Consider the following 57,671-nt stretch of genomic DNA (forward strand, 5'->3'; position numbering starts at 1 on the left):
CACCCACCCCACTCGGCGGCTCCCCCGACCTCGCCGCCGACCCTGCCTCTGCCCCAGACCCCGCCCCCGCAGCCGCACACCGGCCCGCGCCCGGCGGGCCGGTGCCCGCGCCCACCGCCGCCCCGCCCCTCCCCGCCCAGGCCGACATCAGTCGCGAGACCGCCGCACTGCACGCGGCCGGCGAACGGGACCGCGCGGCGGGTGCCCCGGCGCCGGAGCACCCGGCCCGGGACTTCGCCCCGTACCGCAGCAGCGCCCTGCGCCACCCGCACCGGCCGCTGGTCGAGATCGACCACCGTGCCGACCCGGAGGCCGTGGAGCTTTGCGGCCCCGCGTTCGGCGTCACGGACATCACCGACCTGGACGCCGATCTCACCCGGCAGCAGGCCGGTGAGCCGGTCGGCGAGCGCCTCACCGTCACCGGCCGCATCCTGGACCGCACCGGTCGCCCCGTACGGGGTCAGCTCGTCGAGATCTGGCAGGCCAACGCCTCCGGCCGGTACGCCCACCAGCGCGATCAGCACCCGGCCCCGCTGGACCCCCACTTCACCGGCGTCGGCCGCTGTCTGACCGATGACGAGGGCCGCTACGCGTTCACCACCGTCAAGCCCGGCGCCTACCCGTGGCGCAATCACCACAACGCCTGGCGCCCGGCCCATATCCACTTCTCGCTCTTCGGCTCGGCGTTCACCCAGCGGCTGATCACCCAGATGTACTTCCCCGGCGACCCGCTCTTCCCCTACGACCCGATCCTCGGCTCGGTCACCGACCCTGCCGCCCGCGCCCGTCTGGTGGCGGCCTACGACCACGAACTGTCCCGCCCGGAATGGTCCTTGGGCTACCGCTGGGACATCGTCCTGGACGGCCCGTCCGCCACCTGGATCGAGGAAGGCCGCTGATGCCCCGCCCCGCCACCCGTCACGACCTGCCCCACGACCCGACTCACGGCCCGTCCGACGGAGCGTCCGGCGCACCGTCCGTGCCGCTCGCCCCGACCCCCGCCCAGACCGTCGGGCCGTTCTACGGATACGCCCTCCCGTTCCCCGGCGGCGAGCAGATCGCACCGGCCGGCCACCCCGGCACGGTCACCGTGCACGGCTGCGTACGGGACGGTGCCGGCGCCCCGGTACCCGACGCGCTGCTGGAGTTCTGGCAGGCGGGCCCGGACGGCAGCCTCACGGGCGCGCCCGGTTCGCTGCGCCGCGACCCGGTCACCGGCGCGGTCATCGGCCGCAACGGCGTGGACTTCACCGGGTTCGGTCGCGTACCGACCGACGCCGACGGGCACTACGTCGTCCGCACGCTGCCGGCCACCGCTCCCGCCGGGTGCCCGCACGCCGCGCCGTATCTCGCCGTGTGTCTCTTCGCCCGCGGACTGCTCCACCACCTGTTCACCCGGGTCTACTTCCCCGAGCACGCGGCGGCCCACGCCGCCGACCCGCTGCTCGCGCGGCTGCCGGCGGGGCGGGCGAAGACCCTGCTCGCCCGCCCCGACGGCCCCGGCCGGTACCGTTTCGACGTCCATCTCCAGCAGGCGGAGGACGGCACGTACGAGGAGACGGTCTTTCTTGCCTTCCGATGACATGCCGGGGGCCGAGGCGTCCCAGGCCGCCGAACTCCCTTACGACGCAGCGGACATGGGGCTGCTGGCGCCGTCCTGGGCCGGGTCCGAGGTGGCAGCCGTCACCGGCGACGCCGGGTATCTGCGCGCCCTGCTCGACGCCGAGGCCGCGCTGACCCGTGCCCAGGCCGCCCTCGGCCTCGCGCCGGAGCGGGCGGCCGCCGCCGTCACCGCCGCGGCCGCCGCGCCCCACCGCTACGACCCCCGCACCCTCGCGCTGCGCGCCCGTGCCGCGGGCAACCCGGTGGTCCCGCTCGTCGCCGATCTGACGGCCGCCGTCGCCGGCCGCGACGCCGAGGCCGCCGCGTATGTCCACCGGGGCGCCACCAGCCAGGACATCCTGGACACCGCCACGATGCTGGTCTGCGCCCGCGCCCTGGACACCGTCCTGGCGGACCTCGCCCGCACCGCCGGCGCGCTGCGCCGCACGGCCGCGGAACACCGCGACACCCCGATGGCGGGCCGCACCCTCACCCAGCATGCGGTGCCGACCACCTTCGGCCTCAAGGCCGCGGGCTGGCGCAGTCTCGTGCTCGACGCCCGGGAGCGGCTCGCGTCCGTGCGGGCCGCGCTGCCCGTGCAACTGGGCGGGGCGGCCGGGACCCTGGCCGCGTTCCACGCCTACGCGGAAGCGGAGGGCGGGCCCGTGCCCGCTCCCGGCCTCGGCGGGAGACTGCTCGCCTGCTACGCCGAAGAGACCGGACTCGCCGAACCGGCCCTGCCCTGGCACACCTTGCGCACCCCCGTCGCCGATCTCGCCGGTGCGCTCGCCTTCACCGCGGGCGCCCTCGGCAAGCTCGCCGCCGATGTCCTCACCCTCTCCCGCACGGAGCTATGCGAGCTCTCCGAGGGCAGCGGCGGGGGATCGTCCGCGATGCCGCACAAGGCCAACCCGGTGCGTGCCACGCTGATCGCGGCCGCCGCCCGGCAGGTCCCGGGCCTGGCCGCGGTGCTGTACGGATCCCTCGCCGCCGAGGACGAACGCCCGGCCGGTGCCTGGCACGCCGAATGGCAGCCGCTGCGGGAGGCCCTGCGGCTGGTCGGCGGCGCGGCCCGGGACGCCGCCGAACTCACCGCGGAACTGCGGGTCCACCCGCACCGCATGCGGCAGAATCTCGACGCGACCGGTGGTCTGGTCGTCACCGAACGCCTCGTCGCGGCCCTCACCGCCCTGACCGGCCGCGACGAGGCCCGCCGGATCGTGGACACGGCCGCCCGGCGCACCACGCAGGAGGGCATCGAGCTGGCAGCGGCGCTGCACGACGCGCTGGAGGCCGCCCGCCGGGACGAAGGCGGGGCGTCCGCCGCGGCGCCGGCGGACCCCGCTCCGTCCGGCACCCCGGCCCCCTCATCCGGCACCCCGGCCGCCTCCCCCGACACCCCGGCCCCCTCACCCGGCATCCCACCCCTCCCCGCCGCCCGTCTTCGCCAACTCCTCGACCCCACCGACTACTTGGGGTCCGCCGGTGCCTTCGTGGACCGCGCGCTGGCACGCACCGAGAACGACCCGCAGGAGCCCGTATGACCCACCCGCCCGCCGCCCCGCTCATGCACCACACCGTGGACGGACCCGAAGACGCCCCGCCGCTCCTCCTGGGCCCCTCGCTCGGCGCCTCGCTGGCCGTCTGGGGCCCTCAACTCCCCGCTCTGGCACGGCAGTACCGCGTCGTGCGCTGGGACCTCCCAGGCCACGGCGGCACCCCCACCGACGTACTGGGCCCCGCACCGACCCCGACGACCACCGTCCCCGAACTGGGCCGGCTGGTCCTCGATCTCGCCGACTCCCTCGGCATCGGCCGTTTCGCCTATGCCGGGATCTCGCTCGGCGGTGCCGTCGGGGCCTGGCTCGCCGCCCATCACCCCGAGCGGATCGCCTCGCTCGCCCTGGTCTGCTCCGCCGCACGGTTCGGGGAGCCGGCGGGCTGGCGGGAGCGGGCCGCGCTCGTGCGGGAAGCGGGGCTCGGACCGGTCGCCGAGACGACCGCGAGCCGCTGGTTCACCCCGGCCTTCGCCCACTCCCCGGAAGCCACCGCCATGATCGACGCGCTGCGCGACAGCGTCGCGCCCGCGGGCTACGCGGCCTGCTGCGACGCCCTCGCCGCCTACGATCTGCGCGACGACCTGGCCCGGATCACCGCCCCCACGCTCGTGGTCGCGGGCCGCGCCGACCCGGCCACCCCGCCCGCCCGCGCCCGTGAACTCACCGACGGCATCCCGGACGCGAGCCTGGTCGAACTCTCCGCCGCCGCCCATCTCCCCGGCGTCGAACGCCCGGCCCCGGTACTGGCCGCCCTCCTCGGGCATCTCGCGGCGCACCCCGACGACGGCCCGGCGGACCGGGCCCCCGGCGCCCCCGCCACGGACGACCGTTCCCGGTACGCGGCGGGTACGGCCGTACGCCGGGCCGTCCTCGGCGACGCGCACGTGGACAGGTCGCTCGCCCGCACCAGCGCCCTCACCGCGGTCTTCCAGGACTTCCTCACCCGCTACGCCTGGGGCGAGATCTGGACCCGCCCCGGCCTGTCCCGCCGGACGCGCAGCTGCATCACCCTCACCGCGCTGGTGGCCGGCGGCCATCACGACGAACTGGCGATGCATCTGGAGGCCGCCCTCCGCAACGGCCTCACCCCGCAGGAGATCCAGGAAGTCCTCCTCCAGTCGGCCGTCTACTGCGGCGTCCCGGCCGCCAACGCCGCCTTCGCCCTCGCCGACCGCATCGTCGCCGCCCACCTCGCCGACCCGGCACCGCACCGTGCGGAAGGAACCGAGAAGTGACCCACACCCGCCACACCACGGTCGGCATCATCGGCGGCGGCCCGGCGGGGCTGCTGCTCGCCCGGCTGCTGCACCGGTCCGGGGTCGACTGTGTCGTTCTGGAGAGCCGGGACCGCAGCTATGCCGAGCAGCGGCAGCGCGCGGGAATGCTGGAACAGGGCACCGTCGACGTCCTGCGCGCCTGCGGGGCGGGGGAGCGGATGGACCGTGAGGGGCTGGTTCACGACGGGATCGAGCTGCGCTACGACCGGCGTGCGCACCGTCTCGACTTCCCGGCGCTGACCGGCGGACGGCGGGTGACGGTCTACGCCCAGACGGAAGTGGTCAAGGACCTGATCGCCCTCCAGCTCGACGACGGGGCACCGCTGCTGTTTTGCGCACAGGCGCTGGCGGTGACGGGGGCGGACACCGACCGGCCCCGTATCCGCTATCTCCACCAGGGCCGCGAGCAGACCCTGACCTGTGACTACGTCGTCGGCTGCGACGGCTTCCACGGCGTGACCCGGCAGGCGATACCGGAGCGCGCATGCCGCACCTACGAGCGCAGCTACCCGTACTCCTGGCTCGGTGTGCTCGCCGCCGCCCCGCCCTCCTCCGACGAGCTGATCTACGCTCACTCCGAGCGGGGCTTCGCGCTGTTCAGCATGCGGACCCCGACCGTCAGCCGGCTCTACCTCCAGGTCCCCAACGGCACCGACCCGGCGCACTGGCCCGACGAGCGCATCTGGGACGAACTGGAGGCGCGGGCCGCGATCGACGCCCCCTGGAAACCGGAGCGCGGGCCGCTCACCGCCAAGGCGGTGCTGCCGATGCGGAGTTCGGTCACCGAACCGATGCGGTTCGGGCGGGTGTTGCTGGCGGGCGATGCGGCGCATATCGTGCCGCCCACCGGAGCCAAGGGCCTCAACCTCGCCGTCGCCGATGTCACCGTCCTGGCCCGCGCCCTCGTCCAGCGGCACCACACCGGTTCGACGGAGCTGCTCGACGCCTACTCCGACACCTGTCTGCGCCGGGTCTGGCGCGCCGAACACTTCTCGTCCTTCATGACGACGACCCTGCACACCGGCCCGGACCAGAGCCCGTTCGACACCCGGTTGCAGCTCTCCCAGCTCGACCGGATCGCCACCTCCCCGCACGCCGCCGCGGAGCTGGCGGAGAACTACACGGGGCTGCCACTGGAGTGAGGCCCGTTCACCGGCCGTGCCGGTACCGGACCAGCAGCATCGCCGCGTCGTCGTGCAGCGGCCCCTCGACATGCTCGACCAGGTCCTCGCGCACCGAGCGCAGTGCGGTCTCCGGGTCCGGGTCCTTGAGCAGCGCGGCGCGCTCGTCGAGCGGGTAGAAGCGGCCCAGGGCGTCGCGGGCCTCGGTGACCCCGTCGGTGTAGAAGAGCAGCTGGTCGCCGGGCGTGAACGGCACCTCGTAGGGAACCGGCGCGCCCGCGTCATGGAGGCTCAGGCCGAGCGGGAGGGCGCGCTCGGGCGGTTCGGCGAAGGCCACCGAGCCGCTGGGGCGGACGACCAGCGGCGCCGGATGGCCGAAGTTCAGCAGGGTGGCGTCCGGACCGTCACCGATCTCGGCGAGCACCGCCGTGACGAACCGTTCGCCGGACAGATGGCGGTTCAGCGCCCGCTCCACCCGCTCGCCGACGGCCGGCAGATCCGGTTCGTCGTGCGCCGCCTCCCGGAAGGCACCCAGCACCACCGCCGCGCTCTCCACGGCCTCCAGTCCCTTGCCCTGCACATCGCCGACGATGATCCGCACCCCGGCCGGCGAGGTCACCACCTCGTACAGATCGCCGCCTATCCGGGCCTTTGCCACCGCCGAGGTGTACGAGACCGCGATCCGCAGCGGGCCCGCGCTGCGCGGCACCGGGCGCAGCAGGACCCGCTGGGCGACCTCGGCGATGGAGCGGACGCTGGCCAGCTCCGCCTCGCGCCGCTGCCGCATCACCGCGGCGACCACCCCGGCCGCGGTCACCCCGGCCACCGACAGCAGCGCGGTCAGCCCGCGCCGGCTCTCGAACAGGCCGTTGTAGACGCCCAGACCGAGGCAGAGCACGAACGCCGTCATGCCGACCACGGCGGTCCGCCGCCAGCCGCCGACCAGCCCGGCGAAGGCCGGCCCCAGCGACACCAGGGGCAGAAAGCCGACCCCCGGGCCCGCGGTGAGGTCGACCGTGGTGACCACGGCCATGACCGCATACGGGAGCGCGGGCAGCACACGGGAGCCGGTGCGCTGCTCCCCGTTCTCCACGGACAAGGTGTTCTCCGACGGTGTCAGGCGAAGTGATCGGGCAAGGTCAGGCAAGGCCGGGTAAGGCCGGGCAAGGCCGAACAAGGGGGCCGTTGGCCGTCGGGGTGTCCGAAAGCAGCCCCCCGGCCCCCGACCTGAGCATATGCAACTTATGCCGTACCGAAATACCTCGAATGCGCCCTGTTACCGAATCGCAGTGGCCCGAACGGCCGGAAAATGTCCGTGCCCGACGGGCCGCGGATCTTACGGACCCATGACACGGCGGCTCGGGCGCGGGCCGGAACGCCCGGCCCCGCTTAGCGTGGCGGACATGCGTGTACTGGTCACCGGCGGCGCCGGGTTCATCGGATCGCAGGTCGTCGAGGCGCTCCTGGGGCGCGGGCACGAGCCCGTCGTGCTCGATGCGCTGCTGCCCTCGGCACACCCCGAGCCCCCGCCCCCGCGCCCGGGGGAGCGGCGCATCATCGCCGACGTACGGGACCGGGCGGCCGTCGACGCGGCCCTGCGGGGCGTGCACGCGGTCTGCCACCAGGCGGCGATGGTGGGCCTCGGCAAGGACTTCGCCGACGCGCCCGACTACGTGGGCTGCAACGACCTGGGCACGGCGGTGCTGCTGGCCGCGATGGCCGCGGCCGGGGTGCGCGAGCTGGTGCTCGCCGGGTCGATGGTGGTCTACGGGGAGGGGCGCTACACCTGTCCCCGCCACGGGGTGGTGCGGCCCGGCCCGCGGGCGGTGGCCGACCTGGAGGCCGGACGGTTCGAGCCGCGCTGCCCGGACTGCGGTGCGGAGTTGCGGCCCGGCCTGGTCGGCGAGGACGCCCCCACCGATCCGCGCAACGTCTATGCCGCCACCAAGCTCACCCAGGAACATCTGGCCGCCTCCTGGGCGCGCGCCACCGGCGGCCGGGCCGTCGCGCTGCGCTACCACAACGTCTACGGGCCCGGGATGCCGCGCGACACCCCGTACGCGGGGGTGGCCTCGTTCTTCCGCTCGGCGCTGGCCCGCGGTCAGTCGCCGACGGTCTACGAGGACGGCGGCCAGCGGCGGGACTTCGTCCATGTACGCGATGTCGCCACGGCCAACACGGTGGCCCTGGAAGCCCTGCCGGACCGGGCGGCGGGCACCCTGGCCGCGTACAACACGGGCAGCGGAGCGCCGCACACGGTCGGCGAGATGGCGCGGACCCTGGCCGCGGCGTGCGGCGGGCCGGCACCCGTGGTGACGGGGGAGTACCGGCTCGGCGACGTACGGCACATCACCGCGTCATCGCGACGGATCGCCAGGGACCTCGGCTGGCGGGCGGCGACCGGCTTCGCGGAGGGGATGCGGGAGTTCGCCCGGGAGGGGATGAGGGCGGCGCCGGCGGGGTGACCCACGGCGCGGCCGGCCCGCCGGCACCCGCGTGCCACAGGAACCTGAAGACACCTCCCCTCGTCCGCTTCTGATGCATAGGTGACGGCGTGACCCACTCCTCTCCTCCCACCCCCCGGACCGCCCCCGTGGATGTCGTACTGCCCTGCCTCGACGAAGCCGCCGCGCTGCCCTGGGTGCTGGCCCGCATCCCGGCCGGCTGGCGGGCGATCGTCGTGGACAACGGCTCCACCGACGGCTCGGCCGAGATCGCCCGTGGCCTGGGCGCCACCGTGGTGCACGAACCGCGCCGCGGCTTCGGCGCCGCCTGCCATACCGGGCTGCTGGCCGCCGACGCCGACATCGTCTGCTTCTGCGACTGCGACGCCTCCCTGGACCCCGCACTGCTCATCCCGTTCGTCCGCGCCGTCCGGGACGGCGACAGCGATCTGGTGCTGGGCCGCCGCCGCCCCCAGGGACGCGGTGCCTGGCCGCCGCACGCCCGGCTGGGCAACCTCGCGCTGGCCCGGATGCTGCGGCGGCGCACCGGGCTGCGGCTGCACGACCTCGGCCCGCTGCGCGCCGCCCGGCGTACCGGACTGCTCGGTCTCGGCCTCACCGACCGCCGCAGCGGCTACCCCCTGCAAATGGTCGTCCGGGCCGCCGACGCGGGCTGGCGCGTCGAGGAGCGCGAGGTGCCCTACCGCCCGCGCACCGGCCGTTCCAAGGTCACCGGCACCTGGCGCGGCACCTGGCACGCGGTACGCGATATGCGCACCGTCCTCAACCAGCCGCCGCTCGCCCCCCGTCCGCAGGAGACGGCCCGATGACCGAGCCCGCAGACCGTCCCGACCGACCCGAGCGTCCCGCGCATCCTGACCGTCTTGACCGTCCCGGGCCGACGACGGTCCTGGTCATCGCCAAGGAACCGGTGCCCGGCCGGGTCAAGACCCGTCTCACCCCGCCCTACACCCCCGACGAGGCCGCCCAGTTGGCCGAGGCCGCGCTGTACGACACCCTCCAGGCCGTACGCGCCATGCCCGCCCGGCGGCGGGTGGTCGTCCTCGACGGCCGCCCGGGGAGCTGGCTGCCGGCCGGCTTCGACGTCCGGCAGCAGTGCGACGGCGGCCTCGACGAGCGGCTCGCCGCGGCCTTCGCCGACAGTGCGGGCCCGACCCTGCTCATCGGTATGGACACCCCTCAGGTCACCCCGCAACTCCTCTCTCCCGCACTGGACTTCGGTGCCTGGGATGGCTGCGACGCCTGGTTCGGTGCGGCCGAGGACGGCGGATTCTGGGCGCTCGGCGTCGCCGCCCCCGACCCCCGGCTGCTGCGCGGCGTCCCGATGTCCACCGAACACACCGGCGCCGCCCAGCGCGCGCGGCTGACCGCCGCCGGGCTCCGGGTGCGGGACCTGCCGCCGCTGCGGGACGTCGACACCGCGGACGACGCGGAGCGGGTCGCGGCCGCGGCACCCGCCGGACGGTTCGCCGCCACCCTCGCCCGGCTGACCCCGGTCACCGGACGATGAGCACCGCCCTGCCGCCCACGGCAGCATCCGACCGCCACGACACCGTCACCTGGGGCGCCGACCCCTACGCCGACGCGCTGCGCAGTGGCCGTGGCCCGCTCTTCCTGCGCCGCAGCGACGGCTGGCTGCTGCCGCTGGAGGTCGAGCGCTGGTGCGCCGGCGCGGACGCCGCCGACCTGTCGGCGCTGCGCCGCTGCGAGGGTGCCGTCCTCGACATCGGCTGCGGCCCCGGCCGGCTGGTCGCCGCGCTCGCCGCGCAGGGCCGGCGGGCCCTCGGCATCGACGTCAGCGCCGCCGCGGTGGCCCGCACCACCGCAACCGGCGGCTCCGCCCTGCACCGCTCCGTCTTCGGCTCCCTCCCGCACGAGGGGAGTTGGGGCACCGCACTGCTCCTCGACGGCAACATCGGCATCGGCGGCGACCCGTGCGCCCTGCTCGCCCGTACCGCGGAACTGGTCACCCCTCACGGCCTGTTGATCGTGGAGACCACCCCCGCGGATGTCGACGAACGCGTCCAGGTCCGGGTCGAGCGCGGATACCACCACCGCCCCGGCGCCCAGCGCGCACCGGGCGACCCGTTCCCCTGGGCCCGGGTCGGCGCCCCCGCGCTACTGCGCCACGCGGCCACCACCGGCTGGACGCCCGTCGACCAGTGGACCGTCACGGACCAGGCCGACCGGATACCGGGCACCGAACGCTGCTTCGTCTCACTGCGCCGCCGGGCGGGCCCTACGTGCTGAGGCCGTGATCCCGGGCGAGGTCGCTCACCGTCCGGGCCATCGAGAGGTCTCCTTCGGTGGGAGGTTCAGGCGGCGATGGCTGGATCGGGTTCGCGACCGATCCCGGTGGTCGCCCAGGGCTGCCTTGCGGCACGCAGAACCGTTCCCGGGTACCTGCATGAGCAGTCATCGTGGAGCGGAGTGTGGAGGCACGGACCAGCGAGTTCTGACGGAACAATGACGCCCCCGCCGCCGAACCCCCGTCGCCGTCCGTCGGCGCCTAGCGTGCCGCTGTGACCTTCCGAACGACTCCCCGGCCGGCCTCCCGCGCGGGTTCCCGAGGGCGTGCCGGGTGCCGCCTCGATCTGGCGGCTGCCGCGGCCGGTGCCCTCCTCGTCATCGTTGCCGCGGTCGTCGGTACCGTCATCGAGCGCACAAACGGCAGCCTGCATGTCAACTGGCCGCCGCTGTACGCCTCGTGGTTCCCGCACCTGGGGCCCGGTACCCCGGCCGCGCTCGTGGTCGCCGTCGTGGTCATCGCTCACGGGCCGTCCCTCGAGGCCCGGTTGTCCTGGCGCCGTCTCGTTCTGACGGGGTGGGCCGCCACCATGGCCTGGACGGGGGCGCTGGCGCTGATAGACGGCTGGCGGACCGGTATCGCCGGCCGGCTCACCACCGCGTACGAGTACCTGACCGTCATCCGCCGCTTTGACGACCTCGGGCCGGCGCTGCGCGGCTTCACCCAGCACATCCTCGACAACGCGCCGGACCACTGGCCCGCCCATGTCGCCGGGCATCCGCCGGCCGCGGTGCTGACCTTCGTCGGCCTGGACCGCATCGGTCTGGGCGGTGGCGGCTGGGCCGGCATCTGGTGCATCACCGTCGGCACGTCCGCCGTGGCCGCGGTCCTCATCGCGCTGCGCGCCCTCACCGACGAGCCGACCGCCCGCCGGGCCGCCCCGTTCCTCGTACTGGCCCCGGCAGCCGTCTGGGTCGGTACCTCGGCGGACGGCTACTTCGCGGCCGTCGCCGCCTGGTCCCTGGCGCTTCTCGTGCTCGCCGCCACCCGCCGCACCGGCCATCCGGCCGCCGCCGCCCTGGCCAGCGGTCTCCTCTTCGGTCTGACCTGCTATCTCTCCTACGGCCTCACCCTGATCGCGCTGATCGCCGCGGCGATACTGCTGCTCACCCGCACCGTGCGCCCGCTGCCCCTCGTGGCGGCCGGGGCGGCGGTGGTCGCGGCCGTCTTCACCCTCGCCGGATTCACCTGGTGGGAGGGCTACCACCTGCTGGTCGAGCGCTACTACCAGGGCGCCGCGGCGGTCCGCCCGTACGCCTACTGGGTGTGGGGCAATCTCGCCTGCACCGTCCTGATCACCGGCCTGGCGACGGTGGCGGGTCTGCGCCGCGTTCTCGTGGCGGCCCCCACCGCCCTGCGAGGGCTCCGCCCGTCCGCCGGGCCCCTGCGCACTCCTTCCGACCGGCTGGCCGTCCTGCTCCTTGCCGTGCTGCTCGCCCTGCTGGTCGCCGACCTCTCCGGAATGAGCAAGGCGGAGACCGAACGCATCTGGCTGCCGTTCGCCGTCTGGCTGCCGGCGGCCTGCGCCTTGCTGCCCGCGGCCCGGCGGCGCCTCTGGCTCACGGCCCAGGCGGTGTTGGCGTTGCTGGTCAACCACCTTTTGTACACCGGGTGGTGATGGTGCATCAGGAGGCGGGAAGGGGTCAGGCGAGGTAGGGGCGGGTCGAGTTCACCCGGCCGGGGCGCAGGATCCGTATCGGGCCGAGATTGCAGGACGGGCAGTCGGAGAGGGTCAGCGGAGAGGGGACACGGGTGCCGCGGGCGAAGTAGTCGGCGCGTCGATGGCCGGCCAGATCCGTGGTGTGCCGGATCTCGTACTCCTCTTCCCAGCCGTGTCCGCAGTGCAGACAGACGAATGCATAGGCCTCGTGGACCGTCTCGGTGTCCCGTTCCATGGTCATCACGCCCTCTCGGGCCCGCCGCGCTCGCGCCGGGCCGGATGCATGCCGCACCTCCCATTATTGCGCTCGGCAACGCGGTTCGCGGGGGCAGATCCCCGGACCGCCGAGGACCTTTCGCAGGGCTCGCCACCAGGCACGATGCCCTCACCGGGTATAAAGGCGCCATGGGGCAGCACGACGCGCACGGCGCACCGCGGCCGGCCGGGGCGGCCGCGCCCGGCGAGGATCTCGATCATGACGTCGAGGAAGTCATCGCCGCCGTGCTGACCGCATCCCGGCTGCTCGTCGGGATCTCCGCCCGATCGCTGGGGCGCCTGGCGCCCTCCCTCACCCTTCCCCAGCTGCGGGCCCTGGTGGTGCTGGACGGCCAGGGCCCGGTCAAGCTCGCCGCGCTGGCCGCCGCGCTGAACGTCAACCCGTCCACCGCGATGCGGATGGTCGACCGGCTGGAGGCGGCCGGCAGCGTCACCCGGCAGGCCCGCCCCGGCAACCGCCGCGAGGTCGTACTGAGCCTGACGGACGAGGGCCGCCGCCTCGTCGAGCGGGTGCTGGCAGACCGGCACACGGAGATCGCGGAGATCGTGGCCCGGCTGCCGGACGGCCGGCGCGCCGGGCTCATCGACTCGCTGCGCGCCCTCACCGACGCGGCGGGCGAGCCTCCCGTGGCCCCGCGACCGGCACCGCCGCCCGAATCGGCCGCTCCCTGAGGAGACCGCGACCTCAGCCCCGGGTTTCCTCCAACGCCCGGTACACCGCCGTGATCAGCCCGCGGTTGCGCGGGTCGTCGCCGGTCGTGCCACCGCCGTACTTGTTCATGGTGTACGCGTAGGACAGCCGGTTCTCCGGATCCGCGAAGGCATAGGAGCCGCCCGCGCCACCGTGGCCGAACGCCCCTGGGTTGGGCCCCGCCTGGCCCTGGTGATTGAGCATGTAGCCGAGTCCCCAGCGGTGTTCGTGGCCCGCCGGGGCGAGCGCGTCGATCGTCAGATCACGCTCGCCCGGCAGGCTCTGCGACCGGCGCATCGCCTCCAGGGTGCCGGGCCCGACGAGCTTGCCGCCCGCCAGCGCGCCGTAGACGGTCGCCAGCCCGTGGGCACTGGCGTGGGCGTTGCCCGCCGGGATCTCCGCCGACCGGTAGGCGGCGCTGTTGACGTCGCCGGTGGGGATGGAGGTCAGCGCCAGCATCACCACGGCGAGCGGGTGGTCGGAGAGCGACCGGAACGGCGGCGCGGGTGCGCCGGGGAACTGCTCGGCGATCCGCGCCTCGTTCAGCTGCCCGACCATGTCGGCACAGCGGGCGTGCTCCTCGGCGGGGGTGCCGATGTACACCGCGGCGTCCAGCGGCCCGGTGATCTCGTTGCGCAGGAACGTGCCGAGGGACTGCCCGGTGATCCGCCGTACGACCTCGCCCACCAGATATCCGAAGGTCACCGCGTGATAACCCTGCGCGGTGCCCGGCTCCCACCAGGGCGGGGTCGCCGCCAGGGTGGCGCACACCCGGTCCCAGTCGTAGGCGTGCCCCGCGGGGAGCGGCTCACGGGGCGCGATCAGACCGGCGCGGTGGCTGAGCAGCCAGCGCACGGGTATGTCCTGCTTGCCGGCCTGCGCGAACTCGGGCCAGTACCGGGCGACCGGCGCATCGAGGTCCAACTCGCCCCGGTCCACGAGCAGATGGGCGCACAGTGCCGTCATCCCCTTGGACGTCGAGTAGACATTCACGAGGGTGTCGCGCTGCCAGGCGCGGGTCCCGGCGGCGTCCGCGTGGCCGCCCCACAGGTCGACCACCGCCTCGCCGTCCACCGTCACCGTGACCGCCGCGCCGATATCGCCGTGCTCGCTGAAGTTCCGCTCGAACGCTTCCCGCACGCCGGCGAAACCCGGTGCGCAGTGGCCGTCGACGGTGGCTGGTCCCACGGTGGCTCTCCTCGCGTCGTCCGTGTGCGGTCATGGCGTACTTCCGTACTTCCATACGTACGTACGGCGTCCCGTACCGGATGATCCGTCCCGGTCGATGCCCGTGGCAACCATGTGAGTCCGGACGGCTCAGCGGCGCGTGTCCGGATTCCGCCCCTGCCGCCCGGGGCACCTCCACCGCCGCCCACCCCGGTCCCCGCCCCGGCTCCCACACCGTTTCCGCCCCGATTCCCGCCCCATTTCCTCTGCCGACCGATGAATCGGCACCCCGGACGCGGTCTGTCCCACTGGCCCCATTGACCACACCACCGGAGGACACCATGTCTGCCACCACACCCGCCGCCCCCGCCACCGTCCAGCCGGTGATCGTCACCCCTGACCTCGGCCGCCTGAAGGCTTTCTACGGCGGACTGGTCGGCGCCGAGGAATTCACCCGGGTGCCCGAGGAGGGCCCGGTCTTCTTCGTCGGACTGCGGATCGACGGCTCGGAGCTGGGCCTCGTGGCCGACGAGAGCGTCCCGACCGGCACCCCGGCCCGGGTCCTGCTGAGCATCGCGGTCGAGGACGTCGACGCTCTCCTGGACCGGGTCGCACCGCTCGGCGGCAAGGTGCTCGGCCCGGCCAACGACATGCCCTGGGGCCAGCGGGTCGCCCATGTCCAGGACCCGGACGGCAACGCGGTGAACCTCACCCAGCCGGTCTGAGGGCGCAGCCGCCCGAGGGCCGGTTCCGGGCGCCCGGTCACCCCGCCCGGACGGGCCTCCGGTCGCACACACCGGTCCGCGGGGCGAGCCTGGAAGCGTTCGGCTCCCGGAGGACGGCGGCTAAGGAAGGTCCCACAGTGAACAGCGCACAACAGATGCCCGCGACGGAACACGTATCGGCCGAGGTGGTGGTGGAGCTGGAGAGCTGCGCGACACAGGACGCCCATGCAGTCTTCAGCGCGCTGCGCACCTCCTTCAGCTCCGACCGGGCCGCGGACGACGTACCCGAAGAGGTGGCCGGGCCGGGCTCGACCGTGTGGACCTCCACCTTCGACGTGAGCGAGCGCAAGGCGGCGGCCGAGCCCCGCCGGCTCACCGCGCCGGTCCTGGTCAGCCTCCAGGGCGGCTACTGGGCGGTCGACGAGCTGTGCAAGGGCCTGGAGTCCGCGTTCGCGGTGCACATCCTCGGCACGGCCGCCGGCGACCAGGAGAAGGAGGTCGAGCTGCGGCTGGAGACCCGTTAGCGGGTCGGCCCCAAGGGGACGGGGAAGGCACGGGCACGGCACACGACGAAGCCCGCCCAGTGGCAGCCGCGCCCACGGCCCGCAACGGAAAGGCATGAGTGAGTGGAGTCCACCCATCATCCGGCGGGCGCCGACGGCGCGTCGCCGGCGGCCGGTCAGCGTTCCGAGCTGGTCCTGCACATCAACGCGCAAGCGCACCGGCTGACCCTGGACCACCGCACCACGCTCCTGGACGCGCTCCGCGAACACCTCGGTCTCACCGGCGCCAAGAAGGGCTGCGACCACGGACAGTGCGGCGCGTGCACCGTGCTCGTCGACGGACGGCGCGCCAACAGCTGTCTGCTGCCGGCCGTGGCCCAGGGCGGGCGGCGGATCATCACGGTCGAGGGCCTGGCCGACGGGGAGCGGCTGCACCCGCTCCAGGAGGCCTTCCTGGAGCGGGACGCCTTCCAGTGCGGCTACTGCACCCCGGGCCAGCTGTGTTCGGCCGTCGGGATGCTGGCCGAGGTGGCGGACGGCTTCCCGTCGCATGTCACCCCGCCCACCGCCGGCTCCGGGACGCCCGTCACGCTCACCGACGACGAGATCCGGGAGCGGATGAGCGGAAACCTGTGCCGCTGCGGTGCCTATCCGCGGATCGTGGACGCCGTTCGGGAGGCCGGTGCCGAAGCCGGTACGGCCACCTGGACGGATGGCCGTCCGCCGGGGCAGGGGGCGGCGTCGTGAAGCCGTTCGGGTATCTCCAGGCGGCGAGCGTCGAGGAGGCCCTTCGGGCCGTGGCCGGGCAGCCCGGCGCCCGCTTTCTCGGCGGCGGCACCAACCTCGTCGACCTGATGAAGCTGGGAGTGGAGCGCCCGGAGCTGCTCGTCGACGTCACACGGCTGCCGCTCGACCGCATCGAGGAGCTGCCGGACGGGGGACTGCGGATCGGGGCGACGGTCCGCAACAGCGATCTCGCCGCGGCCGTCCCCGTACGCGACCGCTACCCGGTCGTGTCGCAGGCGCTGCTGGCCGGCGCCTCGGGGCAGCTGCGGAACACCGCGACCACCGGCGGCAATCTGCTCCAGCGCACCCGTTGCCTGTACTTCCAGGACATTGCCAAGCCCTGCAACAAGCGCGCCCCGGGCACCGGCTGCCCGGCCCTCGACGGCGCCCACCGCGACCTCGCCGTACTGGGCCACTCCGAGCACTGCGTCGCCACCCAGCCGTCGGACCTGGCGGTGGCGCTGGCCGCCGTCGACGCCACCGTTCATCTGCGCGGCCCCGACGGCGAACGCAGCGTCCCGGTGACCGACTTCCACCGGCTGCCCGGCGACCGCCCCGACCAGGACACCGTGATCCGGCCCGGCGAACTGCTCACCGCCCTCACCCTGCCCCCCGCGGCACCCGGCGCGCGCTCGCGCTACCGCAAGGCCCGCGACCGTGCCTCGTACGCGTTCGCCCTGGTCTCCGTCGCCGCCGTGCTGGAGGTGCACGACGGCGTCGTACAGCGGGCGGCGCTGGCGTTCGGCGGGCTCGCGCACCGGCCCTGGCGCGCCCGCGCGGCCGAAGAGGTGCTGCACGGCGCGCCCGCCACCGAGGACACCTTCGCCCGCGCCGCCGACGCCGAACTCGCCGCGGCCCGGCCGCTGCGCGACAACGGCTTCAAGGTCCCGCTCGCCCGCAATCTGGCCGTCGGTGTGCTGGCCGGCCTGGCGGACCCGGCCACCGACGGCTGACGACCCCACCACAGGAGGAAGCCCCCGCAGCCCCTGCCCCCGACCGAAGGACGCGCGCCATGAGCCCCGCCCCGTTCCCGCTCGGCCCGCCCCCGTACCCCCTGGGCGCCCCGCTCGTCCGCAGGGAAGGCCGTGAGAAGGTCACCGGCACCGCCCGTTACGCGGCCGAACACACCCCGCCGGGCTGCGCCTACGCCTGGCCGGTGCCCGCGACCGTCGCCCGGGGGCGGGTCACCGCCGTGGACACCGCGGCGGCACTGGCGCTGCCGGGAGTGTGCGCGGTGCTGACCCATGAGAACGCGCCGCGCCTCGGGGAGGCCGACGACCCGACGCTGTCCCTGCTCCAGGACGACCGGGTGCCGCACCGCGGCTGGTATGTCGCGCTGGTCGTGGCCGACAGCCTCGAAGCCGCCCGCGCCGCCGCCGACGCCGTCCGCGTCAGCTATGCGCCCGAGCCGCACGACGTCCTGCTGACCACCGGTCATCCGCGGATGTACGAGCCAGAGACGGCCAACGGCGGCTATCCGGGGACCCGGGAACGCGGCGACTTCGAGAAGGCGTTCGCCGCCGCGCCGTTCACCGTCGACGCCACGTACACCGTGCCCCCGCTGCACAATCACCCGATGGAGCCGCATGCCTCCACCGCCCGGTGGACCGACGGCCATCTGACCGTCCACGACTCCAGCCAGGGGGCCACCAAGGTCTGTGCGGACCTCGCCGCACTGTTCCGGCTCGACACCAGCGAGGTCACCGTCGTCTCCGAGCACGTCGGCGGCGGCTTCGGCTCCAAGGGGACGCCCCGCCCCCAGGTCGTCCTGGCCGCGATGGCCGCCCACCACACCGGGCGCCCGGTCAAACTCTCCCTGCCGCGCCGCGAGATGCCCGCGGCCGTCGGCCATCGCGCCCCCACCGTCCAGCGGGTGCGCCTCGGCGCAGGCGCCGACGGCGTCCTCACCGCCCTGTCGCACGAGGCCGCCACCCACACCTCCACCGTCAAGGAGTTCGTCGAGCAGGCCGCGGTCCCGGCGCGCGTCATGTACACCTCGCCGAACAGCCGCACCGTGCACCGGGTCGTCCCGCTCGACGTACCGACCCCCTCATGGATGCGCGCACCGGGCGAGGCCCCCGGGATGTACGCCCTGGAGTCGGCCATGGACGAACTCGCCGTCGCCCTGGACATCGACCCCGTCGACCTGCGGATCCGCAATGAACCGGACACCGAGCCGGACAGCGACCGCGCCTTCAGCAGCCGTCACCTCGTCGGCTGTCTGCGGGAGGGGGCGGAGCGCTTCGGCTGGCCGTCGCGGGACCCGCGCCCGGCCGTACGCCGCCAGGGCGATCTGCTGCTGGGCACCGGCGTCGCCGCCGCCACCTACCCCGTCCTGATCGCCCCCTCCGCCGCCGAGGCGCACGCCGCCGCCGACGGCAGCTACCGGATCCGGATCAACGCCACCGACATCGGCACCGGCGCCCGCACCGTCCTCGCCCAGGTCGCCGCCGCCGCGCTGGCCGTGCCGGAGGACCTGATCCGGATCGAGATCGGCAGCAGCGATCTGCCGCCCGCGATGCTGGCCGGCGGCTCCGCGGGCACCGCGTCCTGGGGCTGGGCGGTCCACCGGGCCGGCATGGAGCTGAGGGCGCGGCTGCGGGACCACGTGGGACCGCTCCCGGCCGACGGGCTGACGGCCGCCGCGGACACCCGGCAGGAGCTCGCCGCGGGGTCTCCGTACGCCCGGCACTCGTTCGGCGCCACCTTCGCCGAGGTCCAGGTCGACACCGTCACCGGAGAGGTCCGGGTACGCCGGCTGCTGGGTGTCTACGCGGCCGGACGCATCCTCAACTCCCGTACGGCGCGCTCCCAGTTCATCGGGGGCATGACCATGGGCCTGGGGATGGCCCTCATGGAGGGGAGCGGACTGGACCCCGCGTTCGGCGACTTCGCCGAACGCGATCTGGCCTCGTATCACGTACCGGCCTGCGCCGACGTCCCGCGGATCGAGGCGTACTGGCTCGACGAGGAGGACCCTCACCTCAACCCCATGGGCAGCAAGGGCATCGGGGAGATCGGCATCGTCGGCACCGCCGCGGCCCTCACCAACGCCGTACGGCACGCCACCGGCGTCCGGCTGCGCGACCTCCCGCTCACTCCGGACAAGGTCCTGGCCCGGCTGCGGACCGGCCCGGAGGGGGCCGGGCCGGGGGACGTCGGCGGTCCGTGATCTGTTGCGGAACCCGCACCGTGGAGTCACCATGACAAATGACCCATACGTGATAAATGCTCACTCTTCGTGTTTCGGGGTTCGTTGGTCCAACGAGGTGAAGGGCGTGAGCCTCGCGGTGAGGAGCCACGACATGACACTTCCCAGCGACCGGCACTACACGGTCGAACTGCATGCTTCGGCGGAGCGTGTGCCGCAGATCCGGCGAATTCTGGCCGCGCACCTGCGGTACTGGGATCTTGAGCTGCATATCCCGCCCGTATGCCGGGGAGTGGCGGAACTCCTGACCAATGTCCATCGCCATATCGGCCCGGACGCCCGGTGCGTCGTCGAACTCCGCTGGAGCGGCCGTCACCTCACGGCCTCCGTCGCGGACGACGGGCCACGGCTGCCTAAGCTGCTCAGCGCCGCGGGCGGCGGACTCTCCAGAGTGGCGGCGGTCAGCGACAGCTGGGGCACCTGTGGCACCCCGGACGGCAAGGTCGTCTGGTTCACCCGCCGGGTCGAGGCCACTCGCAAGACCCCGCTGACGAGCCGCACACCGCTGCGCAGCGTGCCCGACGCGAAGGGCCAGCCGGCGGTGCCGCCGCCCGTACCGGTCGAGCCGCTCGTCGAGCCCGCGCCCGAGGCCGCCGTGGCCGCCGCCGAGGCCGCTCCGGCTGCGTCGTCCGTGGTGTCGCTCGTCTGAACACAGCGTCGAGGGGCGCCCGCGTGGCGCCCCGACGGCCCATGGGCCGCGTGGGTGCGGCAACCGGCCCGGTGGCCGCAGGGTCACCCGGTCAGCCCACGGCGCCCTCGGTCCAGGCCCGGCCGACGGTCTCGTCCACCGTCTGCCGCGACGTGTCCAGCCACAGTCCGATGTCCCGCGGAGTGCCGGCCCGCAACAGCCGGTCCAGGTCCTGCACGGTCCAGTCGCGCCCGTACGCGGTCCTGGGGCGGGCCTCCTCGCGCGCCTCGACCGCCGCCGGGTCGCGGAGCACGAACGGATTCGGCCACGTGAGGCCGGTGTAAGTGCCGGTTCACCGCAGGGGGCTGAGGAATCCCGGGGGAGCGGCCGTCGCGGGCCCCCGCGCTCGCCGGCCGGGTCCCGCCGCTCGCGTCCGTGCCCCGGCCGCCGCCCGGCCCGTTGCGTCCCGCTTGCCCGGAATGGTTCCCCGGGCTTTCGCGCGGCCCGCCCGGCAAGGGAGTTCGCCGCACGTACCCCGGTGAGTCATGTCTGTGACATTCCCTCTTCCCTGCGGCTCGTTCCTCTTGGAACACTCTGCTGACCCCAGTTTCCTCACTCTCACATGCATCACCGCACAGCCATTCCTCACCCTTTCGCGAACTCCCCCACACGACATGAGGTCCCCAAAAACATGCCTGAACTGAATCGGCGGCGTTTCCTCCAGATCGCCGGTGCCTCCGCGGGAGTCTCGGCCCTGTCGAGCAGCATCGCCCGTGCCGCGGCCATCCCCGCCAAGCGACGCTCCGGATCCATCAACGACATCGAGCATGTCGTCGTCCTGATGCAGGAGAACCGTTCCTTCGACCACTACTTCGGCTCCATGAAGGGCGTCCGCGGCTTCGGTGACCCGCGCCCGCTCGTCCTCGAAAGCGGTAAGCCCGTCTGGCACCAGCAGGACGGCGACAAGGAGGTGCTGCCCTACCACCCGGACGCCGAAGACCTCGGCATGCAGTTCATCGAGGGCCTCGACCACGACTGGGCGGGCGGCCACAAGGCCTGGAACAACGGCAAGTACGACAACTGGATACCCGCGAAGACGGCCGGGACGATGGCCCACCTGACCCGCAAGGACATCCCGTTCCACTACGCGCTCGCCGACGCGTTCACCGTCTGCGACGCATACCACTGCTCGTTCATGGGTGCCACCGACCCCAACCGCTACTACATGTACACGGGCCACGTCGGCAACGACGGCTCGGGCGGCGGCCCGGTTCTCGGCAACGAGGAGCTCGGGTACAGCTGGACGACGTACCCGGAGCGGCTGGAGAAGTCCGGGATCTCCTGGAAGTTCTACCAGGACATCGGTGACGGCCTGGACGCGAACGGCAAGTGGGGCTGGATCGAGGACGCCTACCGCGGCAACTACGGCGACAACTCGCTGCTCTTCTTCAACCAGTACCGCAACGCCAAGCCCGGCGACCCGCTCTTCGACAAGGCCCGCACCGGCACCAACGTCAAGCAGGGCGACGGCTACTTCGACCGTCTCAAGGCCGACGTGAAGGCCGACAAGCTGCCCCAGGTCTCCTGGGTCGCCGCCCCCGAGGCCTTCTCCGAGCACCCCAACTGGCCCGCGAACTACGGCGCCTGGTACGTCTCCCAGGTGCTGGACGCGCTCACCTCCAACCCCGAGGTGTGGAGCAAGACGGCCCTGCTCGTCACCTACGACGAGAACGACGGCTACTTCGACCACGTCCTCCCGCCCTTCCCGCCGGCCTCCGCCGACCAGGGCCTGTCCACCGTGGACACGTCGCTCGACAGCTTCGGTGGCAACGCCAAGTACGCGGCCGGTCCCTACGGCCTCGGCCAGCGCGTCCCGATGATCGTCGTCTCCCCCTGGAGCACCGGCGGTTACGTCTGCTCCGAGGTCTTCGACCACACGTCCATCATCCGGTTCCTGGAGCGCCGCTTCGGCGTGCACGAGCCGAACATCTCGCCCTGGCGGCGCGCCATCTGCGGCGATCTGACCTCCGCCTTCGACTTCGGCCTGGAGAACACCAAGCCGGCCTCGCTCCCCGCCACCGACGGCTACCAGCCGCCGGACAACGAGCGGCACGACAGCTATGTGCCGAAGCCGCCCGCCACCCCCGTGCTGCCCAAGCAGGAGCCGGGCTCCCGGCCGTCCCGCCCGCTGCCGTACGCGCCGTTGGCCGACGGGTCCGCGACCCCTTCCACCGGGCGCTACACCCTCACCTTCAGCGGCGGCGACAAGGCCGGTGCCTGCTTCACCGTCACCGCGGGCAACCGCACCGACGGCCCCTGGTCGTACACCACGGAGGCCGGCAAGAAGATCTCCGACACCTGGAACACCTCCTACTCCAAGGACACCTACGACCTGTCGGTCTTCGGCCCGAACGGCTTTCTGCGCTCCTTCAAGGGCGACGGCAAGAAGGCCGGTCCCGAGGTGACCGCCCGCCACGACGCGACCGCCGGCCGCCTCGAACTCACCCTGACCAACCACGGCCGCACCGACTGCCACCTCACCGTCACCCACGCCTACGGCGGCGCACACGAGACCTTCACGGTCCGCGCCGGTGCCACCGTCAAGAAGCAGGTCGACCTGCGTGCCAGCAAGCGCTGGTACGACGTGTCGGTCACCTCCGACGGCGACAGCACCTTCCTGCGCCGGTTCGCCGGCCATGTGGAGAACGGCGAGCCGGGCGTGAGCGACCCGGCGATCATCACGGGCTGAGCGGGCGGACGACGTCCGTCCGGCCCGTCGGCACCACACGGGGCACCCGTCGTCGTATCGGCGGGTGCCCTGTGGCGTGGGGCAGCCGGGCCGGAGCCCCCGGTACCCGCCGCGGCGGTGTGGTGCGCGCCGCACCACCGCGGCACCGAGCGGTCAAACGGTCAGTCCGTCAGCCGTAGTTGCAGCCAGCACGAGAGCCGCACGTCCGGGTGGTCGAGGCCGATCCCGAACAGTTCGCGGGCGCGGCGGAGGCGGTACTTGAGAGTGTTGGGGTGCACGGTCAGCCGCCGGGCGGCCTCCCCGACGTTGCCGGCCGCGTCCAGCCAGGCCAGGACCGACGCCGCGTAAGCGGTGTGCCGGGTCCGGTCGTGCTCCCGCATCGCCTCGATACCGGGGTGGCGCAGACGGGGCCGGCGGTCCAGCGCGTCGGCGCAGTGCAGCAGCAGGACCCGGGCGTGTACGTCGCCGAGCGCCGCGACGCCGGGGGCTTCCGGGTCGGCGGTCGTCACCCGGAGGATGTCGTCCACCTCCGCGCGCAGCGCGGGCAGTTCGGCAGGGCCGTCGGCGGGTCGGCTGACCGCGCAGCGCAGCGGGGTCTCCAGGGTGCGGCCGAGCGCGGCCACGGCCTGTTCGGACAGCCGGCGGGCCTCGGCCTGGCCGGCCCGGGGCAGCAGGGCGTAGACCGTACGGCCGACGGTGGCCACCGCCGCCTCGGCGTGCACGGCGGCCCAGTGCCGGGCGGCCGCGGCACCCAGCCGGACCGCCTCCGGACCCGTACGGTCGGGTCCGCCTGCGGCCGGCGCACAGCCGAGGAGCGTCAGCGGCGACCGCTCCGGCAGACCGAGCTGGAAGCGGATCTCCTGCGCCGTGCCGTCGCCGCGCAGCGCCGCACGCAGGGTGTCCTCGCGGGCCCGCAGATCCAGTTCGGCCGAACTGCGGCGGCGCAGCATGTGCAGCGCGGCGAGCCGCGCACCGTCCAGCAGCGCCCGGTCACCGGCCGCATCGAGCCGGGAGTCCCCCTCGATCGCCCAGATGGTGCCCAGCGGCAGATCGCCCGCGCGCACGGCGGCCGCGGCGCGCGGCAGCTCGTCGGGGGCGAGGACCGGCAGCCGCACGACACCGGGCGTGCCGAGCACCTCGCGGTACTGGCGCTGCTGTTCGGGTTCGTCGGGCACCCGCCGGTCCAGGATGCCGCGGCGGCGCAGCTCATCGATGCGCTGGCCCGGCAGGGACGAATACGCCAGCACCCGGTGGTCGAGGTCCTCGATCGCCACCGACCCGCCGATCACCGCGGCAACGGCATTGGCCAGCGCGAACAGCTCCTCGCTGGTGCCGCCGAGGCCGGCCGGGTTTGGCGTATCCATCAGATCCACGGTCGGACCCTAGGCGATTGCGCCAACGACGGAGAAGGGGGTGGGGCCCAGCATGGTGCGGAGCCGATCCGGGGCCGGAGCCCGACGGGCGCACCGCGCGTCCCCGCCCCCGGCGCGACCCCAGCAAGGAGCACTCCCATGGCCGTCCCGACCACCCCCGCGGCGTCTGCCCCGCCGTCCTCCGAAGCCCTGCTCGGGCTGTTCCCGCCCGGCACCACGACGGCACCGGACGGCGGGCTGCGCATCGGCGGATGCCATGTGGCCGACCTGGCCGCGCGCCACGGCACCCCCGCGCTGCTCATCGACGAGGGCGCCCTGCGGGACCGGGCCGGCCGCTACGCCGACGGGCTGGCCGCGCGCCGGCCGGACTCGATGGTGGCCTTCGCCTCCAAGGCCTTCCCGTGCACCGCCGTCTACCGGCTGCTCGCTGAGGAGGGCCTCGGCGTCGATGTCGCCAGTGGCGGCGAACTGGCGCTCGCCCTCGCCGCGGGCACCGACCCGGTCAAGGTGATCGTGCACGGCAACGCCAAGTCGGAGAGCTACCTGCGGGCGGCCGTGGAGGCCGGTGTGGGCCTTGTCGTCATCGACAACTTCGACGACATCGACCGGCTGGAACACCTCATGGCCCGGGGCAAGGCCCACGGCCCCGGCCGCCGTGAGCAGCCCGTGCTGGTCCGGGTCACCCCCGATGTCCGCCCCGACACCCATGAGGCGGTCTCCACCGGCCAGCGCGGCTCGAAGTTCGGGCTGCTGCTGCCCCAGGCGCGCGAGGCGATCGCCCGGCTGCGCGGCAGCGCCCGGCTGCGCCTGGACGGGCTGCATGTGCACATCGGCTCGCAGATCCTCGACACCGAGCCGTTCGTCCGGGCCGTGGCGGCGGTGGCGGAACTCGGCCGGTTTCCCGTGTACGACCTCGGCGGCGGGCTGGGGGCCCGCTATACGTACGACGACCGGCCGCCGGGGATCGAGGCCTACCTCGACGCGCTGACCGCCGCGGCCGACGAGCTGCTGCCGGCCGGCGCCCGGGTCATCATCGAGCCGGGCCGGTCGATGGTCGCGGAGGCCGGTGTCTCGCTCTACCGCGTGGTGACGGTCAAGCGGTCCGGCGGCGAGACCTTTGTCGCCGTGGACGGCGGGATGGGGGACAACCTCGAAGTCTCGCTGTACGGGCAGCGGTTCGAGGCGACCGTGGCCACCCGGGTGCGGGCCCCCGCCGACGGGTCCCCCGGCGAACGGTGCCGTGTCGTCGGCCGGCACTGCGAGTCCGGCGATGTGCTCAGCACGGGCGTGTTCCTCCAGGACCCGCGGCCCGGGGACCTGATCGCCGTCCCGGCCACCGGCGCGTACACCTACTCCCTCGCCAACAACTACAACGCGGCCCGCCGTCCACCGGTCGTCTTCTGCCGCGACGGCCGCTCCCGCCCCGTCGTACGACGCGAGACCTACGCGGACCTGATGCGCCGCGACCTGCCCTGACGGACCCCTGACGGGCTCCCGCCCCTCCCCGGATCGAGGCCCCTGTGCGACCCACCGATGTACTGCCCGGCCAACCACCCCTCGCCCGACCGGGCCTGCGCCACCAACTCCTGCGCTCGCCGGACTGCCGCTGCCCACCTACCTCATGTTCGCCGGCTGGCTCGCCCTGGCGCTGGCCGTGTACCTCGGCTACAGCCGGCACCGTTCGCGGCTCCGGTGAGCCACGGGCCGGGGCCGGCCCCCCACGGGCGCCGGCCCCGGCCCGCCCTCGTCAGGAAGCCGCGCCGGGCAGACCGCCGCGGATCTCGCGGGCCGCGGCGACCAGGTTCTCCAGGGCGGCGCGCACCTCGGGCCAGCCGCGGGTCTTCAGACCGCAGTCGGGGTTGACCCACAGCCGTTCGGCAGGGATCGCACCGAGTCCCTTGCGCAACAGTGCCGTTGCCTCGTCCACGTCCGGTACGCGCGGCGAGTGGATGTCATAGACACCGGGCCCCACCTCGCGCGGATAGCCGGCCGTGGCGAGCTCCCCGGCGACCTGCATATGGGAGCGGGCCGCCTCCAGGCTGATGACATCGGCGTCGAGATCGTCGATGGCCTGAAGGATGTCGCCGAACTCCGCGTAGCACATATGGGTGTGGATCTGGGTGTCCGGGCGGACCCCGCTGGTGGTGAGGCGGAACGCCTCGGTGGCCCAGGCCAGGTACTCCGCATGGCCGGCGGTACGCAGCGGCAGCGTCTCGCGCAGCGCGGGCTCATCGACCTGGATCACCGAACTCCCGGCCGCTTCGAGGTCGTTCACCTCGTCGCGCAGGGCGAGCGCCACCTGCCGGGCGGTGTCGCCGAGCGGCTGGTCGTCGCGGACGAAGGACCAGGCGAGCATGGTGACCGGACCGGTGAGCATGCCCTTGACCGGCCGGTCGGTGAGCGACTGGGCGTACGTCGTCCAGCGGACCGTCATCGGCTCGGGGCGGGAGATGTCCCCGGCCAGGATCGGCGGGCGGACGTAGCGGGTGCCGTAGGACTGCACCCAGCCGTGCTGGGTGGCCAGGTAGCCGGTGAGCTGCTCGGCGAAGTACTGGACCATGTCGTTGCGCTCGGGCTCGCCGTGCACCAGGACGTCGATGCCGGCCTTCTCCTGGAAGCCGAGGACGTCGCGGATCTCGGTCTTGATGCGCTCCTCGTACCCCGCGGTGTCGATCCGCCCGGCCCGCAGATCGGCGCGGGCGGTGCGCAGTTCGGCGGTCTGCGGGAACGAGCCGATGGTGGTGGTCGGCAGCAGTGGCAGCCCGAGGTGCGCGCGCTGGGCGGCGGCCCGCTCGGCGTACGGCTGCGAACGGCGGCCGTCGGCGTCGGTGACGGCCGCGGCACGGGCGCGTACCACCGGGTCATGGGTGAGCGCCGAACCCGCCCGGGAGGACAAGTCGGCGCGGTTGGCGGCGAGTTCGGCCGCGATGGAGCCGGTGCCCTGGGCCAGGCCACGCGCCAGCGTCACGACCTCCGCGGTCTTCTGCCGGGCGAAGGCCAGCCAGCGGGCGATCTGCGGGTCGATGTCCCGCTCGGCGGCGGCGTCCAGCGGGACGTGCAGCAGCGAGCACGAGGACGAGACATCGACCCGGTCGGCCAGGCCGAGGAGCGTCCCCAGCGTGGCCAGCGACTTCTCGAAGTCGTTGATCCACACATTGCGGCCGTTGACGACACCGGCCACCAGCCGCTTGCCGGGCAGCCCGCCGACCGCCGCCAGATCGCCGAGGTTGCCGGCCGCGGCACCGGTGAAGTCCAGCGCCAGTCCGTCGACGGGCGCCTTGGCCAGCACGGGCAGCGCCTCGCCCAGCCGGTCGAAGTACGAGGCGACCAGCAGCCGCGGGCGGTCGCCGAGCGTGCCGAGATCGCGGTAGGCGCGGGCCGCGGCGTTGAGCACGGCGGGGGAGCGGTCCTGCACCAGCGCCGGTTCGTCCAGCTGCACCCAGTCGGCGCCGGCCGCCCGCAGATCGGCGAGCACCTCGGCGTAGACGGGCAGCAGCCGGTCGAGCAGCGTCAACGGGTCAAAACCGGCCGCGACACCGGGCGCGGGCTTGGCCAGCAGAAGATAGGTCACCGGCCCGACGAGGACCGGGCGGGCGGTGAGGCCGAGACCGAGTGCCTCCGTCAGCTCGGCGACCTGCTTGGCGGAGTCCGCGGCGAAGACCGTGTCCGGACCCAACTCCGGTACCAGGTAGTGGTAGTTGGTGTCGAACCACTTGGTCATCTCCAGCGGCGCCACGTCCTGCGTGCCGCGGGCCATCGCGAAGTAGCCGTCCAGCTGGTCGGCGGCCACCGCGGCGCGGTGCCGGGCGGGGATCGCGCCGAGCATCACGCTGGTGTCCAGGACGTGGTCGTAGTACGAGAAGTCGCCGGTCGGCACCTCGTGGACGCCGGCCTCGGCGAGCTGTTGCCAATTGCCGCGGCGCAGCTCGGCGGCGGTGCTGCGGAGGGCGTCGGCGCCGACGCGGCCCTTCCAGTAGCCCTCAATGGCCTTCTTCAGTTCACGGTGCTGCCCCTGACGGGGATAGCCGTGCACGGTGGCGTGTGCTGCCGCGGCTGCGGACGTGCTGGTCACGGAACTCTCCTTCGCGAGTATGTCTCCATGGACCCCGGGACGGGTCGAGGACGCGAAGGGACGGCAAACCGGACGGACCCCGGCGCGTTGCCGCGTCGTGCCCGTCTGATGTCCGCCGACCCGCCCTCGAGGTCACCGAGATCTCCCCGCGCACCGGTCGCGCGGGGGCACTGGCAGGTCTTCGGACTCGCGGGCACGTCCGCCGAAGGCGGACATCTACTGGCCGTCGCTTCCCAGACCCGGCCGGGCCCAGTGCGTATGACGGCGGTCGTTCCCACTCACCGCTGCGGGGCAGTCCCGGACTTCCACCGGGTTCCCTCTTGCGACGCGCCTGCCTGGCGGGCAGGGGCGAACCAGTTGCTGCGGCCACCCTAGGGCATGCCGTCGACGTCCCGCCCGGCCCGCGGCCCGGCCGCGGCCGGAACCGGACGCCGCCGCCGGGCCGCGCCTTGCGCTGAAGCGCGCTCCAGCTCCTAGCGTGAGCGCACCACCGGAGAGCCGCTCCGATCGAAGGGAACGACGTGCGCTACACACTGTTCGGCAGGACCGGTCTGCGGGTGAGCGAGCTGAGCCTGGGCACCATGACCATCGGCGAGGACTGGGGCTGGGGCGCGGACAAGGACACCAGCGGCCGGATCCTGGACGCGTATGCGGACGCGGGCGGCAACTTCATCGACACCGCCAACAACTACACCGACGGCGCCTCGGAGCGGATCCTGGGGGAGCTGCTCGAAGGCCGCCGGGACAGCTTCGTCCTGGCGACCAAGTACACCTGCGCGACCCGCAAAGGCGATGTGAACGCGGCGGGCAGCCACCGCAAGAACCTCGTCCGGTCGGTGGAGGCGAGCCTGGACCGGCTGCGCACCGACCACCTCGACGTGCTGTGGGTGCACGCACGGGACAATTTCACGCCCGTGGAGGAGGTGATGCGGGCGCTCGACGACGTGGTCCGGTCGGGGAAGGTGCTCTACGTCGGCGTCTCGGACTGGCCGGCCTGGGAGATCGCGCAGGCGAACACCCTCGCCGAGCTGCGCGGCTGGACCGCGTTCGCGGGCTCGCAGCTGCGCTACAACCTGCTGGAGCGGACCCCGGAGCGCGAACTGCTGCCCCAGGCCCGCGCCTTCGACCTGGCCGTGCTGGCCTGGGCGCCGCTCGCGGCGGGCCGGCTCACCGGCAAGTACCGCCGCGGTGAGACGGGCCGGCTGGATGTCGTCGGCGAGGACGACCGGCGCGACCACCACGCCGAGGAGACCGTCACCGCGGTGCTGGAGATCGCCGAGCTGGGCGGCTGGAGCCCGGCGCAGGTGGCGCTGGCGTGGCTGCGCAGCCGGCCCGGCAACATCATCCCGATCGTCGCCGCCACCAAGGAGAGCCAGCTCCTCGACAACCTGGCCGCCGTCGATGTCGCGCTGGACGCCGACGCGCTGGCGCGGCTCGACCGGTGCAGCGCGGTGCCGCTGGGCTTCCCGCACGACTTCCTGCGGGAGCCGGGCATCACCGAGAACGTCTACGGCGACCGCTGGTCCGAGATCGAGGACCGGCGCTCCACTTACCGCCGTACGACGAGCGAGATCCGCTGACCCGCTCGTCCCGGCGCGTACGGTGCCACGTCGCCGCCCCGGCGGCCGGCTGCCCGGTACGCCGAACGCCGCCGCCCGGATGGCCGGGCGGCGGCGTCTGCGGTCTAGTGAGGTGGGTGTGGCCCGCGGGGGCCGGACCGGCCGGACCGAAGGAGACGGACGCCCGATGAGGAAGATCGCCAGGACGGCTGTCGCCGCGGCCACCGCCGCCCAGTCCGCCGCGGGCCTCGCGGCGTCCACCCGTACATGAAGGCCCCGCTCACCGCCCGCCGGCCCGGCTACCGCCGCTCACCGTGAGACCTGGAGAAGCCGTGGCACCAGACAACTCCGTACCGGAGCGCGGGCGGCAGCCCCGCCGGGTCGCCCGCGGTGTCGCGCGGCTGCTGGCGGCGGCCGGGCTGGCCGTGGACGCCTACCTCCACGCCCGGCTCGCCGGCCGGTACGACGAGGTCACGGCGACCCTCGGCCAGGGCCTGCTGTTCCGCATCGATGCCGCGCTGGCCGCGCTCGCCGCCCTGCTCGTGCTGACCTGGCGCCGCCCGGCGGCCGACACCTTCGCCTGGCTCGTCGCGGCGGGCGGACTCGCGCTGCTGCTCCTCTACACCTACGTGGATCTCGGCGCGCCGGGGCCGTTGCCGGACATGTACGAACCGGGCTGGAGCAGCGACAAGAAGCTCGCCGCCCTGGCCCAGGCCGTCGCCGTCCTGGCCACCGTCTTCCTGCTGCTCACCCGCCCCCGCGTCCTCGGGAGGCACCGCAGATGAGCGTCCGCCGCAGGGTCAGTGCGTCAGCGCGCTGCGCTGCTGCCACTGCTCCCAGCTCTCCTGCCAGACCTCCAGGCCGTTGCCGACGTCGGTCTTGTTGGTGTTGCTGGTGCCCTTCACCTCGACCGTGGAGCCGATCGGCAGGAAGTCGTAGATCTTCTTGGCGTCCGAGGTCGTCATGCCGAAGCAGCCGTGACTGTTGTTCTCCACACCGAGCGACTTGTTCCACGGGGCGGAGTGCAGGAAGGTGCCGGACGCGGTGAGGTGGGTGACCCACTTGGAGTCCAGGCTCCACTCGTCGCCGTGGCCGATGGTGGCGGAGTCCATCGTCTCGGCCGCGTTCTTGCTGCGTACGGTGTGCACCCCGCCGCGGGTCGGGTCCTGCGGGGAGCCCGCGGAGCCGGTGATGCTGCCGACGCTCTTGCCGTTCTCGTACATGGTCAGCGTGTGCGAGGGCACATCGATGACGGCCTTGTGGTCGGCGCCGATGCGGAAGCCGAAGTTGTAGTCGCGGGCGAACCAGCCGCCGTCGTCACCGGAGTTGATCCCGGACAGTGCGCCCTTGACGGAGACCTTGGTGCCGGCCGGCCAGTAGTCCTTGGGACGCCAGTCGATCCGGTCCTTGCCGGAGTAGTCCTTGACCCAGCCCCAGGCGCCCTGCACCTTCGGCTGGGTGGTGACCTTCAGCGCCTTCTCGATGTCGGCGCGCCGGTCCTTCGCTATCGGGTGGTCGAAGAGGATCGACACCGGCATTCCGGTGCCCACGGTCTGCCCGCCGCCGGGGGTGTTGGTGAGCTTGTTGACCTTGTCGGCCCGCTCCGTGGTGAACTTCGACGTGGCGGAGGATTCCGTGCCCTGCGTCGACTTCGTCTTGGTCCGCACCGTGTAGGTGGTCTGCGGCTTGACCTTGCCGTCCGACTTCCATGACGCGCCGTCACCGGCGAGCCGCCCGGCGACCGTGCCGCCCTTGTCGTCCTTGACCTCGACCGAGGTGAGCTTTCCGCCGTCGGCCCGCACGGCTATCTCGGAGCCGAGCTTGGCCGAGGTGTTTCCGGCGGCCGGGGTGACGGTCACCTTCGCCGCGGGCTGGTCCGTCTTCGACGCGTCGGCACCCGACCCGCACGCGGTCAACAGCGTGCCCGCCGCTATCAGAGCGGGTATCAACCGGGCGGGGTGGCGACGTGATCCGGCGTACACGGGGATCCCTCCAAAGCAGAACAACTGACAGTGGCGGGGCCCGGCCCCGTGCGGGGATATCCGTCCAGGGCCGTCGATGCACCCGCCGCATGTACAGAGGGTTTGTCTGCTTCGGTGGTTGTCCGGTGTGCCGGATCATTAGGACACAGTTCGATTTCGGAGACATGAAGAAGCGGCGGGCGGCCTGCCGGCTGCCCGCCGCGCTCCCGTATGCGGCCTGCCTCAGCTGGACGGCGGTGTTTCGCCGCCTCCCGGCTGGGTGACTTCGCCGCCGTGTGACCCGCTGCTGCCCGGTGTCCCCCCGCCGGTCGTGCCGCCGGTCGTGTCCCCGCCGCTCGTGCCCTCGGAGGCGGTCGGGGGCTGCTCGCTCGGCCCGCCGGTGGAGTCGGACCCCCCGGTGTCCGCCGGTGACTCGGGGGAGGCCGTGCCGGTGTCGGAGGTCGGGGGGCCGGATGTCCCCGTCGAGGTCTCACCGGCCGACGGCGAGCCGTTCGGCGGGGACTCGGAGGCCGTGGGCCCGCTGGGGGTTACGTCCGGCGGGGCCGTCGGGGTGTCCGTGGTGCCGGTGCTGCCCTCGGGGCGCTTGAACCACTTGCCCGTCTTCGGGTCGCGCAGGACGAATTCCTTGATCTTGGTCTTTGCGGGCTTGACGACGACCGCGTTCGAGGGCTGGTATCCGGGCCACTTTGTACCGACCGTCTTCACATTGCCCTGGAGGGGAGTCGGCTCCGTGAGCGGGTTCCCGCACTTGCAGCGCACCCGCGGCACTCCGTACGAATCGACCATGACCGCCGTGCCGGCCTGGAGGACCGACTGGAAGCCGGTGGCCTTGCCGTCCTTGAAACCGTGGTTGGTGACCCGGGTGTCGTAGCCCAGCTGTAGGGGCGTCAGCGACCGCAGATAGGACGGGACCTGACCCGGCTTCTTGCCCAGGACCCCGGCGAACGCCTGGTTCCGCTCGGGGCTGCCGGTCAGATACGTGATCTGCTTCTCGACATCACAGCTCGCGCTGTTCTGGGTACCGCCGTAGAGGCCGGGCGTCGCGCCCTCGAAGGTGCTGTTCCCGCCGCCGGACGGCTTTCTGGGCTTGGCGGACGAGGTCGGGGAGGAGTCGTTCGCCGTCGACTTGGTGACCGGGTCCCGGCCGGTCGAGGCGGCCGGTTCGGCGAACACCTCGCTGGTGCCGGAGCCGCCCGGCCGGGTGAGCACCATCGTCACGATCGCCGCGGCGACCACGGCGGCCGCGATGATGGCGACCCGCGGCGCGGACCGCCACCAGGGCTTGCCGCCCCCGGCCGCGCCGCCTGCACCGCCACCCCCGCCGCGCCCGGAACCGCCGCCTCCGCCCCCGCCCCCGTCGCCCTCACCGGGGCCGCCCGGGGGAATGCGGGATCCCGGCTCGGTGGGCTCCTCCGGCGATGTCCGTCCCGGTGCCGGGCCCACCTGCGTGGGCTCGTGCGACGGTTCGGAGGACGGGCCGGACAGTGGGCCCGACGGGGGGCCGGTCGGGTGGCTGTCAGGCGGCGGTGGAGATGTCACGGGTCCCTCTTCCGACGCTGGCGGGCCATCCGGCGGTGCGAATTTTGCCCGTTTTTGTCAATGTCCAGACCATTGTGTGCCCGGGTGTGACGCCGTCCGCAAGCGGGGTGGCGCGCCGCTGCTTACGGTGGTGCGTGCATGCCGTGAGTGCTGGACATGTACAGAGTCAGGCCCTTTGTCCCGCTGTGACGGATGGCCAGAAGTCCGTGCATGTCGGCCGAGAAGTCCTTCCAGGCGGATCGTGGGTAGGCGGTCCCGTGACCGGCAGGAGAGAGCGTGAGCCAGATGCGAGGCCCTGCGCCGGACGGCTCGCCGGGCCCGGTCCGCCGCCGCGGCGCACCGCCCGCCGTACCGGCCTGGGCACAAGCGCTCGGCGCGGCCGTGGCGGGCATCGTCACCATGCTCGTGGTCGCCGCACTCGGCCTGTGGGCGGCGGGCGCGGCGGACCTTCCCGGCGGTGCGTTCCCCTCCGTGGTCGCGGCCACGGTGCTGGTCGCGGCCGGCGGTTCGGTCGGTCTCTACGGCGACGTCGGCGGCCTCGCGCAGGCCGATGCCGCGCTCGATGTCGTACCGCTGTCGGTCACGCTCGCCGGTGCGCTGGTGACCGCCGCCGTCTTCCTGCTGCCGCTGCGTCACCGGGCGGTGGCCGGCACCCGGGAGCTGCTCGCCCGGATCGCCCGAACGGCGGTGTGCTGGCTGGTGCTTCTGCTGCTGCTCACGCTCGCCGCCCGGCACAGCTTCCGGATCTCCGTCGGCAACGGCCTCGCCGAACAGCTCGGCGCCGAGCTGGGCGCCACCCCCACCCTCGGCTTCCGCGCCGATGTGGCCGCGACGCTCGGGTTCGGACTGCTGTGGGTGCTGGCGCTGCTCGTGCTGACCTTCGTCGTCTCGCGCCGGGCCCCGCTCTCCTCCCGGCTGCTGCACTTCCAGGATTCCGTACGGCCGCCCGCCTTCGCGATGCTGATGACGCTGCTCGGCTATGTCGTGATCGGTCTGGTCGCCGGCATCGTCGAGCTCTGCACCAACGGACGCCCCGCCCAGACCCTCGCCGTCATCTTCCTCGGACTGCCGAACCTCGCCTGGATGGCGCTGGGCATCGGCACCGGCGGCGCCTGGGTGGGGCATGTCGACAAGGCCATCGGGCTGCCCCTGCCGCCCGCCCTCGCCCAGGCGCTCCGCGCCGACGGGCAGCGGACCCTCGACCTCGGCTCGCTCTCCCGCTACGACGGCCGGGTCTGGTACCTGGTGGCGGCGGCGGCCGTGGTGCTGCTCGTCGCCGCCTTCACCGCGGCGGTCCGCTCCCCGGCACGGCGGCCGGCCTGGCGGCACGCCGTCGAGATGGCCGTCGCCCTGGCGCTCACCCTGCTCGTCGTCGGACTGCTCACCCGGATCTCCGCCCACTACGGGCTCTCCCTGATCGGCCTCGGAGACCTCGGCGGCGACCTGGGCGGCGAGATCACCCTCGACCCGCAACTGCTCCGGCTGGTGGGCGTCGGCCTCGCCTGGGGGCTGGTCACCGGCTTCGTCGGCAGCGTGTTGGCCCGGCGGGTACGGCATCCGGGCGAGGTACGGGAGGCGGACGAGGCGCGGGAGCCGTAGGGGGTCTTCCTGATCTCCGGTGGACCCGTGCAGTGCGGGCGCCGCAGTGCCGGGAGGCCGTGCGGCGCGGGAGCCGTAGCAGCCCCTGACTACCCCGCGCGGCCCGGGAACATCGGGGTCGCCCAGCGCGGCGGCGGCGGGGGAGCGGCGCTGCGCCGGCCGCCCGGGTCCGCCTGGGCGTCCACCTGTGTCATGGCGTGCGCGGGCGGGGTGCCCGCGGCCGCCCCGGGGGCAGCGGTCCGCCCGGCCGCACGCAGCGCGGCCACAAACCCCCGGCAGGTCTCGTAGCGGTCCTCGGGCACCTTGGCCAGGGCTTCGGCGAAGACCGCATCGACGGCCTCCGGCAGATCCGGGCGCAGCTCGGTCAGCGCCGGCGGCGGATCGTACTGATGCGCCCACAGCAGGGCCATGTCGTCATCGCGCCGGAACGGCGGCGCCCCCGTCAGCATCTCGAACAGCACGCAGGCGAGGCTGTAGACGTCGCAGCGGCCGTCCACCGGGCGGCCCGAGATCTGCTCGGGCGCCACATAGTCGAGCGTGCCGACGAACTGGCCGACGCTGGTGAACCCGGTCAGCGACAGGGACTTCTTCGTCAGCCCGAAGTCGGTGAGATAGGCGTGCTCGGGGCGGTCGCTGTCGGTGCCCTCGGCGATGAGGATGTTGCCCGGTTTGACGTCCCGGTGCACCAGGTCGTGGGCATGGGCGGCGTCCAGCGCGGAGGCGACCTGGAGGGCGATCCGGCAGGCGGTCTCCAAAGACAGCGGTCCGTCGCGGTCGAGCAGTGCCCGCAGATCCCGCCCCCGGACGTAGCGCATCGCGATGTAGAGCACGCCGTCGGTCTCCCCGGCCTCGAAGACCGGCACGATGTGCGGGTGGTCGATCGCCGCGGCCACCCGCGATTCATGGGCGAAGCGCTGGCGGAAAGTGTCGTTCCGGGCGAGCTCGGGCGCCAGCAGCTTCACCGCCACGGTACGGCCGAGCCGCAGATCTTCCGCGCGGTAGACCACCGCCATCCCGCCCCGGCCGATCTCGTCCTGGAGCAGGTACTCGGCGATCCGCCGCCCGCGCAGCCCTGAGGAGTCGGGAGTGGTGGACCGCTCCTGGCGCTGGTGGGGCGCCGCCCGCTCGCCGTTCACCGGAGGTCACCCACGGGGTTCGGTGGCTGCGGCGGGCGCTCGCCGGGGCGCACGGCCCGGGTCCGGCCGGGGTCCGGCGGGGGCGGCGGGGCCGACTGCCCGTCCGACGGACCCGGCGCCTCGGCTTCCGGCCCGGCCCCTGGACCGGCACCGTCGGGCTCGGCCCCGGCCCCGCGCTCGGCCCCGGACCCGGTCTCCGTCCCGCCCCCGGCGTCGCCCGGCGGGTCGGGGAGGGCGGCCGGTTCGGCCGGGTCGGCCGGGTCCGCCGCCCCTCCCGGCTCGTCCTGTTCCCCGGAGCCCGCCTCCGACGCCGCTCGCTCCCCCGACCGCGACGACGGCCCCGCCGTCACCGCGTACGTCTGCAACGACACCCCGTCGCAGAAGCACCACCGCTCGTGCCGTGCGTCGTACAGCCACACCGCATCGCCATCCACGACCACCCCCAGCCGGGTGCCCCGGGTGCGCCGGGTGAACGACTCGCCGTCCAGCCGACCGGCGGCCAGCTCCTCGATCAGCTGCCGGTAGCGGCTCAGGTCGCTCTCCACCGCGCCCAGCAGCGGACGGGGGTCGGCGGTCCGGGCGGCGGGCTGAGCCGCGGCCGGTGGTTCGTGCGGTACGGACAGCAGCAGCCGGCCGTCCACCCATGCCGACCAGCCGTTGGAGCACAGCGCGCGCGCCCAGTCGCCGCGGCGCTCGACGACCTGGACCGGCAGCAGCGGATCGAGCGGCGCGGTCGGCCGGGTGGTGTCCGGCGCCGTCCAGGTCGCCATCCCTTCCGGGGGGACGACATGGCTGGGGAGGAACTCGGGCGCGGTCACAGGCGGCTCCTCGGCGCTACTTGCGCATGATTTCGGGCTCGCGCCGCCGCAGCAGCTTGGTGACCACGAATCCCAGGAGCAGTGAGAGCACGATCATCATGCCCATGTTCAGCAGCCAGGTTCCCGGGCTGTGCTGGAACAGCGGGTCCGACGTTCCCTGCGGGACGAGGCGGTGCAGATCGATGGTGCCCGCCATGGCCCCGAGCGCCCACCGTGACGGCACCAGCCATGCCAGCTGCTCCAGCCCTGGTACGCCGTTCAGTTTGAGCAGCGCGCCGCAGAACACGACCTGGATGATCGCGAGGAGGACCAGCAGCGGCATGGTGACCTCCTCCTTCCGCACCAGCGCGGACACGAACAGGCCGAGCATCATGGCGGTGAAGGCCAACAGGGCCACCGCGAGGGTGATTTCGAGCAGTGGCGGCAGCAACACACCCTTGCCGCCCGGTGCGTGCAGTTGGACGCCGAACAGCGCCACCAAGGTCAGCACCACGGCCTGGACGATCGTGATGACACCCAGGACCAGCACCTTGGACATCAGATACGCCGAGCGGGACAGGCCGACGGCTCTCTCCCGCTGATAGATCGTCCGCTCCTTGACCAGCTCACGCACCGCGTTGGCGGCGCCGGTCAGCACCGCTCCCACGCACAGGATCAACAGCGCGTTGATCGCGGCCGAGCCCTTGGCGAGCGAGGAGCCGGCCAGGGCGTGCGCCATCGCCCCCATCACGAAGGGCAGCGCGACCATGATGATCAGGAAGGTCCGGTCGGCGGTCAGCGCCGCCGCATAGCGCCGGACCAGCGTGTTGAGCTGCTTGCCCCAGCTCTGCGCCTTGGGCGCGGCCACCGGTCCCCGCGGCGCCTCGGGGGGACGCAGCGGCTGATGGGAGTCGCCGGTGACATGGCGCCGGTGCAGCGGCGAGGCGCGGAACTCACCTTGCCAGTCACGGCCCTTGTCGTTCTCGAAGGCCTCGAACGCCTCCGGCCACTGCTCGTACCCGAAGTACGCCAGCGCCTCGTCCGGCGGCCCGTAGTAGGCGATCGTGCCGCCCGGCGCCAGGACCAGCAGCCGGTCGCAGACATCCAGGCTCAGCACGCTGTGGGTGACGACGATGACCGTGCGGCCGTCGTCCGCCAGGCTGCGCAGCATATGCATGACGGAGCGGTCCATGCCGGGGTCGAGACCGGAGGTCGGCTCGTCGAGGAAGAGCAGCGACGGTTTCGTCAGCAGCTCCAGGGCCACGCTCACGCGCTTGCGCTGGCCGCCCGAGAGGCTGTGGATCGGCTGGTTCACCCGCTGTTCGAGGCCCAGTTCATGGATCACCTCGTCGACCCGCGCCTGCCGCTCGGCCTTCGCGGTGTCCTCGGGGAAGCGCAGCTGCGCGGCGTAGCCGAGCGCCCGGCGCACGGTCAGCTGAAGATGCAGGATGTCGTCCTGCGGTACGAGTCCGATGCGCTGGCGCAGCTCGGCGTAGTCGCGGTAGAGGTCACGGCCGTCATAGAGCACCGTGCCGTGGTCCGCGGGGCGCAGTCCGGTCAGCGCGTTGAGCAGTGTCGACTTGCCCGCGCCACTGGGTCCGACGACGGCCAGCAGCGACTTCTCGCCCACCGGGAAGGACACCTTGTCCAGCAGCGTCTTTCTGCCCTTGTCGACCTGTACGGCCAGGTCCTGCACGTCCAGCGAGACCTCGCCGGTGTCGATGAACTCCTGGAGTTCGTCGCCGACCAGCGCGAACGCGGAGTGGCCGATGCCGACGATGTCGCCGGGGATCATCGGCGCACGGTCCACCGCCCGGCCGTTGAGATAGGTGCCGTTGTGGCTGCCCAGGTCGACGATCTCGAAGCCCTCCGGGCCCGCCCGCAGCTCGGCGTGCCGGCGGGAGACCGTGAGGTCGTCGACGACCAGGTCGCTGTCGGGCGCGCGGCCGATACGGGTGATCCGGGCGGCCGGCAGCGGCCGTACCGCGCTGGGGCTGCGGAAGGTGCGGGTGCCGGCCGGATACGAGACGGCGGAGGGCCGCTCGACCCGGGTCGGCGGCGGTGACACTCGGGGCGGTGACACCCCGGAGAGCACCGCGCACGGGCCGTCTGCGGGGTTGCCGAACCGGATCACACTGCCCGGTCCGATATCGGTCTCCTGCACCCGCCGCCCGTCGGCGAAGGTGCCGTTCGTGCTGCCCTCGTCCTCCACCGTCCAGTGGCCGGACCTGGTGCGCAGCACGGCGTGATGCCAGGAGACCCGGGCGTCGCTCATGACGAGTTCGCTCTCGGGGTCCCGCCCTACGTGATAGACGCGGCTGGGATTCATCACCTGGGTGCTGCCGTCGGACTCGACGACAAGTTCCGGTGCGGTGGGCGCATCCTGCCGCTCAGCCATACCAAAATGCTACGGCGGCGGACCGGGCCCCGCCTGTTGGCGCACACGTTGCCGCGGCATACAAAGCCCGTTCTCAAAACGGGATTTCGGTGCATGATCCCCTTTTATGTGAGCGAATACGACCGGTTACTCGCGAGAAAGGGTGCAGGTCAACTAAGGTGAACCGCTCCGATTAGTCCCACCTGTAAATTCCATGGAAATGCCGGAATTTGCCGCGCTGATCGACGGAAGTCCTGCCGAACCAGGACGCACAGTGCAGCGCAGGGCTACGTGGTGTCGGCAACACCGCTCAACGTCGGCTTTGTAAGACCCAGCCGGCCCGTCCGTCCCCGGGGATGCGACGGTGCCGGTTCCTTCTTATTCACCTACCTCGCGAAGGCAAGGCAGAGATGGCACGAGTCTCCCGACAAGAACCCCAGCAGTTCTCCCGCCAGCAGGCCCACCCCGTCGACGAGGTGCTCCCCGTCGGCAAACTCACCCTCTACGGTTTCCAGCACGTCCTCGCTTTCTACGCGGGAGCGGTGATCGTCCCGATCGTCCTCGGGAACGCCCTGGGCCTCTCCCACGAGGAGCTCGTCTATCTGATCAACGCGGACCTGCTGACCTGCGGTATCGCCTCGATCATCCAGGCCCTCGGGATCTGGAAGATCGGCGCCCGGCTGCCGCTGGTCCAGGGGGTCACCTTCACCGCTGTCTCGCCGATGATCGCCATCGGCCTGGGCGCGGGCGGCGGCACCGCCGGACTGCTCGTCGTCTACGGCGCGGTGATCACCGCGGGCATAGCGACCTTCCTGTTCGCGCCGTTCTTCAGCAAGTTGGTGAAGTACTTCCCGCCGGTCGTCATCGGCACGATCCTCACCATCATCGGCCTCACCCTGATCCCGCAGGGCCTCCAGGACGCGGCCGGCGGTGCGCAGTTGATCGGGCACCCCGGCTACGGCGATCCCAAGAACCTCGCCTATGCGCTGGGCACCCTGCTCTTCGTCCTGCTCGTGGTCCGGCTCGGGAAGCCGTACTTCAGCAGCCTGGCCGTCCTGCTCGGCCTCGTCGCCGGTACCGCGGTCGCCTGGCTCTTCGGCGATGTGGACTTCAGCGCGGTGCAGAGTGCCGACTGGTTCGGTGTCAGCACGCCGTTCCACTACGGAATGCCGAAGTTCGAGCTGTTCCCGATCATCGCCATGGTCGTCGTCATGCTGATCACGATGGTGGAGACCACCGGAGACGTCTACGCCATCGGGGAGATCACCCGTAAGAAGGTCGACAACACCACCGTCGCCAACGCCCTGCGCGCCGACGGTGTCGCCACCGTTCTCGGCGGCGTGTTCAACTCCTTCCCCTACGTGGCCTTTGCCGAAAATATCGGCCTGGTGCGGATGTCGAAGGTCATGAGCCGGTTCGTGGTGGTCGCGGCCGGCGGCTTCATGATCATTCTGGGGCTGCTGCCGAAGGCGGGCAGTGTGGTGGCCGCGATTCCGCATCCGGTGCTCGGCGGCGCCGCGATCGCGATGTTCGGCATGGTCGCCGCGGTCGGTATCCAGATCCTGGGCAAGGTGGATCTGCGCGAGGAGCGCAACGCCCTCATCCTGGCCGTCAGTCTCGCCGCCGCGCTGCTGCCCAACGCCGTCGAGCCGTTCTTCGAGCGGATGCCGGAGGACGTCCGGGCGGTCCTCAACAGCGGGATCACGCTGGGCAGTCTGACCGCCGTCCTGCTGAACCTCTTCTTCAACGTCTTCACCCGCCGCAGCACGATGGAGATCGACTGGGACGACATCGAGCAGGACGAGCCGGCCGAGGCGCACGGTCCGACGGGTGCACACGAGCCGGTCGGCGCCCCCGGGCCGGCGGGCCCGTACGAGCCGCAGAGCCCGCAGCCCCCGCAGGGCCTCTACCCGCCGGGTCCGCAGGGCCCGCAGCACCCGCACCACCCGCCGGGTCCGGCCGGACCGCAGGGCCCGCCCTGGGGGACCCCCACCCACTGAGCCGTGAACGGCCGCGGGCGGGGACGGAGCCGTATCCCGGCCCCTCCCCGCCCGCTTCCGTCGGTGCCCTCGCCGCTCCCGTCAGTGGGTGGGCACGCTGTTGAACGGCGGTGCCTCGCCCGCATCCCCGATCAGGTCCCAGAAGTGGTCGACCAGCCGGCGCAGATACGCCGAGCGCTCCGCCGCGACCTCCTTGAGCCGGGAGTCGTCGTTCCGCGCCACCACGTGCCCCATGTAGCGCTCGGAGAACTCCGCGAACTCCGCATGCATCGTGCGCAGGGCATCGCTCACCCGGGTCTTGTTCAGCGTGGTGATCTTCGCGATCGCCCCTACCTGCGCCTTCCAGCGTCCGTCGATGGCCGACCGCAGATGCCCGGCCAGCTCCTCGTTGTGGCCCATCACCCCGATCAGCTTCCGCAGCGACAGCCCCAGCGCCTCCACCAGCGCCTTGGTCTGCCGGTAGTCGCCGTTCCACTGCTGTGCCGACTCGGCCGCCCAGTACATGGCCGGGTCCATGCCGATCAGCTGCGCCAGCCGCTCCACGCTCAGCTGGCGGGCCATCCGGTGTTCGGCCAGGGTCCGGGGCTCGACGCCCATCAGCGCCGTCGGCGGACACCACAGCACATCCGCCAGGACGAACAGCTGTGACTCGGACGGCGCCTGGGTGCCGTACTCCCAGGCCTCGATCAGTTCGGGACGGACCGGCGCGCCGCACGCCGTCATGGCCTGGGCGACCTGAGCCGTGCTCAGGCCCACCCGGGCCCGCGCCGATCTGGCCTCTGCGGGGGAAAAGGGAGTGCTGTACACGTACGGGACACCTCGCTGCACCCGGTGAACGGGGGGTGCTTGGGGGGAGCGGAGATGGAGGAACCTCCAGGAGCGGGCAGATTAACAGATGGTCGATAGGTACGAATCTCCAGTTCCCCTTCGGGTCGAAGGGGTGCAGGAGCCGCGAGGGTGGATGTGCGGGAGATGTGCACTATCTGTCCGATTTCATGCCTCAACTCGCTTACTGGGTATAGCCGATTCCTCGGTGCTTACCGGGCGGTAGCGTTTCTTGAGACCACCTGGACGGCACGACGTAATAAGAGCGTTACGTGGAAGAAGGTGTGGTGTCACAGTCAGCGTCAAGGCTGGCGTTATCGACCGGCGCCGCCACGCGGTGCCGGTCGATAACACCCGACATCCGGTCCTCCCCCACAATCCGATCAGGATGGGACCCTTCATATGCGATCAGTGCTGGAACGCGCCTGTGCGTTCCGAGGCTTGGAGCCTGCCTCAGCAGCCGTGCGCCCGCGCGCCCTTGTCCGCTCCGCGGAGAGACGGACCCGAAGAGCGAGCGCGGCGTCTCACGTGTCATGCATCTGACAACCGGCTGAAGACCCGGACTGCTGCCGCCCTACAGCGGCCGGTCCGGCTCTCGCATGTCTCCTTGCACGAAAGGACGTTCCCAGGTGCTCACTTCGCACCACAACAACCCAAAGGGCTCACCCACGGCCCTGCTCGACGATGTGACCCGCCCCGCCCCCACCGCCCCCACCGCCCACGGCGACCCCGCCGATTCCCGGAGCGGCGGGCACGTCCTCGTGGTCGGCGCTCCAGGACCGCGCCGGGAGCGGCTCACCCGGACCCTGCGCGCCACCGGCCACGAGGTGAGCCAGGCCCCGCCCGGCGAGGTCGAACGGCGGATGGGACAGGCACCGCCGGACGCCATCGTCGCCCTCGACGAAGAGGGCGTCCACGGGGCCCGGGACGCGCACGGCCTCGACGTGATCCGCGAGGTCCGTACCGTCCCCGCAGGCCGGGCGCTGCCGCTCCTGATGGTGACCGCCAGGCCGGAGCCCGCCGGGGTGGCGGACATGCTGCACCACGGCGCCGACGACTGCATACCCGAGGCCTCCGACCCGGTCGAGCTGTCCGCCCGTATCGCGGCCAAGCTCCGCCGGGTCCCCGTACCGGTCGAGAACCTGCTGCGCGACCCGCGCACCGGTCTGTACTCCCACCCGCACTTCCTCGACGAACTCGCCCGCGAGTTACAGCGTCCCGAGGCTGCCCGGCACGGCGGCGTGCTCGCCGTGATCGGTGTCGCCGAGATGGCCGCCCTGGAGGCCCGGCTCGGGCCGCGGGTACGCCGCGAGGTCGCCGAACGGCTGGCCGGGGTGGCGGAGCGGCTCGGCAGCTTCTGCGACCGGCTCGGCTGGGACGAGGACGGCCGTCTGCTGATGCTGCTGCCCGGCGTCGAGGAGGAGACGGCCCGCCGCGGCCTGGAGAAGTTCGCCGCCACCGTCGCCGGCACCAAGTTCATCGTCGCCGACGAGAACGTCCGCCTCACCCCGGCGATCGGCTGGCTGCCGCTGACCGGATGCGCGGACGGCAACCGGGCCACCGGGCAGGCCCGGGACGCCGTGCAGGAAGCGCTCCGCCACCGGGACCTGCGCCCGGTCAGGTACGCACCGTGGATGCGCGGCACGCCGCACCGCCACCGGCGCCCGCCGCTCAGGGCCCTGATCCGGCCCGCCCTCTCGGCGCTCTCCCCGCTTCTGGTGCTGCTGCTCGGCGTCGCGGTGCCGTTCGTGCTCTACCAGCAGGCGTACGAGCTGGGCTTCGACCTCGGCTCCGGCATGTACTGGGTGGTGGTGGCCGGACTGGTGCTGTCCGCGCTGCTGATCGTCCTGGAGTGCCTCTTCTCGCTCGACGCGGTCGCCCGGCCCGAGACGCCCGGAGCGCCGTATCCGCCGGCCAGTGCCGTCATCGCCGCGTATCTGCCCAATGAGGCCGCGACGATCGTCGAAACGGTGGAGTCGTTCCTCCGCCTCGACTACCCCGCCGAGCTGGAGATCGTGCTGGCGTACAACACACCGCATCCGCTGCCCGTCGAGGACACCCTCCGCACGATCGCGGCCCGCGACCCGCGCCTGGTGCTGCTGCCGGTCGCCGGCTCCACCTCCAAGGCGCAGAACGTCAATGCCGCGGTCACCCGCGTCCGCGGTGAGTTCGTCGGGATCTTCGACGCCGACCACCATCCGGCCCCGTCCTCCTTCCGGGACGCCTGGCACTGGCTGTCCAACGGCCATGACGTCGTGCAGGGCCACTGTGTGATCCGCAACGGCGACAGTTCCCGGGTCGCCAAGCTGGTGGCGGTGGAGTTCGAGGCGATCTATGCGGTCAGCCACCCGGGCCGTACCCGGCTCTACGGCTTCGGTGTGTTCGGCGGTTCGAACGGGTTCTGGCGCACCGACCTGCTGGCCCGTACCCGGATGCACGGTTCGATGCTGACCGAGGACATCGACTCGACGCTGCGCGCGCTGGGCGAAGGCGCCCGGTTCGCCGTCGACCGCACCCTCATCTCCCGTGAGCTGGCGCCCACCACGCTGAAGGCGCTGTGGAACCAGCGCTCCCGCTGGGCACAGGGCTGGCTCCAGGTCTCGCTCAAGCATCTGTGGCGGGGCCTGCGCTCACCTGTCTTCACGGCGCGTCAGAAGCTGGGCCTGTTCGTGCTGTTGGGCTGGCGGGAGGTGCAGCCGTGGCTGACGCTCCAGATCCTGCCCATCCTGCTGTACTCGGCATGGAAGGCCGGCGGGCTTCAGCGGCTCGACTGGGCGGTGCCGGTGTGTGTCCTGGCGATGCTCTTCACCATGGCGGCCGGCCCGGTGCAGGCGCTCTTCGCCTGGCGGCTGGCGGTTCCCGAACTCCGCGGCCGCGGCCCGTGGTTCTGGTCGTATCTGTTCGTCTCGACCTTCTTCTACAGCCACTTCAAGAACATGGTGGCCCGGCAGGCCCATCTGAAGGAGGCGTTGGGGGACCGGCAGTGGCGGGTCACCCCGCGGGCCGCCGCGGTGAAGGCGGTGGCCCGCCGATGAGCAGCACGGACGCCGCGGCCGGCAACCGGAACCGTGCCGTCGCCGGATTCCGGGGGCTCGCCGCGATCAGCACCGTCGCCTTCCACGTCTGGCAGCAGTACTTCCGCTACGACGCCGAGGGCAGCCATCCGCCGGTCGACAACCCGGTCGTCGGCGCCGTCCTCTCCCTCGAAGTCATCGACCTGTTCTTCGTGCTGTCCGCGTATCTGCTGACGCTGTCGTACGCACGGGCCGCCATCGACGGGCGCTCGACCCGGACGGCCCGGCACTTCCTCTTCCGGCGGGCGATCCGGATCCTCCCGCTGTACGTCCTGGCGGTACTGGTCGTCTGGGCGAGCCGCAATCCGACCCTGCCGGGCAACTGGCGGGACCTGGTCGAGCACCTCACCTTCACCCATGTCTTCGACCAGCAGCGGATCTTCTACACCCTGGGCCCCACCTGGTCGCTGTCGCTGGAGGTGCTCTTCTACCTCGTGCTGGTGGCGCTCGGGCCGCTGGCGGTACGCGCCTGCCGTCCGCTGCGGCAGCGCCGTACCAGGGTGGCGGTGTGCGCGGCGGGATGTCTGTTCCTGTTCGCGGCGCCGCTCGCCTGGATCGCCGTCGCCCACTACGGGTTCGGGGTGCCGCACACCGACTGGGTGGTGTACTTCGGCCCGCAGGCCCGCTTCGGCGGCTTCGCGGCGGGGATGGGGCTGGCCGTGCTGACGGCCGCCCTCGGTGACCGGGGCCGGCTCGGCCCGCGCACCGCGCTGCCGCTGGTGGCGTTCGCGCTGGCCGGTCTGTTCGCGCTCTCCCTGGACTCCGGTCCGGAGAACTTCACGTTCACCTTCTACCACCCGATCGCCTCGGTCCTGTGGGTGGTGCTGATCTTCAGCACCCTCCATGTACGTCAACAGACCTTCTGGCAGGGCTTTTTGGCGTCCCGTTGGCTGGCCGCGGCCGGACTGATCAGCTACAGCCTCTTCATCTGGCACGAGCCGGTCATGCTCCAGCTCCACCTGGCCGGGCTGCTGCCCACCGGCCAGTCGGGCTTCCCGTTGGCGATGCTGATCGTGTTCGCGGCGGCGGTGCCGGTGGCCGCGGCGAGCTACTGGCTCATCGAATACCCGGCGAGTCTGCTGGGCCGTCTCAAGGACCACCGCGGCCGTCCGCGGGACTTCTATCCGGAGCCGGCCACCCGCTGACCGCCTTCGCCACCTCCTTCGCCGGAGATCAGCGCCCTGTGCGCGGGTCTCCGGCGAAGATCTTGTCCAGGTGGTAGTCGAGCGTGCGGCGCACCTCTTCCAGGCGGGCAACCAGAGCCTCAGAAGGCGGAGTTGGCGAACCAGCGGCTCAACAGTTCCTCGTCCCCGCGGCTCTCGAACGCGTCCGAGCCGCGGTCGAGGCGTCCGTACAGGAGCAGCAGCAGATCCGCCGCCGCTCCGCTGACGGTGGCGTCCGCGGTGGCGGTGTCCGCCGTGTCCACGGGCCGCCGCTCGGCCCGGAAGCCGTCCGGCCGCAGCCGGACCAGCCAGTCGCCGTGCGCCGCCGGGGTGTCGGTGCACCGGAAGCGCAGGGTCTCGCCGTTGCCGCGCAGGTGCGCCACCTTGGGGGCGAAGAGCGTGGCGAACGGCAGATTGACCAGGAACTCGGCCACGCCGTCCGCCGCCAGATCACGGTCGATCACCGGCCGGATGCCGACGGCGGATTCCGCGTCGGTGCGATGCACCAGCGTCTCGAACAGCATCCGCCGTACCCAGAACCTGGCATGGTGATCCGCGCCCCACGCCCACATCGGGGCATCCAGGTCGGTGACCGCACACGCTGCGGCCGCCTCGGCCGCGCTCTCGGTCAGCCAGCTGCCGTAGCCGCCCTCGTCCGCCGGCAGCCGCAGCTCCACCTCACGGCTCCGCGGTGGTTCCTGGACGCGCTGCCGCAGCAGCACGGAGAACCAGCGCTGCACGCTCCCGGTGTGCCGGACCAGGTCGAGGAGCGTCCAGCCGGGGCAGCCGGGCACCAGGGCCGACAGGTCCGCGCCCTCCAGGGCCGCCACGAACCGGGCGGTCTCCCTCGCGACCGCATCGAGGTGTGCTGCGGGGCTGACGGTCCGGCCCGAGTCATCCGAGGTGTTCATGGTGCGGTGCTTCCCGATCGTCCTGGCCCGGCGACCTCACCGGCCGGGCCTGTGCGCGCAGCCTGTCACAGCGCCTTCCCGCGCGGCGCGTCAGCCTACGTGGACCCGCGGACGCCGGGCCGGGTCGGGCTCCGCGCGGCGGAGGACCTCCCGGGCGACCGGGGCGACCTCGCCGTCGCCGAAGACCAGGAAGCGCAGCAGATGGCTGAACGGATGGCCCTCGGTCCAGTTGAAGTAGGCGTGCGGCACCTGACCGGTGTGCTCGCGCAGCTGCATCAGGACGGCGGCAATGGTGTTCGCCACACCGGCGCCCTCCACCCGCAGGATCTGCGCCCCGTACCGCTCCTCGCCCCGGACGTGCAGATCCGTGGTGAAGTCCGAGGAGTCCCTGACGGTCACCTCGAGGAAAAGCACCGGCCGGCCGTCGGGTATATGGGTCTCCTCGCGCTGGCTGTACTCCTTCTCCCGGTACTCCTCCGCGTCCCGCTCGTCGGGCTCGTTGGCGATCACCCGCAGTGGCCCGGCCGCCATCGCGGCGCCGATCAGCCGCTCGGCCGTCTCGTCGAAATCGACCTGTACGGCGCGCAGTTCGAAGGCCCGGTGGACACGTGAGGCGAACGAGGTCAGCAGGATGCCGAGGATGAACAGCAGCGCGATCTTCAGGCCGTCCGGCCGCTCGATGACATTGGTGACCAGGGTGTAGCCGAAGACGAGCGTGATGGCGCCGAAGCCGACGGTGGCCGCCCGCAGCCGCCGGTGGCGGGCGGCGACGGTGGAGGCGAACGATGCCGAGAGCATCAGCACCAGCACACCGGTCGCATACGCACCGCTCTGCTCGTCGACGCTGGCGTTGAAGAAGAAGGTGATGCCGAAGGCGGTGGCCAGGAAGATCAGCACCAGCGGACGCACCGCACGGGCCCACTCCGGGGCCATGCCGTAGCGCGGCAGATAACGCGGTACGAGATTGAGCAGTCCCGCCATCGCCGAGGCTCCGGCGAACCAGAGGATGGCGATGGTGGAGAGGTCGTAGACGGTACCGAAGGCCTCGCCCAGGTACTGGTGCGCAAGGTAGGCCAGCGCACGCCCGTTGGCCGAACCACCGGTCTCGAACTCCTTTTGCGGGATGAGCAGCGTGGTGGCCAGGCTCGACAGCAGCAGGAAGCCGCTCATGACCAGGGCCGCGGTGGTCAGCAGCCGGCGGGTGCCCCGGATCCGGCCGGCCGGGCGCGCCGCGGTGTCGGTGGCGGCGCCCTGTACCTGCGGCATGACCGCCACGCCCGTCTCGAAGCCGGACATGCCCAGCGCCAGCTTGGGGAAGACCAGCAGCGCCACACCGACGATCGCCACCGGCGAGGAGTGCTGGGCGGTCATCGCGTCCCACCAGTTGCCGATCACCACCGGGTGCGCGAGCACATTCCCGGCCGCGGTGGCCAGGACCACGACGTTCAGCGCCAGATAGGTCCCGACCAGTACGACGGCGATGCCGATCGCCTCATGGAAGCCCTTGAGGAACACCGCGCCCAGGGCGGCCAGCAGCACCAGGGTGATCCACAGGTTCGCGCCGTGCAGCAGGGGAGGGGCGAACGGGTTCTCCACGACGTGGGCCGAGGCGTCGGCGGCCGACAGCGTCATGGTGATGATGAAGTCCGTCGCGGCGAACCCCAGCAGCACCAGGACCAGCAGCTTCCCCGCCCACCACGGCAGCAGCCGCTCCAGCATGGCGATGGAACCCTCGCCGTTCGGGCTCTCCTTGGCGACCCTGCGGTACACGGGCAGCGCACCGAGCAGGGTCAGCGCGATGAGTACGAGCGTGGCGAACGGCGAGAGCAGCCCGGCCGCCAGGGCGGCGATGCCCGGCTGGTAGCCCAGCGTGGAGAAGTAGTCGACGCCCGTGAGACACATGACGCGCCACCAGGAGTGGCCCTTGTGCTCGGCCGGCGGGGTGCCGTGCGGCCCGGGGTGGCGGGCGGCCTGGCTGCTCAGTCCGTCCAGGAGCCAGGCGCGCCACCGTCGGGAGGTGGGGGTGGGGGGCGTGGGGTCCGCCTGGACAGTGGTCATGCGGGGGCGTCCTGCCGATCATCGGTCGTCGTTCGGGCAACGAGGAGCGAGTATGCATCACCAGGTCAGCGGTGCCTCGTCGCACCCCGCGCGGGGCGACATCGGCAACATCCCCCCGCCGTCAAGGCCGTGTCAGAAACCGTTCGCCGCCCGTACGCACGGCGTTAAGGACGGCCCGGAGGAGCCCCCGCACCGCCTCCGGCGCGCAGTCTGGCGGTATGGGTCCACCGCGGGTCCACGGGACCGACCGGTCCGCCGCAGGGGCCGCAGCAGGAGGTGTTCCCCGTGGCCACCCTTCACCGTCCGGCGCCCCCGCACCGTCCGTACCTCCCCTACACCCCCCGCACGCCGACCCGCACCCACCCGGCCCTGCGGATGCCGCCCGACCGCACCCTCGCCCGGGACCTCGCCCTGCCGCTGGGCGCCGTGGGGGCGGCGCTGCTGGTGACCGCTCTGATGCTGACCGGTGGGACCGCCCATGCCCCGGTCGCGCTGGCGCTGTTCGCCCTGCTGACGGTGGCCGTGTCCCTGCTCGCCCGGCCGGTGCTGCTGCCCGCCGTGGTCCTGGTGTCCTGGATGTTCTACGACGGCTTCGTGCTCAATCAGCGCTCCGACCTGGCCTTCCAGCCGCAGGACCGGACGGGCCTGCTCGTCCTGCTGCTCGCCGGTGTGGCGGGCGCGGGCTGCGCCGCCGCCGTACGGGCCGTCCGGCGGCACCCGGCCCGCTGACCGGGGCCCGGTCGCTCAGGCCGCCACCGGGCGGACCGCGGCGCTCAGCACCAGCAACGGCCCCGGTGGCGCCGACGGCAGACGGCCGCGTGCCGGTACCGGGCCGCCGCGGCCCTCCGCCGCCGGCCCGGCGTGGCCAGAAACCCGAGCCCGATACCCAGCATCCAGCTGTCCTTGGCCATCGGAATCCCGTCCTGGGTCGGCCGCAGACTCCCCTGCTGCCGCATCCCCGGGATGCGCAGATACAGACCGACCAGCCCGCCGGAGAACCCGGTCAGCGCCAGCCCGGCCAGCCGGGTCGGTACGAACGGCGCCAGCAGCGCGCCGCCGACCGTGAGTTCCGAGACCGCCAGCAACCGGGTGAACCGCTCGGCGGGAATCTTCTCCAGGAACGGATACGCCACACAGGCCATGCCGTGCACGGCCTGCGCGGTGGCCTGGTCGGCCCGCAGCTTCGACAGCCCGGAGTTCAGGATGAATGCGCCGGTGGCCAGCCGCGGGGCCAGATCACGCGCTTCGGGCAGCCGCACCATGGAGCCTCCAAGATCAGGTCTTCGGCCCCTTCACCGAGCTTAGCCAGGGGGCAACGGGGGTGCATCCGACAGCCACGCGGGCGGGCTGGGTGCCGGCGACGCCGGGCGGCTCCGCGGCCACCGGAACGGGACCCCCGTTCCAGCCCGGCGCCGATATCGCGGTCACGGCCCTCGATCAGCCCGTCCGTGTACAGCACCAGCCGGGAGCCCTCGCGCAGGGTGAGTTCCGTGGTCTCCACCGGCTCCCTGCCGCCCAGGCCCAGCGGCGGGGAGACGGGCAGGTCGGGGAACGAGACGGTGCCGTCGGAGGCGATCACGGCCGGCCCCGGGTGGCCCGCCCTGGCCAGGGTGGCCCGGCCGCCGACCGGGTCGTAGATGGCGTACAGGCAGGTCGCGCCGGTGATGCCGGTGCGTCGCATGTTCGCCCGCGCCCCCGCCGTGTCGCTGTCCCTGCCGCCCGGCCAGGTGCCCTCGTCGTCGCCCTGCTCGCCGCTGCCGGAGGCCGCCGCCTGCGCCTCGTCCGTATCGATATGGGCGACGAGTTCGTCCAGGTGGTTGAGGAGTTCGTCGGGCGGCAGGTCGAGGGCGGAGAAGCACCCGCTGGGTGCCCCCCGGGTCCTGCCGCCGCCACTCGTCCGACCTGCCCGTCCGGCCAGCGCCCGCAGTTCGGTGGAGTCCCGCAGCGTCACCACGGTCCCGGCGGGCCCGCCGTAGGGGGCGGTCGGCCGGACGTTCGCCGCGAGCAGCCGGTCGCCCGCCAGCAGTACTTCATCGGTCGCCTCCCGCCCCGAGGCCAGCAGCGCGCTCAGCCGTGGTTCCAGGCCGAGAGCCGCGACCGGGCGCCGCTCCGCGTCCGCGGGCAGTGCGAGCAGCCGCCGGGCCTCGTCGTTGGCCAGCAGCAGCCGCCCGTCACTGCCGATGATCAGTACGCCCTCCCGGACGGCGTGCAGCACCGCGTCATGGTGTTCGTACATCCGCCGCAACTCGGCCGGATGCAGCCCGTGTGTCTGCCGCCGCAGCCGACGGCTCACCCATGCCGCCCCGCCGACGACCAGCAGCAGCCCCCGGCGGCGGAGCCGACCAGCAGCGGCAGCTGGTGCAGCACCTGCTCGGACGTCCGCTGGACGCGGATCCCGACGGACACGAACCCGGCGGTCGAACCGTTCCGGTCGACGACCGGGACCGTCGTGTTCACGGCGGGACCGAGGGCCGAGGTGAAGGTGGAGGTGTGCGGCTTCGCGCTGTGCGAGGGCCGATAGGCGTTACCGACGACATGCTTGCCGATCAGACGCGTATCGGGGTGGGTCCAGCGGATGCCCGTGGGGCTGAACGCGACGATGTAGTCGACACCGGAGGCCTTGCGTGCCGCCTCCGTCTGAGGTTGCAGCAGCGCGGTGGGGTGACCGGCCGCCGGCTGCGTCGACACCGTGGCCCTCCGGCGTGCCCGCCCCGCACGCCACGGGGTCACGCTCGGCCGCTTCCTTCCTGCTGCCGCCCCGAGCGGGCGTGCGAGCCCGTGGCCTCTTCTTGCCCCTGACCTTCCCCCCTTGCGTGGCGCTCCGGCGCGGGGGTGCCGGAGCGCGGAATTGCCACGCCGCCCCCGACGGCCTGTGCAAAGGTGAGCCGCATGGAGACCACACCGGACGGGCGGCGCATTCCGCCCCCGCAAGCCGATGAACGCGCCATGCTGGAAGCCTGGTTGGACTTCCACCGTGACACGCTCGCCCTCAAGTGCGCAGGGCTGGACGACAGTCAGCTCCGCCTGGCCTCGGTGACACCCTCATCCATGTCGCTGCTGGGCCTGGTCCAGCACATGGCCATCGTCGAACGCAACTGGTTCCAGCGGGTGTTCGCCGGTCAGGACATGCCGCCGCTGAGCGAGGCGGGGGGCAAGGACGGGTTCACGCTCGCCCCGGACCGGGGGATCGACGAGGCGCTGGCCCTTTGGCGCGCGGAAGTCGCACGGAGCCGCGAGGCGACCGCCGCCGCTTCGCTGGACGACACCGGCAAGCTCTCGGGGCAAGAGGCCGCGTACCTCGGCGGCCAGGTTTCGCTGCGCTGGATCCTGGTCCACATGATCGAGGAGTACGCACGCCACAACGGCCATGCGGATCTGATCAGGGAGAGCATCGACGGCACCACGGGCCCCTGAGCCCGGACGGCCCGCCCGGCGGCTTATTGCATATCCTTCTCAGTTACGAACCCACGGCATTTAGCCTCGTCAGTGCGCGAGAGGAGAACGGCATGCGTGGGACACCTGTGGTGCTGGGCATCGAATCGTCCTGTGACGAGACGGGTGCCGGTCTGGTGCGGGACGGCCGGCTGCTGGGGCATGCCGTGGCGTCGAGCATGGACGAGCACGCCCGGTTCGGTGGAGTGGTGCCGGAGATCGCCGCCCGCCCCCATGTCCACTCGTTCACCCCGGTGGTGCACCGGGCGCTGGAGGAGGCCGGGCTGCGGATGTCCGACATCGGGGCGGTCGCGGTGACGACCGGCCCGGGGCTCTCCGGTGCGCTCCAGGTCGGTCTGGCCGGTGCGAAGAGCCTGGCGTACGCGCTGGACGTGCCGCTTTAAGGCGTGCACCACCTGGCCGGCCATGTCGCCGCCGACACCCTCGCCCACGGCCCGCTGCCCGACCCCTGCGTGGTGCTGATCGTCTCCGGCGGCCACACCTCGCTGCTGCTCGTCCGTGACCTGGCCCGCGACCGCATCGTGCACCTCGGCGACACCCTGGACGACGCCGCCGGCGAGCGGACAACGGCGCAATGGTCGCCGCCATCGGAGACCTGCTGGTCCGGGCAGGAGCCGAACCGGCCCCTCTGGACGTCTCCATCGACCCGTCAGCGCCCCTGGACCACGCGGCGCTGCATCCGGTCGCCCGTGCCGCGGCTGTGAAGGTGCCCTGACGGCACGGTTGATGACGGCGCGGTTGATGACGGTGCGCCGAGGAAGAGGGCGCGCTGAGGGAGAGGACGCTCCGAGGAAGAGGGCGCTCCGAGGAAGAGGCGCCGGAAAACCGGAAAAAGGGTTGGCGCTGCCGTACCGGGTCGGCATACGGTTGCCCTGTTCGCGACGGAGGCCCCAGGCCGCCGTAGTTGGCTGTTGAGGAATACGGGAGGTGAGTACTGATGACTGTCGCTGCGATGGGCGCTGCCCGCATCCAGAAGATCATCACTCCCGTTCCCGTGGTCTCCGGCTGACTCGACCTCACTTCTTCGTGCGCGCTGCGCACGCGGCCGGGACCGCTCTTTCCTGAAGGGTCATCCCGTTGTTCGACCTCGATCTTTCTGCTGCGCACCCGTTCACCGGCTATGGCTGGGACGACGGGTTCGCGGAGAGTTTCACCCCCTATGCCGGGCAGGGGTTCGTGCCCGGCCGTATCGTCCGCGTGGATCGCGGGCGGGTGGATGTCGTCGTGCCCGACGGCGAGGGCATCCGCACGATGCTGGCGGATACCGCGCTGGTGGCGACCAGTGACCCGATGCGGGTGCCGTGCACCGGTGACTGGGCGGTGATCGACCCGGAGAACGGGCTGACCGGCGCCCATCTCGGCGGTGTCGTACGGGCGTTGCTGCCGCGGCGTACGGCGTTCTTGCGGTCCGCTTCCTCCAAGCGCTCCGAGGGCCAGATCCTCGCGGCGAACGTCGACCATGCCGTGATCGCGGTGTCGCTGGCCGATGTGCTGGATCTCGGGCGTATCGAGCGGTTCGTCTCGCTGGCCTGGGAGAGCGGCGCGCAGCCGCTGGTGGCGCTGACCAAGGCGGATCTGGCGGGGGAGCCGGACGGGCTGGCGTATCTCGTCGCGGATGCCGAGTCCGCGGCTCCCGGAGTGCAGGTGCTGGCGGTCAGCTCGGCGACCGGGGACGGGCTCGATGTGCTCTCCGCGGTGCTCGCGGGGGGCACGTCCGTACTGCTGGGGCAGTCCGGTGCGGGCAAGTCCACGCTGGCCAATGCCTTGCTCGGTGAGGAGGTGCAGCTGGTGCAGGCGATCCGCGACCGGGACGGCAAGGGCCGGCACACCACGACCACTCGGGATCTGCGGGCGCTGCCCGGCGGCGGAGTGCTGATCGATACTCCGGGGCTGCGCGGTGTCGGGATGTGGGACGCGGGGACCGGACTGGCCCGGACGTTCTCGGATGTCGAGTCGCTGGCCGAGGAGTGCCGCTTCCATGACTGTGCGCACGAGGCGGAGCCCGGGTGTGCGGTGCAAGAGGCGGCCGAGAACGGGGAGTTGCCCGTGCGCCGGCTGGAGAGCTACCGCAAGCTGCTGCGGGAGAACCAGCACATCGTGGCGAAGACGGACGCCCGGCTGCGGGCCGAGATCCGCCGGGACTGGAAGCAGAAGCAGGCTTTGGGCCGGCACATGATGGAGCGGAAGCGGGGACCGCAGAGGTGAGGTGAGGTGAGGTGGGCTGGGGTGAGGTGAGGAGCGGGGGAGGGGCGGTGTCAGGCCGGAGCTCGCCCGCTCGCCCACGCCCCGGGAAGGCCGTCCGTCCCGGAAATGCCGTCCGTTCCGGGAAACGTCGTCCGCCCCGGAAGGCCATCCCTCCCGGGGAAGGCCATCCGCCCCGGGAGAGCGCCATGTCCGATTTCCGCCAGCCGGGGCGCCGGGCGTGACGCAGACTGAACGGGTGATGGACGACGAGACCAGGTACGAAGCGGTGTCCAGCCGGGACGCGCGGTTCGACGGGGAATTCTTCTTCGCGGTGGTGACGACCGGCATCTACTGCCGGCCGAGCTGTCCCGCGGTCACTCCCAAGCGGGTGAATGTGCGGTTCTTCCCGTCGGCCGCCGCCGCGCAGGCGGGCGGGTTCCGGGCCTGCCGCCGGTGCCGCCCGGACGCTGTGCCGGGGTCCGCCGAGTGGAATGTGCGCGCCGACCTGGTCGGCCGGGCGATGCGGTTCATCGGGGACGGAGTCGTCGACCGGGAGGGGGTCGGCGGGCTTGCCCGGCGGCTGGGGTACAGCGCACGTCAGGTGCAGCGGCAGCTGACCGCGGAGCTCGGCGCGGGGCCGGTGGCGCTGGCGCGGGCCCGCCGGGCGCACACCGCGCGGGTGCTGCTTCAGACCACCACACTGCCCGTCACCGAGCTGGCGTTCGCGGCCGGGTTCGCCAGCATCCGGCAGTTCAACGACACGATGCGGGAGATCTACGCGGGGACGCCCAGTGAGCTGCGGGCGGCGGCGTTGGATACCGGGCCGGGAGCCGGGGCCGACGGTGTCCCGGCCCCCGTCGGGATTCCGCTGCGGCTGGCCTACCGCGGACCGTACGCGGCGGCTGAGATCTTCGACTTTCTCCAGGTGCGGGCGGTGGACGGCGTCGAGGAGGTGCGCGGGCCGCGCGGCGGGCGCACCTATCGCCGTACGCTGCGGCTCACCCATGGCAGCGGGATCGCCGAGGTCGACGAGCCCACCGGGCCGCGCGGGCGGCGCCGGCCACCGGCGGGCCTGGTGTGCCCGGCGGCGCGCGGGGCGGACGGCGGTTGGCTGGAGTGCCGGCTGCGGCTGACCGATCTGCGGGATCTGTCGACGGCCGTGCAGCGGCTCCGCCGGCTGTTCGACCTGGATGCCGACCCGTATGCGGTCGCCGAGCGGCTCGGTGCCGACCCGCTGCTCCGTCCGCTGGTGGCCGAGCGGCCGGGGCTGCGCTCACCCGGCGCCGCGGACCCCGAGGAACTGGCGGTACGGACGGTGCTCGGCGGCCCGCCGGAGCGTGCCGCCGCACTGGTGCGCAGGTACGGCACACCACTGGACGCGGCCGACGGCGGGCTCACCCACCTCTTCCCGGCGCCCGCAGAACTGACCGGCGCGCAGGTCGCGGAGCCGGTGCGCACCCTGTGCCTCGCGCTCGCGGACGGCGCGGTCCTGCTGGACGCGGGCGCTGACCGTGGCGCCGCCGAGCGGGCGCTGACCGCACTGCCCGGTGTCGGCCCGAGGGCGGCCGCGTACATCAGGATGCGGGCGCTGGGCGACCCGGATGTGGGGGCGGCGGCGCACGGGAGCGGCCAGGAGCGGGACGGGCACGGGACGATGGGCCCGGCCGCGTCATGGCGGCCCTGGGGCGCGTACGCCCTGCACCACCTATGGAACGCCGGGATGCTGCCGTCGGGGGAGATGCTTACGGGGGAGATGCCGCGGGAGACCGGGCCGGAGCCGGAGCCGGAGCCGCACGGCGCCCGGGAGGGGACCGTGATGTCGGACCCGCCCGTCCATGCCGCAGCCGGCAGCTCCTGGTAGCGCCTCAGCCGGCCGCTCGTGGTGACTGACCCCTTATCCCGCCACCACTATCCCGCCACCACCGCTCCGGTCCAGGCGCCGACGACCAGCAGGCAGGCGAACAGCTCGATCAGCACGCTCAGTCCGATGGCGCGCATGACCGTACGGGTCGAGGCCCAGGCATCGCCGCGGCTGCCGAGCCGGACCCGCTCCAGCAGATAGAGGCCGCCGACGGCACCCAGCGGGCCCCCGACGACCGGGAGCAGGAAGAACCCCACGATGCCGGCCACCCCCGCCAGGAACAGCGTCCGGTACGGCGCGCCCGCGGCCCGCAGGTTGCGGACGGGCAGCAGCCACTTCAGCGTCTGGTTGAGGAGCAGCACGGTGGTGGCACCCATGAGCACCACCCAGGCGAGGGAGGACTTCTCGGACAGCGCCCACCACACCACGCCCGCCCACACGATCAGCGGTCCGGGGATGCCGGGCACCAGCACCCCGAGCAGGCCGAGCAGCATGACCAGGCCGACCGCGACCAGCTGCCACACACCCATGCGTAGGCCTCACTCCGCTCGGCCGGCTCGCCCTCGCGGGCCATGCACCTTCGCATGGCCCGCTCGCCGCACTCGCTCACGCACCGGTCTGGCTCCCGGCGCCCGCACGCCCCGTGACGGCTCGTTCGCTGCACACTCTCATGGGCCCAGCGTGCCGGACGGGACCCGGAAGCGCTTGCCGGCCGGCCGGGCCGGGGGCGCCCCGCCGTCAGCCCCGCCCCTCCCGTGTCACCCGGCGAACGGTCACACCGCAGGCCGAACTGACCGGGACCCACGGCAATTCGGTCCGCCGTGCCCGTGGCCCACGCTCATCACCTGCACGGACCTCTGGCCCCGGCCGTGCGGTCCCCCGTGGGCTGCCGGCCGCCCGGCGGACGCTCTTACGCGCCCTGTTTCGGCCGCGGCCGTCCAGGGACAATACGGCGCATGAATCAGCAGGGAGCCGCGCGC

The 57,671-nt window shown here is 72.8% G+C and carries 46 protein-coding genes, 2 pseudogenes and 1 riboswitch (1 of these 49 running past the window's edge); of the genes and pseudogenes, 31 read left to right on the forward strand and 17 right to left on the reverse strand.

Features of this window, described 5'->3' with window-relative positions; all coding sequences use genetic code 11:
* Positions 1 to 101 precede the first annotated feature (101 nt).
* From pcaH to IF67_RS0131005, 5 genes are read left to right on the forward strand one after another with little or no spacing between them, the layout of a single operon-like run.
* On the forward strand, positions 102 to 899 hold the full coding sequence (gene pcaH / locus IF67_RS0130985; protein ID WP_078889741.1) for a protocatechuate 3,4-dioxygenase subunit beta: 798 nt from the start codon (positions 102 to 104) through the stop codon (positions 897 to 899).
* On the forward strand, positions 899 to 1,582 hold the full coding sequence (pcaG, locus tag IF67_RS0130990) for a protocatechuate 3,4-dioxygenase subunit alpha (RefSeq protein ID WP_078889737.1): 684 nt from the start codon (positions 899 to 901) through the stop codon (positions 1,580 to 1,582). Before pcaH ends, pcaG begins: the two co-directional genes overlap by 1 nt.
* Position 1,583: 1 nt before the next feature.
* The gene (pcaB, locus tag IF67_RS0130995; protein ID WP_051818775.1) at positions 1,584 to 3,146 is read left to right on the forward strand and encodes a 3-carboxy-cis,cis-muconate cycloisomerase; all 1,563 of its coding nucleotides are present in this window, start codon (positions 1,584 to 1,586) and stop codon (positions 3,144 to 3,146) included.
* Entirely contained in the window at positions 3,143 to 4,396 is a 1,254-nt protein-coding gene (gene pcaD, locus IF67_RS0131000; protein WP_051818776.1) for a 3-oxoadipate enol-lactonase, read from the forward strand. Before pcaB ends, pcaD begins: the two co-directional genes overlap by 4 nt.
* Positions 4,393 to 5,580: a 4-hydroxybenzoate 3-monooxygenase gene (locus tag IF67_RS0131005; protein WP_030991288.1), complete on the forward strand. Its 1,188-nt coding sequence runs from the start codon at positions 4,393 to 4,395 to the stop codon at positions 5,578 to 5,580. The genes pcaD and IF67_RS0131005 overlap by 4 nt, the downstream gene beginning before the upstream one ends.
* A gap of 7 nt (positions 5,581 to 5,587) precedes the next feature.
* On the opposite strand, the gene IF67_RS0131010 is transcribed toward IF67_RS0131005, so the two are convergent.
* Positions 5,588 to 6,592, reverse strand: coding sequence for a PP2C family protein-serine/threonine phosphatase (locus IF67_RS0131010; protein WP_051818800.1), 1,005 nt, complete (start codon positions 6,590 to 6,592; stop codon positions 5,588 to 5,590).
* 370 nt (positions 6,593 to 6,962) lie between these two features.
* On the opposite strand from IF67_RS0131010, the gene IF67_RS0131015 reads away from it, so the two are divergent.
* From IF67_RS0131015 to IF67_RS0131035, 5 genes are all read left to right on the forward strand, one after another.
* The gene (locus tag IF67_RS0131015) at positions 6,963 to 8,024 is read left to right on the forward strand and encodes an NAD-dependent epimerase/dehydratase family protein (RefSeq protein ID WP_030991291.1); all 1,062 of its coding nucleotides are present in this window, start codon (positions 6,963 to 6,965) and stop codon (positions 8,022 to 8,024) included.
* Positions 8,025 to 8,113: 89 nt separating this feature from the next.
* Positions 8,114 to 8,833 carry a glycosyltransferase family 2 protein gene (locus IF67_RS0131020; protein ID WP_037840088.1) on the forward strand — a complete coding sequence of 240 codons (720 nt, stop codon included), beginning with the start codon at positions 8,114 to 8,116 and terminating at the stop codon, positions 8,831 to 8,833.
* A complete protein-coding gene (locus IF67_RS0131025; protein WP_078889738.1) occupies positions 8,830 to 9,534 on the forward strand; it encodes a TIGR04282 family arsenosugar biosynthesis glycosyltransferase in 705 nt (234 codons plus the stop codon). Before IF67_RS0131020 ends, IF67_RS0131025 begins: the two co-directional genes overlap by 4 nt.
* The gene (locus IF67_RS0131030; RefSeq protein ID WP_030991296.1) at positions 9,531 to 10,274 is read left to right on the forward strand and encodes a methyltransferase domain-containing protein; all 744 of its coding nucleotides are present in this window, start codon (positions 9,531 to 9,533) and stop codon (positions 10,272 to 10,274) included. Before IF67_RS0131025 ends, IF67_RS0131030 begins: the two co-directional genes overlap by 4 nt.
* A gap of 272 nt (positions 10,275 to 10,546) precedes the next feature.
* Complete coding sequence (locus IF67_RS0131035; protein ID WP_030991298.1) at positions 10,547 to 11,950, forward strand: hypothetical protein; 1,404 nt, start codon at positions 10,547 to 10,549, stop codon at positions 11,948 to 11,950.
* Positions 11,951 to 11,975: 25 nt separating this feature from the next.
* Here IF67_RS0131035 and IF67_RS0131040 read toward each other — a convergent pair whose 3' ends face one another.
* Entirely contained in the window at positions 11,976 to 12,227 is a 252-nt protein-coding gene (locus IF67_RS0131040) for a hypothetical protein (RefSeq protein WP_030991299.1), read from the reverse strand.
* Between the two features lie 170 nt (positions 12,228 to 12,397).
* On the opposite strand from IF67_RS0131040, the gene IF67_RS0131045 reads away from it, so the two are divergent.
* Positions 12,398 to 12,940 (forward strand): MarR family winged helix-turn-helix transcriptional regulator, encoded by a 543-nt coding sequence (locus IF67_RS0131045; protein ID WP_030991301.1) that lies wholly within the window; start codon positions 12,398 to 12,400, stop codon positions 12,938 to 12,940.
* 13 nt (positions 12,941 to 12,953) lie between these two features.
* Here IF67_RS0131045 and IF67_RS0131050 read toward each other — a convergent pair whose 3' ends face one another.
* Entirely contained in the window at positions 12,954 to 14,147 is a 1,194-nt protein-coding gene (locus IF67_RS0131050; protein ID WP_030991303.1) for a serine hydrolase domain-containing protein, read from the reverse strand.
* A gap of 320 nt (positions 14,148 to 14,467) precedes the next feature.
* On the opposite strand from IF67_RS0131050, the gene IF67_RS0131055 reads away from it, so the two are divergent.
* The 6 genes from IF67_RS0131055 to IF67_RS0131080 all read left to right on the forward strand — a co-directional run bounded on the left by IF67_RS0131055 (position 14,468) and on the right by IF67_RS0131080 (position 20,000).
* Positions 14,468 to 14,851 (forward strand): VOC family protein, encoded by a 384-nt coding sequence (locus IF67_RS0131055; protein ID WP_030991305.1) that lies wholly within the window; start codon positions 14,468 to 14,470, stop codon positions 14,849 to 14,851.
* Positions 14,852 to 14,988: 137 nt separating this feature from the next.
* Positions 14,989 to 15,375 carry a hypothetical protein gene (locus IF67_RS0131060; protein WP_037840090.1) on the forward strand — a complete coding sequence of 129 codons (387 nt, stop codon included), beginning with the start codon at positions 14,989 to 14,991 and terminating at the stop codon, positions 15,373 to 15,375.
* 102 nt (positions 15,376 to 15,477) lie between these two features.
* A complete protein-coding gene (locus IF67_RS0131065) occupies positions 15,478 to 16,101 on the forward strand; it encodes a 2Fe-2S iron-sulfur cluster-binding protein (RefSeq protein ID WP_051818780.1) in 624 nt (207 codons plus the stop codon).
* A complete protein-coding gene (locus IF67_RS0131070) occupies positions 16,098 to 17,093 on the forward strand; it encodes an FAD binding domain-containing protein (RefSeq protein ID WP_030991311.1) in 996 nt (331 codons plus the stop codon). Before IF67_RS0131065 ends, IF67_RS0131070 begins: the two co-directional genes overlap by 4 nt.
* A gap of 59 nt (positions 17,094 to 17,152) precedes the next feature.
* A complete protein-coding gene (locus IF67_RS0131075) occupies positions 17,153 to 19,312 on the forward strand; it encodes a xanthine dehydrogenase family protein molybdopterin-binding subunit (RefSeq protein WP_030991313.1) in 2,160 nt (719 codons plus the stop codon).
* Between the two features lie 133 nt (positions 19,313 to 19,445).
* On the forward strand, positions 19,446 to 20,000 hold the full coding sequence (locus IF67_RS0131080) for an ATP-binding protein (protein WP_030991315.1): 555 nt from the start codon (positions 19,446 to 19,448) through the stop codon (positions 19,998 to 20,000).
* A gap of 91 nt (positions 20,001 to 20,091) precedes the next feature.
* Here the strand turns inward: IF67_RS0131080 and IF67_RS0131085 are convergent, their stop codons facing one another.
* Positions 20,092 to 20,292, reverse strand: coding sequence for a hypothetical protein (locus IF67_RS0131085; RefSeq protein ID WP_030991317.1), 201 nt, complete (start codon positions 20,290 to 20,292; stop codon positions 20,092 to 20,094).
* Between the two features lie 378 nt (positions 20,293 to 20,670).
* Between IF67_RS0131085 and IF67_RS0131090 the strand changes: the two genes are divergently transcribed.
* The gene (locus tag IF67_RS0131090) at positions 20,671 to 22,728 is read left to right on the forward strand and encodes a phosphocholine-specific phospholipase C (RefSeq protein WP_030991319.1); all 2,058 of its coding nucleotides are present in this window, start codon (positions 20,671 to 20,673) and stop codon (positions 22,726 to 22,728) included.
* Between the two features lie 161 nt (positions 22,729 to 22,889).
* Here IF67_RS0131090 and IF67_RS0131095 read toward each other — a convergent pair whose 3' ends face one another.
* Complete coding sequence (locus IF67_RS0131095; RefSeq protein ID WP_051818782.1) at positions 22,890 to 24,092, reverse strand: PucR family transcriptional regulator; 1,203 nt, start codon at positions 24,090 to 24,092, stop codon at positions 22,890 to 22,892.
* Between the two features lie 147 nt (positions 24,093 to 24,239).
* Here IF67_RS0131095 and lysA point away from each other — a divergent pair, with 147 nt between their 5' ends.
* Positions 24,240 to 25,577 (forward strand): diaminopimelate decarboxylase, encoded by a 1,338-nt coding sequence (lysA, locus tag IF67_RS0131100; RefSeq protein ID WP_030991321.1) that lies wholly within the window; start codon positions 24,240 to 24,242, stop codon positions 25,575 to 25,577.
* Between the two features lie 271 nt (positions 25,578 to 25,848).
* On the opposite strand, the gene metE is transcribed toward lysA, so the two are convergent.
* Positions 25,849 to 28,173: a 5-methyltetrahydropteroyltriglutamate--homocysteine S-methyltransferase gene (gene metE / locus IF67_RS0131105; RefSeq protein ID WP_030991322.1), complete on the reverse strand. Its 2,325-nt coding sequence runs from the start codon at positions 28,171 to 28,173 to the stop codon at positions 25,849 to 25,851.
* Between the two features lie 169 nt (positions 28,174 to 28,342).
* Positions 28,343 to 28,531, reverse strand: a riboswitch (cobalamin riboswitch).
* Positions 28,532 to 28,694: 163 nt separating this feature from the next.
* Between metE and IF67_RS0131110 the strand changes: the two genes are divergently transcribed.
* Both IF67_RS0131110 and IF67_RS0131120 read left to right on the forward strand, forming a co-directional pair.
* Complete coding sequence (locus tag IF67_RS0131110) at positions 28,695 to 29,753, forward strand: aldo/keto reductase (RefSeq protein ID WP_030991323.1); 1,059 nt, start codon at positions 28,695 to 28,697, stop codon at positions 29,751 to 29,753.
* A 311-nt stretch (positions 29,754 to 30,064) separates the two neighbouring features.
* Complete coding sequence (locus tag IF67_RS0131120; protein WP_030991324.1) at positions 30,065 to 30,517, forward strand: hypothetical protein; 453 nt, start codon at positions 30,065 to 30,067, stop codon at positions 30,515 to 30,517.
* A 15-nt stretch (positions 30,518 to 30,532) separates the two neighbouring features.
* Here IF67_RS0131120 and IF67_RS0131125 read toward each other — a convergent pair whose 3' ends face one another.
* A complete protein-coding gene (locus IF67_RS0131125) occupies positions 30,533 to 31,681 on the reverse strand; it encodes a L,D-transpeptidase family protein (protein WP_030991325.1) in 1,149 nt (382 codons plus the stop codon).
* A 255-nt stretch (positions 31,682 to 31,936) separates the two neighbouring features.
* The gene (locus IF67_RS0131130; protein WP_051818784.1) at positions 31,937 to 33,157 is read right to left on the reverse strand and encodes a DUF6777 domain-containing protein; all 1,221 of its coding nucleotides are present in this window, start codon (positions 33,155 to 33,157) and stop codon (positions 31,937 to 31,939) included.
* Positions 33,158 to 33,529: 372 nt separating this feature from the next.
* On the opposite strand from IF67_RS0131130, the gene IF67_RS0131135 reads away from it, so the two are divergent.
* Positions 33,530 to 34,852 (forward strand): streptophobe family protein, encoded by a 1,323-nt coding sequence (locus IF67_RS0131135; RefSeq protein ID WP_030991329.1) that lies wholly within the window; start codon positions 33,530 to 33,532, stop codon positions 34,850 to 34,852.
* Between the two features lie 89 nt (positions 34,853 to 34,941).
* Here IF67_RS0131135 and IF67_RS0131140 read toward each other — a convergent pair whose 3' ends face one another.
* Genes IF67_RS0131140 through IF67_RS0131150 form a run of 3 tightly spaced genes read right to left on the reverse strand, consistent with a single transcriptional unit; the run spans position 34,942 to position 39,183 of the window.
* Positions 34,942 to 35,988 (reverse strand): serine/threonine-protein kinase, encoded by a 1,047-nt coding sequence (locus IF67_RS0131140; RefSeq protein ID WP_030991330.1) that lies wholly within the window; start codon positions 35,986 to 35,988, stop codon positions 34,942 to 34,944.
* On the reverse strand, positions 35,985 to 36,806 hold the full coding sequence (locus tag IF67_RS0131145) for a hypothetical protein (protein ID WP_030991332.1): 822 nt from the start codon (positions 36,804 to 36,806) through the stop codon (positions 35,985 to 35,987). Before IF67_RS0131145 ends, IF67_RS0131140 begins: the two co-directional genes overlap by 4 nt.
* A gap of 16 nt (positions 36,807 to 36,822) precedes the next feature.
* Complete coding sequence (locus IF67_RS0131150; RefSeq protein ID WP_030991333.1) at positions 36,823 to 39,183, reverse strand: FHA domain-containing protein; 2,361 nt, start codon at positions 39,181 to 39,183, stop codon at positions 36,823 to 36,825.
* A gap of 389 nt (positions 39,184 to 39,572) precedes the next feature.
* Here IF67_RS0131150 and IF67_RS0131155 point away from each other — a divergent pair, with 389 nt between their 5' ends.
* Positions 39,573 to 41,162 (forward strand): nucleobase:cation symporter-2 family protein, encoded by a 1,590-nt coding sequence (locus tag IF67_RS0131155; RefSeq protein WP_037840092.1) that lies wholly within the window; start codon positions 39,573 to 39,575, stop codon positions 41,160 to 41,162.
* Between the two features lie 81 nt (positions 41,163 to 41,243).
* On the opposite strand, the gene IF67_RS0131160 is transcribed toward IF67_RS0131155, so the two are convergent.
* Entirely contained in the window at positions 41,244 to 41,969 is a 726-nt protein-coding gene (locus IF67_RS0131160) for a hypothetical protein (RefSeq protein WP_030991338.1), read from the reverse strand.
* Between the two features lie 647 nt (positions 41,970 to 42,616).
* Here IF67_RS0131160 and IF67_RS0131165 point away from each other — a divergent pair.
* Entirely contained in the window at positions 42,617 to 45,022 is a 2,406-nt protein-coding gene (locus tag IF67_RS0131165; protein WP_037840094.1) for a glycosyltransferase, read from the forward strand.
* Entirely contained in the window at positions 45,019 to 46,206 is a 1,188-nt protein-coding gene (locus IF67_RS0131170) for an acyltransferase family protein (RefSeq protein WP_234341440.1), read from the forward strand. Before IF67_RS0131165 ends, IF67_RS0131170 begins: the two co-directional genes overlap by 4 nt.
* A 119-nt stretch (positions 46,207 to 46,325) precedes the next feature.
* On the opposite strand, the gene IF67_RS0131175 is transcribed toward IF67_RS0131170, so the two are convergent.
* Both IF67_RS0131175 and IF67_RS0131180 read right to left on the reverse strand, forming a co-directional pair.
* Entirely contained in the window at positions 46,326 to 47,135 is an 810-nt protein-coding gene (locus tag IF67_RS0131175) for a maleylpyruvate isomerase family mycothiol-dependent enzyme (protein ID WP_030991342.1), read from the reverse strand.
* A 90-nt stretch (positions 47,136 to 47,225) separates the two neighbouring features.
* Entirely contained in the window at positions 47,226 to 49,193 is a 1,968-nt protein-coding gene (locus IF67_RS0131180) for an APC family permease (RefSeq protein ID WP_030991344.1), read from the reverse strand.
* A 285-nt stretch (positions 49,194 to 49,478) separates the two neighbouring features.
* On the opposite strand from IF67_RS0131180, the gene IF67_RS0131185 reads away from it, so the two are divergent.
* The gene (locus IF67_RS0131185) at positions 49,479 to 49,922 is read left to right on the forward strand and encodes a DUF4118 domain-containing protein (protein ID WP_234341441.1); all 444 of its coding nucleotides are present in this window, start codon (positions 49,479 to 49,481) and stop codon (positions 49,920 to 49,922) included.
* Between the two features lie 44 nt (positions 49,923 to 49,966).
* Here the strand turns inward: IF67_RS0131185 and IF67_RS0131190 are convergent, their stop codons facing one another.
* Positions 49,967 to 50,455 carry a hypothetical protein gene (locus IF67_RS0131190; protein ID WP_030991347.1) on the reverse strand — a complete coding sequence of 163 codons (489 nt, stop codon included), beginning with the start codon at positions 50,453 to 50,455 and terminating at the stop codon, positions 49,967 to 49,969.
* Between the two features lie 155 nt (positions 50,456 to 50,610).
* Positions 50,611 to 51,854, reverse strand: a pseudogene (locus IF67_RS39635) (SpoIIE family protein phosphatase); the annotation flags it as partial.
* A 228-nt stretch (positions 51,855 to 52,082) separates the two neighbouring features.
* Here IF67_RS39635 and IF67_RS0131200 point away from each other — a divergent pair.
* The 4 genes and pseudogenes from IF67_RS0131200 (at position 52,083) to IF67_RS0131215 (ending at position 56,691) form a co-directional block, all read left to right on the forward strand.
* The gene (locus IF67_RS0131200) at positions 52,083 to 52,607 is read left to right on the forward strand and encodes a DinB family protein (protein WP_030991349.1); all 525 of its coding nucleotides are present in this window, start codon (positions 52,083 to 52,085) and stop codon (positions 52,605 to 52,607) included.
* 92 nt (positions 52,608 to 52,699) lie between these two features.
* A pseudogene (locus tag IF67_RS39640) lies at positions 52,700 to 53,361 on the forward strand (tRNA (adenosine(37)-N6)-threonylcarbamoyltransferase complex transferase subunit TsaD).
* Positions 53,362 to 53,723: 362 nt separating this feature from the next.
* Positions 53,724 to 54,851: a ribosome small subunit-dependent GTPase A gene (gene rsgA / locus IF67_RS0131210; RefSeq protein WP_030991351.1), complete on the forward strand. Its 1,128-nt coding sequence runs from the start codon at positions 53,724 to 53,726 to the stop codon at positions 54,849 to 54,851.
* Positions 54,852 to 55,089: 238 nt separating this feature from the next.
* Positions 55,090 to 56,691 (forward strand): bifunctional transcriptional activator/DNA repair enzyme AdaA, encoded by a 1,602-nt coding sequence (locus IF67_RS0131215; RefSeq protein WP_063754407.1) that lies wholly within the window; start codon positions 55,090 to 55,092, stop codon positions 56,689 to 56,691.
* A 47-nt stretch (positions 56,692 to 56,738) separates the two neighbouring features.
* On the opposite strand, the gene IF67_RS0131220 is transcribed toward IF67_RS0131215, so the two are convergent.
* On the reverse strand, positions 56,739 to 57,221 hold the full coding sequence (locus tag IF67_RS0131220; RefSeq protein WP_030991355.1) for a DUF456 domain-containing protein: 483 nt from the start codon (positions 57,219 to 57,221) through the stop codon (positions 56,739 to 56,741).
* Positions 57,222 to 57,647: 426 nt separating this feature from the next.
* Here IF67_RS0131220 and IF67_RS0131225 point away from each other — a divergent pair, with 426 nt between their 5' ends.
* Positions 57,648 to 57,671, forward strand: the start of a protein-coding gene (locus IF67_RS0131225) for a protein phosphatase 2C domain-containing protein (RefSeq protein WP_030991357.1). 1,407 nt of this gene lie beyond the right edge of the window; only the first 24 of its 1,431 coding nucleotides appear in the window; it begins with the start codon at positions 57,648 to 57,650; the stop codon falls past the right edge of the window.

Source organism: Streptomyces sp. NRRL S-1813 (assembly GCF_000719605.1).
In the GTDB taxonomy this organism is placed as follows: domain Bacteria; phylum Actinomycetota; class Actinomycetes; order Streptomycetales; family Streptomycetaceae; genus Streptomyces; species Streptomyces decoyicus.

Coding starts and splice junctions, on each gene's coding strand:
- pcaG (WP_078889737.1), top strand. CDS start 899: ATGCCCCGCCCCGCCACCCGTCACGACCTGCCCCACGACCCGACTCAC.
- pcaB (WP_051818775.1), top strand. CDS start 1,584: ATGCCGGGGGCCGAGGCGTCCCAGGCCGCCGAACTCCCTTACGACGCA.
- pcaD (WP_051818776.1), top strand. CDS start 3,143: ATGACCCACCCGCCCGCCGCCCCGCTCATGCACCACACCGTGGACGGA.
- IF67_RS0131010 (WP_051818800.1), bottom strand. CDS start 6,592: ATGGCCGTGGTCACCACGGTCGACCTCACCGCGGGCCCGGGGGTCGGC.
- IF67_RS0131015 (WP_030991291.1), top strand. CDS start 6,963: ATGCGTGTACTGGTCACCGGCGGCGCCGGGTTCATCGGATCGCAGGTC.
- IF67_RS0131025 (WP_078889738.1), top strand. CDS start 8,830: ATGACCGAGCCCGCAGACCGTCCCGACCGACCCGAGCGTCCCGCGCAT.
- IF67_RS0131030 (WP_030991296.1), top strand. CDS start 9,531: ATGAGCACCGCCCTGCCGCCCACGGCAGCATCCGACCGCCACGACACC.
- IF67_RS0131040 (WP_030991299.1), bottom strand. CDS start 12,227: ATGGAACGGGACACCGAGACGGTCCACGAGGCCTATGCATTCGTCTGT.
- IF67_RS0131045 (WP_030991301.1), top strand. CDS start 12,398: ATGGGGCAGCACGACGCGCACGGCGCACCGCGGCCGGCCGGGGCGGCC.
- IF67_RS0131055 (WP_030991305.1), top strand. CDS start 14,468: ATGTCTGCCACCACACCCGCCGCCCCCGCCACCGTCCAGCCGGTGATC.
- IF67_RS0131075 (WP_030991313.1), top strand. CDS start 17,153: ATGAGCCCCGCCCCGTTCCCGCTCGGCCCGCCCCCGTACCCCCTGGGC.
- IF67_RS0131080 (WP_030991315.1), top strand. CDS start 19,446: ATGACACTTCCCAGCGACCGGCACTACACGGTCGAACTGCATGCTTCG.
- IF67_RS0131090 (WP_030991319.1), top strand. CDS start 20,671: ATGCCTGAACTGAATCGGCGGCGTTTCCTCCAGATCGCCGGTGCCTCC.
- IF67_RS0131095 (WP_051818782.1), bottom strand. CDS start 24,092: ATGGATACGCCAAACCCGGCCGGCCTCGGCGGCACCAGCGAGGAGCTG.
- lysA (WP_030991321.1), top strand. CDS start 24,240: ATGGCCGTCCCGACCACCCCCGCGGCGTCTGCCCCGCCGTCCTCCGAA.
- IF67_RS0131150 (WP_030991333.1), bottom strand. CDS start 39,183: ATGGCTGAGCGGCAGGATGCGCCCACCGCACCGGAACTTGTCGTCGAG.
- IF67_RS0131155 (WP_037840092.1), top strand. CDS start 39,573: ATGGCACGAGTCTCCCGACAAGAACCCCAGCAGTTCTCCCGCCAGCAG.
- IF67_RS0131170 (WP_234341440.1), top strand. CDS start 45,019: ATGAGCAGCACGGACGCCGCGGCCGGCAACCGGAACCGTGCCGTCGCC.
- IF67_RS0131175 (WP_030991342.1), bottom strand. CDS start 47,135: ATGAACACCTCGGATGACTCGGGCCGGACCGTCAGCCCCGCAGCACAC.
- IF67_RS0131180 (WP_030991344.1), bottom strand. CDS start 49,193: ATGACCACTGTCCAGGCGGACCCCACGCCCCCCACCCCCACCTCCCGA.
- IF67_RS0131190 (WP_030991347.1), bottom strand. CDS start 50,455: ATGGTGCGGCTGCCCGAAGCGCGTGATCTGGCCCCGCGGCTGGCCACC.
- IF67_RS0131200 (WP_030991349.1), top strand. CDS start 52,083: ATGGAGACCACACCGGACGGGCGGCGCATTCCGCCCCCGCAAGCCGAT.
- IF67_RS0131215 (WP_063754407.1), top strand. CDS start 55,090: ATGGACGACGAGACCAGGTACGAAGCGGTGTCCAGCCGGGACGCGCGG.
- IF67_RS0131220 (WP_030991355.1), bottom strand. CDS start 57,221: ATGGGTGTGTGGCAGCTGGTCGCGGTCGGCCTGGTCATGCTGCTCGGC.